The sequence below is a fragment of the Plantactinospora sp. B6F1 genome, from assembly GCF_040120695.1.
Classification (GTDB): Bacteria; Actinomycetota; Actinomycetes; order Mycobacteriales; family Micromonosporaceae; genus Plantactinospora.
Genome location: NZ_JBEEAC010000020.1, coordinates 1 through 57,671, shown reverse-complemented (window position 1 = coordinate 57,671; position 57,671 = coordinate 1). Strand labels below are relative to the sequence as shown.

The 57,671-nt window shown below is 72.6% G+C and carries 45 protein-coding genes (1 of these 45 running past the window's edge); 19 read left to right on the top strand and 26 right to left on the bottom strand.

Going from position 1 to position 57,671, the window contains the following annotated elements:
- Window positions 1-1,146 carry the 5' portion of a leucyl aminopeptidase gene (locus ABNF97_RS23350; protein WP_349339802.1) on the bottom strand. Its footprint begins 384 nt before the window's first position, so only the first 1,146 of its 1,530 coding nucleotides appear in the window; it begins with the start codon at window positions 1,144-1,146; the stop codon falls past the left edge of the window.
- 128 nt (window positions 1,147-1,274) lie between these two features.
- On the opposite strand from ABNF97_RS23350, the gene ABNF97_RS23345 reads away from it, so the two are divergent.
- Window positions 1,275-2,369, top strand: coding sequence for a pyridoxal-phosphate dependent enzyme (locus ABNF97_RS23345; RefSeq protein WP_349339801.1), 1,095 nt, complete (start codon window positions 1,275-1,277; stop codon window positions 2,367-2,369).
- 30 nt (window positions 2,370-2,399) lie between these two features.
- On the opposite strand, the gene ABNF97_RS23340 is transcribed toward ABNF97_RS23345, so the two are convergent.
- On the bottom strand, window positions 2,400-3,122 hold the full coding sequence (locus ABNF97_RS23340; protein WP_207230381.1) for an STAS domain-containing protein: 723 nt from the start codon (window positions 3,120-3,122) through the stop codon (window positions 2,400-2,402).
- Between the two features lie 126 nt (window positions 3,123-3,248).
- Window positions 3,249-3,659 carry an STAS domain-containing protein gene (locus ABNF97_RS23335; RefSeq protein WP_165436582.1) on the bottom strand — a complete coding sequence of 137 codons (411 nt, stop codon included), beginning with the start codon at window positions 3,657-3,659 and terminating at the stop codon, window positions 3,249-3,251.
- A 155-nt stretch (window positions 3,660-3,814) separates the two neighbouring features.
- Here ABNF97_RS23335 and ABNF97_RS23330 point away from each other — a divergent pair, with 155 nt between their 5' ends.
- Genes ABNF97_RS23330 through ABNF97_RS23320 form a run of 3 tightly spaced genes read left to right on the top strand, consistent with a single transcriptional unit; the run spans window position 3,815 to window position 6,410 of the window.
- Complete coding sequence (locus ABNF97_RS23330) at window positions 3,815-4,489, top strand: response regulator (RefSeq protein WP_130460586.1); 675 nt, start codon at window positions 3,815-3,817, stop codon at window positions 4,487-4,489.
- A complete protein-coding gene (locus tag ABNF97_RS23325) occupies window positions 4,486-5,841 on the top strand; it encodes a sensor histidine kinase (RefSeq protein ID WP_349339800.1) in 1,356 nt (451 codons plus the stop codon). Before ABNF97_RS23330 ends, ABNF97_RS23325 begins: the two co-directional genes overlap by 4 nt.
- A complete protein-coding gene (locus tag ABNF97_RS23320; RefSeq protein ID WP_349339799.1) occupies window positions 5,838-6,410 on the top strand; it encodes a GerMN domain-containing protein in 573 nt (190 codons plus the stop codon). The genes ABNF97_RS23325 and ABNF97_RS23320 overlap by 4 nt, the downstream gene beginning before the upstream one ends.
- On the opposite strand, the gene ABNF97_RS23315 is transcribed toward ABNF97_RS23320, so the two are convergent.
- Entirely contained in the window at window positions 6,383-7,996 is a 1,614-nt protein-coding gene (locus ABNF97_RS23315) for a methyltransferase domain-containing protein (protein WP_349339798.1), read from the bottom strand. The two genes, ABNF97_RS23320 and ABNF97_RS23315, sit on opposite strands and share 28 nt — an antisense overlap.
- Window positions 7,997-8,071: 75 nt before the next feature.
- Between ABNF97_RS23315 and ABNF97_RS23310 the strand changes: the two genes are divergently transcribed.
- A complete protein-coding gene (locus ABNF97_RS23310; protein ID WP_130460590.1) occupies window positions 8,072-8,653 on the top strand; it encodes a helix-turn-helix domain-containing protein in 582 nt (193 codons plus the stop codon).
- A gap of 118 nt (window positions 8,654-8,771) precedes the next feature.
- Complete coding sequence (locus ABNF97_RS23305; RefSeq protein ID WP_349339797.1) at window positions 8,772-9,782, top strand: LLM class flavin-dependent oxidoreductase; 1,011 nt, start codon at window positions 8,772-8,774, stop codon at window positions 9,780-9,782.
- Between the two features lie 309 nt (window positions 9,783-10,091).
- On the opposite strand, the gene ABNF97_RS23300 is transcribed toward ABNF97_RS23305, so the two are convergent.
- The 3 genes from ABNF97_RS23300 to ABNF97_RS23290 form a co-directional block, all read right to left on the bottom strand.
- Complete coding sequence (locus tag ABNF97_RS23300) at window positions 10,092-12,368, bottom strand: rhamnogalacturonan lyase family protein (protein ID WP_349339796.1); 2,277 nt, start codon at window positions 12,366-12,368, stop codon at window positions 10,092-10,094.
- A 196-nt stretch (window positions 12,369-12,564) separates the two neighbouring features.
- Window positions 12,565-12,744, bottom strand: coding sequence for a hypothetical protein (locus ABNF97_RS23295; protein WP_349339795.1), 180 nt, complete (start codon window positions 12,742-12,744; stop codon window positions 12,565-12,567).
- A gap of 100 nt (window positions 12,745-12,844) precedes the next feature.
- Window positions 12,845-13,288, bottom strand: coding sequence for a hypothetical protein (locus ABNF97_RS23290; RefSeq protein ID WP_130460594.1), 444 nt, complete (start codon window positions 13,286-13,288; stop codon window positions 12,845-12,847).
- A 250-nt stretch (window positions 13,289-13,538) separates the two neighbouring features.
- Here ABNF97_RS23290 and ABNF97_RS23285 point away from each other — a divergent pair, with 250 nt between their 5' ends.
- Window positions 13,539-16,859, top strand: coding sequence for an AfsR/SARP family transcriptional regulator (locus ABNF97_RS23285; protein WP_349339794.1), 3,321 nt, complete (start codon window positions 13,539-13,541; stop codon window positions 16,857-16,859).
- On the opposite strand, the gene ABNF97_RS23280 is transcribed toward ABNF97_RS23285, so the two are convergent.
- The 6 genes from ABNF97_RS23280 to ABNF97_RS23255 all read right to left on the bottom strand — a co-directional run bounded on the left by ABNF97_RS23280 (window position 16,843) and on the right by ABNF97_RS23255 (window position 22,713).
- On the bottom strand, window positions 16,843-17,298 hold the full coding sequence (locus ABNF97_RS23280) for a Calx-beta domain-containing protein (RefSeq protein WP_130460595.1): 456 nt from the start codon (window positions 17,296-17,298) through the stop codon (window positions 16,843-16,845). The two genes, ABNF97_RS23285 and ABNF97_RS23280, sit on opposite strands and share 17 nt — an antisense overlap.
- 95 nt (window positions 17,299-17,393) lie before the next feature.
- Window positions 17,394-18,842, bottom strand: coding sequence for a sporulation-delaying protein SdpB family protein (locus tag ABNF97_RS23275; RefSeq protein ID WP_349339793.1), 1,449 nt, complete (start codon window positions 18,840-18,842; stop codon window positions 17,394-17,396).
- Window positions 18,836-19,411, bottom strand: a complete 576-nt coding sequence (locus ABNF97_RS23270; RefSeq protein ID WP_130460596.1) for an SdpA family antimicrobial peptide system protein — start codon at window positions 19,409-19,411, stop codon at window positions 18,836-18,838. The genes ABNF97_RS23275 and ABNF97_RS23270 overlap by 7 nt, the downstream gene beginning before the upstream one ends.
- A 1-nt stretch (window position 19,412) precedes the next feature.
- Window positions 19,413-19,580, bottom strand: a complete 168-nt coding sequence (locus ABNF97_RS23265; protein ID WP_349339792.1) for a hypothetical protein — start codon at window positions 19,578-19,580, stop codon at window positions 19,413-19,415.
- A 180-nt stretch (window positions 19,581-19,760) separates the two neighbouring features.
- Window positions 19,761-20,441, bottom strand: a complete 681-nt coding sequence (locus ABNF97_RS23260) for a sporulation delaying protein family toxin (RefSeq protein ID WP_349339791.1) — start codon at window positions 20,439-20,441, stop codon at window positions 19,761-19,763.
- 148 nt (window positions 20,442-20,589) lie between these two features.
- The gene (locus ABNF97_RS23255; protein ID WP_349339790.1) at window positions 20,590-22,713 is read right to left on the bottom strand and encodes a beta-galactosidase; all 2,124 of its coding nucleotides are present in this window, start codon (window positions 22,711-22,713) and stop codon (window positions 20,590-20,592) included.
- 83 nt (window positions 22,714-22,796) lie between these two features.
- Here ABNF97_RS23255 and ABNF97_RS23250 point away from each other — a divergent pair, with 83 nt between their 5' ends.
- On the top strand, window positions 22,797-25,127 hold the full coding sequence (locus tag ABNF97_RS23250; RefSeq protein ID WP_349339789.1) for a glycosyl hydrolase family 95 catalytic domain-containing protein: 2,331 nt from the start codon (window positions 22,797-22,799) through the stop codon (window positions 25,125-25,127).
- A gap of 100 nt (window positions 25,128-25,227) precedes the next feature.
- Entirely contained in the window at window positions 25,228-27,573 is a 2,346-nt protein-coding gene (locus tag ABNF97_RS23245; protein ID WP_349339788.1) for a TIM-barrel domain-containing protein, read from the top strand.
- Window positions 27,574-27,659: 86 nt separating this feature from the next.
- On the opposite strand, the gene ABNF97_RS23240 is transcribed toward ABNF97_RS23245, so the two are convergent.
- The 3 genes from ABNF97_RS23240 to ABNF97_RS23230 all read right to left on the bottom strand — a co-directional run bounded on the left by ABNF97_RS23240 (window position 27,660) and on the right by ABNF97_RS23230 (window position 31,434).
- Window positions 27,660-28,595, bottom strand: coding sequence for a carbohydrate ABC transporter permease (locus ABNF97_RS23240; protein WP_349339787.1), 936 nt, complete (start codon window positions 28,593-28,595; stop codon window positions 27,660-27,662).
- Window positions 28,592-29,473: an ABC transporter permease gene (locus tag ABNF97_RS23235; protein ID WP_130465598.1), complete on the bottom strand. Its 882-nt coding sequence runs from the start codon at window positions 29,471-29,473 to the stop codon at window positions 28,592-28,594. The genes ABNF97_RS23240 and ABNF97_RS23235 overlap by 4 nt, the downstream gene beginning before the upstream one ends.
- Window positions 29,474-29,754: 281 nt before the next feature.
- Entirely contained in the window at window positions 29,755-31,434 is a 1,680-nt protein-coding gene (locus ABNF97_RS23230; RefSeq protein WP_349339785.1) for an extracellular solute-binding protein, read from the bottom strand.
- Window positions 31,435-31,711: 277 nt separating this feature from the next.
- Between ABNF97_RS23230 and ABNF97_RS23225 the strand changes: the two genes are divergently transcribed.
- From ABNF97_RS23225 to ABNF97_RS23210, 4 genes are all read left to right on the top strand, one after another.
- Window positions 31,712-33,127 carry an ROK family transcriptional regulator gene (locus tag ABNF97_RS23225; RefSeq protein WP_349339784.1) on the top strand — a complete coding sequence of 472 codons (1,416 nt, stop codon included), beginning with the start codon at window positions 31,712-31,714 and terminating at the stop codon, window positions 33,125-33,127.
- A 336-nt stretch (window positions 33,128-33,463) separates the two neighbouring features.
- Complete coding sequence (locus ABNF97_RS23220) at window positions 33,464-36,376, top strand: glycoside hydrolase family 3 C-terminal domain-containing protein (RefSeq protein ID WP_349339783.1); 2,913 nt, start codon at window positions 33,464-33,466, stop codon at window positions 36,374-36,376.
- Between the two features lie 74 nt (window positions 36,377-36,450).
- Window positions 36,451-37,494 carry a substrate-binding domain-containing protein gene (locus ABNF97_RS23215; RefSeq protein WP_130460604.1) on the top strand — a complete coding sequence of 348 codons (1,044 nt, stop codon included), beginning with the start codon at window positions 36,451-36,453 and terminating at the stop codon, window positions 37,492-37,494.
- Between the two features lie 147 nt (window positions 37,495-37,641).
- On the top strand, window positions 37,642-39,093 hold the full coding sequence (locus tag ABNF97_RS23210) for a pyridoxal-dependent decarboxylase (RefSeq protein ID WP_349339782.1): 1,452 nt from the start codon (window positions 37,642-37,644) through the stop codon (window positions 39,091-39,093).
- Window positions 39,094-39,145: 52 nt separating this feature from the next.
- Here ABNF97_RS23210 and ABNF97_RS23205 read toward each other — a convergent pair whose 3' ends face one another.
- The 5 genes from ABNF97_RS23205 to ABNF97_RS23185 all read right to left on the bottom strand — a co-directional run bounded on the left by ABNF97_RS23205 (window position 39,146) and on the right by ABNF97_RS23185 (window position 43,942).
- Window positions 39,146-40,057 carry a MerR family transcriptional regulator gene (locus ABNF97_RS23205; RefSeq protein ID WP_130460605.1) on the bottom strand — a complete coding sequence of 304 codons (912 nt, stop codon included), beginning with the start codon at window positions 40,055-40,057 and terminating at the stop codon, window positions 39,146-39,148.
- Window positions 40,058-40,150: 93 nt separating this feature from the next.
- Window positions 40,151-40,696 (bottom strand): Rrf2 family transcriptional regulator, encoded by a 546-nt coding sequence (locus ABNF97_RS23200; protein ID WP_130460606.1) that lies wholly within the window; start codon window positions 40,694-40,696, stop codon window positions 40,151-40,153.
- 23 nt (window positions 40,697-40,719) lie between these two features.
- Complete coding sequence (locus tag ABNF97_RS23195; RefSeq protein WP_130465600.1) at window positions 40,720-41,589, bottom strand: acyl-CoA thioesterase domain-containing protein; 870 nt, start codon at window positions 41,587-41,589, stop codon at window positions 40,720-40,722.
- 62 nt (window positions 41,590-41,651) lie between these two features.
- Window positions 41,652-43,103 carry a pyruvate kinase gene (gene pyk / locus ABNF97_RS23190; protein WP_130460607.1) on the bottom strand — a complete coding sequence of 484 codons (1,452 nt, stop codon included), beginning with the start codon at window positions 43,101-43,103 and terminating at the stop codon, window positions 41,652-41,654.
- Window positions 43,104-43,387: 284 nt separating this feature from the next.
- Window positions 43,388-43,942, bottom strand: a complete 555-nt coding sequence (locus ABNF97_RS23185) for a TetR family transcriptional regulator (protein WP_130460608.1) — start codon at window positions 43,940-43,942, stop codon at window positions 43,388-43,390.
- Between the two features lie 130 nt (window positions 43,943-44,072).
- Between ABNF97_RS23185 and ABNF97_RS23180 the strand changes: the two genes are divergently transcribed.
- Together ABNF97_RS23180 and ABNF97_RS23175 are read left to right on the top strand one after the other, a co-directional pair.
- The gene (locus tag ABNF97_RS23180; protein ID WP_349339781.1) at window positions 44,073-45,953 is read left to right on the top strand and encodes an ABC transporter ATP-binding protein; all 1,881 of its coding nucleotides are present in this window, start codon (window positions 44,073-44,075) and stop codon (window positions 45,951-45,953) included.
- Window positions 45,950-47,665, top strand: coding sequence for an ABC transporter ATP-binding protein (locus ABNF97_RS23175; RefSeq protein WP_349339780.1), 1,716 nt, complete (start codon window positions 45,950-45,952; stop codon window positions 47,663-47,665). The genes ABNF97_RS23180 and ABNF97_RS23175 overlap by 4 nt, the downstream gene beginning before the upstream one ends.
- 23 nt (window positions 47,666-47,688) lie before the next feature.
- Here the strand turns inward: ABNF97_RS23175 and ABNF97_RS23170 are convergent, their stop codons facing one another.
- The 4 genes from ABNF97_RS23170 to ABNF97_RS23155 all read right to left on the bottom strand — a co-directional run bounded on the left by ABNF97_RS23170 (window position 47,689) and on the right by ABNF97_RS23155 (window position 51,630).
- Window positions 47,689-49,332: an ABC transporter permease gene (locus tag ABNF97_RS23170; RefSeq protein ID WP_349339779.1), complete on the bottom strand. Its 1,644-nt coding sequence runs from the start codon at window positions 49,330-49,332 to the stop codon at window positions 47,689-47,691.
- Window positions 49,329-50,258: an ABC transporter ATP-binding protein gene (locus ABNF97_RS23165; protein WP_349339778.1), complete on the bottom strand. Its 930-nt coding sequence runs from the start codon at window positions 50,256-50,258 to the stop codon at window positions 49,329-49,331. Before ABNF97_RS23165 ends, ABNF97_RS23170 begins: the two co-directional genes overlap by 4 nt.
- Window positions 50,251-50,973 carry a TetR/AcrR family transcriptional regulator gene (locus ABNF97_RS23160; protein WP_349339777.1) on the bottom strand — a complete coding sequence of 241 codons (723 nt, stop codon included), beginning with the start codon at window positions 50,971-50,973 and terminating at the stop codon, window positions 50,251-50,253. The genes ABNF97_RS23165 and ABNF97_RS23160 overlap by 8 nt, the downstream gene beginning before the upstream one ends.
- 78 nt (window positions 50,974-51,051) lie before the next feature.
- On the bottom strand, window positions 51,052-51,630 hold the full coding sequence (locus tag ABNF97_RS23155) for a WHG domain-containing protein (RefSeq protein WP_130460614.1): 579 nt from the start codon (window positions 51,628-51,630) through the stop codon (window positions 51,052-51,054).
- A 110-nt stretch (window positions 51,631-51,740) separates the two neighbouring features.
- Here ABNF97_RS23155 and ABNF97_RS23150 point away from each other — a divergent pair, with 110 nt between their 5' ends.
- The 4 genes from ABNF97_RS23150 (at window position 51,741) to ABNF97_RS23135 (ending at window position 56,586) form a co-directional block, all read left to right on the top strand.
- Window positions 51,741-52,139 carry a DUF4267 domain-containing protein gene (locus ABNF97_RS23150; protein ID WP_349339776.1) on the top strand — a complete coding sequence of 133 codons (399 nt, stop codon included), beginning with the start codon at window positions 51,741-51,743 and terminating at the stop codon, window positions 52,137-52,139.
- Window positions 52,140-52,194: 55 nt separating this feature from the next.
- Complete coding sequence (locus ABNF97_RS23145; RefSeq protein WP_349339775.1) at window positions 52,195-53,046, top strand: MOSC domain-containing protein; 852 nt, start codon at window positions 52,195-52,197, stop codon at window positions 53,044-53,046.
- Window positions 53,047-53,118: 72 nt separating this feature from the next.
- Entirely contained in the window at window positions 53,119-55,839 is a 2,721-nt protein-coding gene (locus ABNF97_RS23140; RefSeq protein ID WP_349339774.1) for a glycoside hydrolase family 3 C-terminal domain-containing protein, read from the top strand.
- 87 nt (window positions 55,840-55,926) lie between these two features.
- Entirely contained in the window at window positions 55,927-56,586 is a 660-nt protein-coding gene (locus ABNF97_RS23135; protein WP_349339829.1) for an SRPBCC domain-containing protein, read from the top strand.
- Between the two features lie 40 nt (window positions 56,587-56,626).
- Here the strand turns inward: ABNF97_RS23135 and ABNF97_RS23130 are convergent, their stop codons facing one another.
- Window positions 56,627-57,427, bottom strand: coding sequence for an SDR family oxidoreductase (locus tag ABNF97_RS23130; RefSeq protein WP_349339773.1), 801 nt, complete (start codon window positions 57,425-57,427; stop codon window positions 56,627-56,629).
- Between the last annotated feature and the right edge of the window lie 244 nt (window positions 57,428-57,671).

Genomic DNA, 57,671 nt, shown 5'->3' with positions numbered 1-57,671 from the left:
GGTCAGCGTGGCGACGTCGACCAGCGCGTGCGGGCGTTCCTCGGCGGCCCGGGCGAGCGCGTCGGCCAGGATGAGCCGTCCCTCGTTGTCGGTGTCCACCACCTCGACCCGGCGGCCGTTGCGCATGGTCAGCACGTCCGAGGGGCGGATCGCCCCGCCGCCCGGCAGGTTCTCGGCCAGCGGCAGCCAGGCATCGACGCCGATCGGCAGCCGCAGCGCGGCGACGGCCCGCACCGCGGCCAGCACCGCGGCGGCCCCGGCCATGTCCATCTTCATCTGCGCCATTCCGGCCGGACGCTTGAGCGAGAGTCCGCCCGAGTCGAACGTGACGCCCTTGCCGACCAGCGCCACCCGACGCGTGCCAGCGCCGCGGTAGCGCAACCTGACGAGTCGCGGCGGATGGTGGGCACCCTGCCCTACCCCGGCTATACCGCCGAAGCCACCGGCCCGGAGCGCTGCCTCGTCGAGGACGTCGGCGTGCAGGTCGGCGTCGACGGAGCCGGCGGTGTCCGCGGCGAGCGCGGCGAAGTCGGCCGGATGCAGGTCCGACGGTGGCGTGTTCACCAGGTCGCGAGCCAGCGACACCGCCGAGGCGACGATCCTGGCCCGGTGTACGGCGTCCCGCACCGCCGGGCCGGTGTCCCGGGCGAGCAGCATGACCTCACCGACCGGTGGCGCGGCTCCGGCCGGTGACACCGTGCGGTACCGGGTGAACGCGTACCCGCCGAGCAGCGCGCCCTCGGCGGCCGCGCCGACCGAGGCGGCGTCGGGCAGCGGCAGCGCCAGCGCCACCGAGGCGGTACCGGCCAGCGCCCGCACCGCCGCACCGGCCGCCTGGCGCAGCGTCTCGTGGTCGTGGCGGGGAGTCGACGGTGGCTCGCCGGCTCGCCCGGCTACCGGCGCCGACGGTCGGCCCAGCCCGACGGCGACAATCACCGGTCCCGGGCCGGGACCGAGCACGCCGAGCACGGTGACCTCGCCAGCCCGGCCGGTGGCACCGCGCCGCCGCAGCGCCCGCCGTACCACGTCGGTGTCCGGATCGGTGCCGACCGGCTCCGCTCCCCGCGGGCCGGACACCACCGCGACGACCACCGCCTCGCACCGCGCGCCGACGTCCCGGTCCGGGGTTACCTGGAGAACGGTCACGGCGCCGACGGTAACCGGCGCGATGGACGGTGACGGCGTCACCTGGAACGAAGCACGGGGGCCGACTTCGTGGGTCGGCACAATGCGCCGCCGGCCGCGCTCGCCGAGACTTGGTCACCATGGCAGCGATGCATCCCGATGCCGGGCCCACGCCGAACCCGGCGTTCCGGCCCGGCCGGGTGCCGCCACCCGGCGGGGCCGAGGTGTACCACTTCCACCGCGGCCTGCCCGGGTATGCCGCCACGCCGGTGCGCTCCCTGCCGGCCGTCGCCGCCGAACTCGGGCTGGGCGAGGTCGCGCTGAAGGACGAGTCGGACCGGTTCGGACTGCCGGCTTTCAAGATCCTCGGGACGTCCTGGGCGGTGGAGCGGGTGCTGCGGCGGCGCCCCGACACGCACACGCTGGTCGCCGCCAGTGCCGGCAACCACGGCCGGGCGGTGGCCCGGTGCGCTGCCGATCGCGGCCTGTCCTGCCGGATCTACCTACCGGCCGGGGCCAGCGCCGAACGTGCCGCCGCGATCGTCGCGGAGGGGGCGCGGGTGGTTCAGGGCGGGACCTATGACGGGGCCGCCGAGACCGCCCACCGGTACGCGGACAGAGCCGGTCACGCCCTGGTCGCCGACTTCGCGCCGAGTGGCGAGCCCGACTCGCCGGCCTGGGTCGTCGACGGCTACAGCACCCTGTTCCGGGAACTCGCCGAGCAACTCGACGACCCACCCGATCTCCTGGTGGTGCCGATCGGCGTCGGTGCGCTGGCCGCCGCCGCCGTCCGGTGGGCGGTGCACGAGAGCCGGCCGACCCGGGTGGTCGGAGTCGAGCCGGCCACCGCCGCCTGCCTCACCTGCTCGCTGCGGGTGGGCAGACCGGTCACCGTGCCGACCCCGGGCACCACCATGAGCGGCCTGGACTGCGCGACCCCCTCGCCGGTGGCCTGGCCGACGCTGCGCGACGGTCTGGCCGGCACACTCACCGTCACCGACGCCGAGGTGACCGTGGCGATGAGCGACCTGGCCGGCTGGGGAATGCGCATCGGCGACTGCGGTGCGGCGACGCTTGCCGGGCTACGCCGGCTCGTCTCCGACCCCGACTGCGCGCGGCTGCGCACGGCGCTCGATGTCGACGTGCGGACCCGGGTGGTGTGCCTGGGCACGGAGGGGCCGACCGATCCGGTGGCGTACCGGCGACTGATCGGGACGGCTGTCACCTCGTCGTCCGGGGGTTGAGTCCGGTGCTCTGCTGGCACGGCGAAGGGTTCAGTACCGCGCCCTGGGCCGCCCGGAGGCACGGCCACGACGCGACGGCCCGACCCCGCCCGCCGAGCCGACCCGGCCGCCCTCCCGGTCCGGTCCGCCGGAGTCGACCGCCGGCCCCGGCTGGCCGGCCCAGCCCTCGCCGGGCGACGCCGCGAGGTGGTCGACCGCCCGCCGCCGGTCCGGGAAGGTCGGGAAGAGCCCGTCCAGGCGCATGGTGTGCAGGACGGTGACGATGTACCGCGACGGCGCGGCCAGGCAGAGCACCCCGCCCCGCCGCTTGATGTGCCGGTGTGCCCGCACCAGGCCGCCCAGCCCGGCGGAGTCGAGCATCTCCACGTCACTGAGGTCCAGCACGACGGCGCGGCGTACCGCACCGGCCGCCATCAGCGCCTGGCGGAGCATCTCGGCGCCGAACAGGTCGATGTCCCCGCCGAACCACACCACGGCGGCGGCCGGCTCGTACTCCACCCGTGGGCCCCGCACGGCACGCGGGGTCGCCGGTGGACCGGCGATCTCCGGACGGGCCACGAGCCGGCTGGTGGCGCAGGCGGGACAGCGGTGTGGTCCGGCGGCGAACGGCGAGCCCGTCCAGCCGTGTTCGGCGGTGAGTCGCCAGACCTCCTCGCCGACTCGGATCCGTTGGTCGGCGCTGACGGTGACGGCGCCACAGTGGTCACAGATCAGGTTGACGGTGTTGCTGTCCACATCGGGTACGACGGTCATCTCGGGCCTCCTGGCCACGGACGCGCAACCCCCGGTGCGTGACAGGACCGGCTCGAACCGACGCCGGCCCTGCCACGCACTCTTCCGGGGGAGGAGGAAGGTCATTTCGTGACGGCGAGCGGCCGACTATCCCACCGGCCGGGAGGCGTCGGCCTCGTCCGCCGGGCCCGGGATCTGGACCGCGGTCCGGCGCTCGACCGCGACCGGATCGACCGCCAGCACCTTGTCCACCCGGGCGATCTCCAACAGCCGCCGCAGCCGCGCCGAGGGCGCGCGCAGGGCGAGTCTTCCGCCGATCCGCCGGCTGCGGCGGTGCAGGTCGAGCAGGAGGGCGATCCCGGCGGCGTCGGCGTAGTGGCACTGCGCCACGTCCACCACGATGTCGGTCGAGCCGCGTCGCAGGGCGGCCTCGACAGCCGCGTCGAGTCCCGGCACCGAGGCCCGGTCCAGCCGGCCGGTGACGGCCACCTCGACCCGGACGGCGGCGGTGGCCCGAGCCGAAACTGGCGTGGTCACCTGGTGGTCGTCCTCGTTCATCCGACACCTCCTCGGGACCGCACGATCGGCATGCCCAGCATGGTTCTGAGTTGTCTCGGTATCTCCGCAGCCATATGACAGTTTCATGACGTCGTGGCCGCTGGCATGTCACGCACGATTTCCCCGACGCCACCGGCAGCGCGCATCATGACTGGATGACAGGTGTGCTCGTGATCGACGACGACGACCGGATCAGGCTGTCACTGACCCTCGCGTTACAGGACGAGGGCTATACCGTCCGAGCCGCGGCGACAGCCGAGGAGGGCATCGCCGAGCAGCGGCGACGCCCCGCCGAGACGGTCCTGGTCGACCTGATGCTGCCCGGCATCGACGGATACGAGTGCATCCGCGAACTGCGGCGCAACGACGGGGTACCGATCGTCGTGGTCAGCGCCCGGGACGACACCCACGACATCGTCGCCGCGCTGGAGGCCGGTGCCGACGACTACCTGGTCAAGCCGGTGGCGGTCAAGGAACTGACGGCACGGCTGCGTGCCCTGCGGCGCCGGTCCCGCACCGCGCTCACCCCGGTGCCGGGGCTGAGCTTCGGCGACCTGGAGGTGGTACCCGAGGCCGGCGAGGTACGGCTCGGCGGCAACCCGGTCGCGGTGACCCGGACCGAGTTCCGGCTGCTCTGCGAGTTGGCCTACCACGCCGGACGGGTACTCAGCCGCCAGCAACTCCTGGAGCGTGTCTGGGACTACACCGTGGGTGACGAGCGCCTGGTCGACGTCCACGTGGGCCGGCTGCGGCAGAAGATCGAGGAGGATCCGGCCGCGCCCCGGCATCTCGTCACCGTCCGCGGCCTGGGCTACCGGCTGCAGCGATGAGGCGGGCCGGCCTGCGCGCCCGGGTGACCGCGGGCTTCACCGTCGGCGCGTTGATCCTGTCGGCCATGATGGCCCTGGTGTCGTACCAGCTCACCCGGAACGCGCTGCTCGACGAACGGGAACGTACGGCCGTGCGGGCCGCCTACCTGGAGGCGACGGTCGTACGGGCCCGACTGCGTACGGAACGGCCGGACATCGTCGAGATCCTGCGGTCGCTGGACACCGGCCAGACCCGCCGTGCCGTGTTGTGGCGGGACGGCCTCTGGTACGCACGCAATGCCGACGCCGGCACCACCGAGGCGATCCCGGAGCTGCTCCAGCGGGCCGCACGCGCCGGTCGTCCGGCGATCCAGCGGGTGCGGACCCAGGGACAGCCCGCCCTGGTGATCGGCGTGCCACTGGCCGGAACGACCGTCTTCTACCACGTCGACTACCTGGACGAACTGGAACACACCCTCCAGGTGCTCGGCCTCGTACTGACCCTGGTGGCGATGGTCACGGCCGCCGCCGGTGCCGGGATCGGCTGGTACAGCACCCGGTACACCATGCGGCCGCTCACCCTGGTCACCAGCGCCGCGCAGGAGATCGCCAAGGGGGACCTCGGCGCGCGGCTCGACCCGGCCACCGAGCCGGACCTCGCGCAGCTGACCACCTCCTTCAACGAGATGGTCAACCAGCTCGCCCGGCGGATCGAGCGGGATCGCAGGTTCGCCGCCGACGTCAGTCACGAACTGCGTTCCCCGCTGCAGACCCTCGCGGCGGCGGCGAGCGTACTCGGGCGGCGGCGGAACCATCTCGACGACCCAAGCGCCACCGCCGCCGGCCTCGTCGCCGACGAGGTGACCCGGTTCCAGCGGCTCGTCAACGACCTGCTGGAGCTGGCCCGCACCGACCGGCCGGCCGATCGCGGCCCGGTCGACGTGGTCAACCTCGCCCGCCAGGTGTGCCGGTCCCGGCGGTTGCCGGAGACACTGCTCGAACAGGGCGATCTCGACGACCGGGTGTGGGTGGTCGACCGGCGGCGGCTGGAGCAGGTGCTGGTCAACCTGATCGACAACGCGGGCCGGCACGGCGGCGGTGCCTGCGCGGTCCGGCTGGGCCAGTCCGCCGGCCTCTACTACGTCGAGGTCGACGACGAGGGACCCGGTGTCGCCCCGGACGACAAGCAGGTGATCTTCGACCGGTTCGTCCGTGGCCGGACCGCCAGCACCCGTGGCGACAGCGAGGGCACCGGGCTCGGGCTCGCCATCGTGGCGCAACACACGGCCGCGCACGGCGGGCGGGTCGCCGTACTCGACCGGCCGGGCGGCGGTGCCCGCTTCCGGGTCGAACTTCCGGTGGAACCGCGATGAGACACCGGCGCCGCGTCCCGCCGCTGCTGGTCCTGCTCGCCCTGCTGGCCGGCTGCCAGGTGCCGACCGAGGAGACACCTCGGTCGATCGAGTCGCCGCCCGGCACCGTCGGGACCGTGACCCGGCCCCCGCCGTCTCCCGGTCCCTCCGGACTGGCGGTCGAGCGGGTGTACTACGTCCGCGACGGCAAGCTCGTGCCGGTCGTCCGCCGGCTGCCGGCCCCGCTGCCGGCCACCGCGCACCTGGACCTGCTCCTCGCCGGCCCGACCGACGACGAGCAGCACTCCGGGCTGACCAGCTCGGTCACCGGCCCGGACACGATCCTCGGGGTGCGGGTCGCGGGCGGCGAGGCGACGGTCGAGGTCGGCGCCGGACTCGCCGGCACCGGCCGCAACGACCAGATCCTGGCCTTCGGCCAGATCGTCCGGACACTGACCGCACGCCCCGACGTCGACCGGGTCACCTTCGAACAGGACGGGGAGCACCTGGGCATTCCCCGCGCCGACGGTGCGCTGTCCCGGGCACCGCTGACCGCCGAGGACTATTCGGACCTGACCGCGCCGGACTGACCGGCGCGCCGGCGGGCGACCAGCACGGCGTCGGAGACCTCACCCGGGTGTCCCTCCGGATCCGCCGCCGGCCGGGACCGGGCATCGACGGTCAGCACCGTCCAGGTGCTCGGGTCGAGCCCGGACGCGATCTCCTCGGCGGTGTACATCATCTCCGGGAAGTGCATCCGGTGTGCCGAGGTCCGCAGGTCGGACGGGTGGTGCCCGACGATCAGCAGGGTGCCGCCCGGGGCCACCGCGGCGGCGAGCCGGGCGAACAGCTCCCGTCGCGCCTCGCCGGGCAGGTGCATGTACTGCGCGGAGACCAGGTCGTACCGCCCCTCGGCGGGCGGCTGCTCGCGCAGGTCCGCGTGCAGCCACTCGATCCGGCCGGCGACCTCGGCACCGGCCGCGCTGGCGTGCGCGGCGGCCCGGCCGAGTGCCGTGGTCGAGATGTCCACCCCGGTCACCCGCCAGCCCCGCTCGGCGAGCCAGATGGCGTCGGCGCCCTCTCCGCTGCCGACGTCGAGGGCCCGGCCCGGGGCCAGGTCGGCCGCCTCGGCCACGAGCTGCGGGTTGGGACGTCCGCTCCAGATCGCCGGTCGGGCGCGGTAGCGCTCCTCCCAGGCGTCCCGCTCGAACATCGTGCGCACCTGGTGCCGGTAGGACTCGACGGCGTCGCGGGTCTCCTCCGCGACCAGGTCGGCGTTGATGGCCGCCCCGGCGAGCAGGCCGGACGCGGCGGCCGAGATGACCTGGGCCCGTACGTCCGCCACGTTGCCGGCGACCCAGACCCCGGGTACCGCCAGCCCGCTCGGGTCGGCCGGGATCTGGCTGCCGACGACGTGCCCGCCCATCTCCACGTCGACCGGCTTGACCCCGAGCGACTCGAGTACGCCGGCCCGGGCGGTGAACCGGGGTGCGACCACGACGGCGTCCAGCGCGACGACCTCGCCGGAGGCCAGGCGTACCCCGGTGAGCGTGTCGTCGGCGATCTCCAGCCCGGTGACCCGGCCGGGTACCACGGGGATGGCCCGGGCGGCGAGCTGTTCGGCGTCGGACGGCTCCAGCGGCGGGCCGTCCTGCGTCAGCAGCATCACCTGTGGACTCCACTGCCGCCACAGGTTCACCTGGTGCATCGCCACGGCGGTCGGCCCGCTGACGAGTACGCCGATCCGGCGGTCGCGCACCTCCCAGCCGTGGCAGTACGGGCAGTGCAGTACGTCGCGGCCCCACCGCTGGGCCAGGCCGGGCAGCTCGGGCAGTTCGTCGACCAGTCCGGTCGTGACCAGCAGCCGGCGGGCCCGCAGTTCGGCTCCACCGTCCAGGCTCAGCCGGAAACCGTCACCGTCCCGGGCGACCGTCTCGACCCGGCCGGCGTGGATCTCGCCGCCGTACCGGGTCACCTCGGCGCGCCCGTCAGCGATCAGCTCCGCCGGCGGCGTGCTCTCCCGGCCCAGGTAGTTGTGCACCCGGTCGGCCGGCGCGTTGCGGGGCGTTCCGTCGTCCACCACCAGCACCGACCGCCGGGCCCGGGCCAGCGCCAGGGCTCCGGCCAGTCCGGCGGCACCGCCACCGATCACCACCACGTCATAGGTCTGCTCCACGGACGTTTCCCTTCGTCGGAGGTACCCACCCACGGTGCGGCGCGGATCGGGATTTCAGCAACTATCCTTGCCGGTATGGCAAATGAAGAGTTCGCCCTGGCCTCGGTCGGCCCCCGGCTGCGGGAGCTGCGCCAACAGCGCGGCACCACGCTGACCCAGCTCTCCGAGGTGACCGGCATCTCGGTGAGTACCCTCTCCCGGTTGGAGTCCGGTGGCCGCCGGCCGACCCTGGAACTGCTGCTGCCGCTCGCCCGGGCCTTCCAGGTCTCCCTCGACGAACTGGTCGACGCGCCCGCCACCGCCGACCCCCGGGTGTATCCCCGACCGATCGTCCGGCACGGCGTCACGTTCCTTCCGCTGACCCGCCGACCCGGCGGTTTGCAGGCGTTCAAGCAGATCCTCCCGCCGAACACCCCGAGCGGCGAGAACGAACAGCAGACCCACGAGGGCTACGAATGGCTCTACGTGCTCTCCGGCCGGCTGCGCCTGCGGCTCGGCGAGCACGACCTGATCCTGACCCCCGGCGAGGTCGCCGAGTTCGACACCCGGGTTCCGCACCACGTCTCCAACCCCGGACCGGGCGTCGCCGAGGTCCTCTCCCTCTTCGGGCCGCAGGGCGAACGCCTGCACGTCCGGGCCCGCCCGACAGCCCGCTGATCCGGGCCCGCCCGACAACCCGCTGATCCGGACCGGCCACGGTGCCCGGCGTCACACCCGGCGGTCGGGGGTGGGAGGCCGCCGGAAGAAAACCGGCTCGTCGCCGGTTGGCGCAGATGTGATCAACGTACCGCTCTCCGTCCTCGATCTCGCCCCGGTCGCCACCGGCACCACCGCCGGCGCGGCCCTGCGGCACACCACCGCACTCGCCCGGCGCACCGAGGAACTCGGCTACCACCGGTTCTGGGTGGCCGAGCACCACAACATGCCGGCGATCGCCAGCTCCGCGCCGGCCGTGTTGATCGCGCACGTGGCGGCGAGCACCTCGACCATCCGGGTCGGGTCCGGCGGGGTGATGCTGCCCAACCACGCGCCGCTGGTGGTGGCCGAGCAGTTCGGCACGCTGGAGGCGCTGCACCCGGGCCGGATCGACCTGGGCATCGGCCGGGCGCCCGGCACCGACCAGGCGACCGCGCTGGCCCTGCGCCGCACCATGGCCGGGCTCTCCGCCGAGAACTTCCCGGAGGAACTGGACGACCTGGTCAACTACTTCACCGGGGACCGGCCGGGCCCGATCACCGCCACCCCGGGCCAGGGCGACCGGCCGGCGATCTGGCTGCTCGGCTCCAGCGGGTTCAGCGCCCGACTCGCCGGGCTGCTCGGCCTGCCCTTCTCCTTCGCGCACCACTTCAGCGCCGCGAACACCCTGCCGGCGCTGACCCTCTACCGGCAGAACTTCCGGCCGTCGCGCTGGCTGGACCGGCCGTACGCGATGGTGGCGGTCAACGCGGTCTGCGCCTCCGACGACGAACGGGCGGAGTGGCTATCCGGCCCGGCCTCGCTGTCGTTCCTGCGGCTGCGTACTGGCCGACCGGCCCCGCTGGCCAGTCCGGAGGAGGCGGCGGCGTACCCGTACACCGAGTTGGAGCGGCGGTTCGTGCTGGACCGGCGGGAGGGGCAGGCGCTCGGTTCGCCGGAGACGGTACGCCGGCAGCTCACCGACCTGCTGGCCCGGACCGAGGCCGACGAGCTGATGCTCACCACCATGGTCTACGACATCGCCGACCGCGTGCGCTCGTACGAGCTGATCGCCGAGAAGGTCGCCGGAGGGCTCCGCCGGCAGGGCTGACGACGCCGGTCGGGACCCGGGGTCGCTGCCGCGCCGGGCGGCTCCCGGACGACACCGGGCGGGCCTCGGGTGTGAGCGGTGTCACGGCGTCCGGATGTCGCGAAACACACTCTTCACCGTGCTGTCACCGCCGCGCACCGGAAGCCGCCTATTGTTCTTACCGGTGGTGGTTCGACAAGCGCGATCGGGACGGGTCGCGTGATGTCGCGGTGTGTGCCGCACCGGCACGCGGGGAGTTGAGCGGCCCCGCGAGCCGGTGCGGCTTCGCGTTTCCCGGGGGACCCGACCGCCGGCCGGCCCCGGACCGGGTCACCGCAGGTAGATCGAGGGTGCCGGCGGGGTCGACATGCCGTTGCCGATGAAGAAGCTCGGATGCGGCGGCTGGTTGTAGGCGGTGTTCTGCCAGGCGATCGCCACCCGGTACATCGGGTCGTGCATCAGGGTGTGAATCCGGGTGCTGGTCTGGGTCGGCGTGCTGTAGATCCGCAGCGCGCCGTTGTCGCTGGTCCGCCAGATCACCTCCTCGCGCCAGTCGCCGAGGATGTCCGCCGAGAGCGCCGGCGTCGCCTTGGTGCCGTTGTTCGACGCCACCCCGCTGCCGGTGAGCAGCCGGGTGTCCGAGCCGGTGCCGTACTTGTCGATCCGGGTCTGGTCCAGCAGTTCCCGGACCGGATCACCGTCCCACCAGATCAGGAAGTTCGCCGACGACGGCTTGCGGCCGACGTTCGACCCGCTCGGGCTGCGCAACCCGTCGGCCGCCGACGACCAGGACTCCGCCCCGGCGCTGCCGGCGTAGATGTCCCCGGCCACGCCCCGGCCGTTGTCCCCGGCGGGCGACGTCGACCAGTAGACCTGCCCGGTACGCGCGTTGGCGAACCAGGACGACGGCTTCGAGGAGTCCTCGCTGACCTTGAAGTACTCCAGTCCGGACCGGCTCGGGTCGAGGTCGCCGAGGTGCGCCGCGTCGCCGTGCCCGTACCCGGTGTTCCACAGCGGCGAGCCGTTGTCGTTGATCGCCATCGCCCCGTACAGGATCTCGTCCCGGCCGTCGGCGTCGACGTCGCCGATGGTCAGCGCGTGGTTCCCCTGGCCGGCGTACTGCGAGCCGGCCGAGTTGGAGTCGAAGGTCCAGCGCCGGGTCAGCGAGCCGTTGCGGAAGTCCCAGGCCACGACGACGCTCCGGGTGTAGTAGCCGCGCGCCATGATCAGTGAGGGCCGCTGCCCGTCCAGGTACGCCGTGCCGGCGAGGAACCGGTCCACCCGGTTGCCGTAGTTGTCGCCCCAGGAGGAGACGTTGCCCCGGGCCGGCTCGTAGTTCACCGTCGAGCGCACCGCGCCGGTCTGCCCGTCGAACATCGTCAGGTACTCCGGCCCGGCCAGCACGTAGCCGCTGGAGTTGCGGTGGTCCGCCGAGGCGGAGCCGATCACCTGACCGGTGCCGGAACGGCTGCCGTCGGCGGTCTTCATCGCCACCTCGGCGCGGCCGTCACCGTCGTAGTCGTAGACCTGGAACTGCGTGTAGTGCGCGCCGGCCCGGATGTTGCGACCGAGGTCGATCCGCCACAGCCGGGTACCGGTCAGGGTGTACGCGTCGACGTAGACGTTCCCGGTGTAGCCGGACTGGGAGTTGTCCTTGGCGTTGCTGGGATCCCACTTGAGCACGATCTCGTACCGGCCGTCGCCGTCGAGGTCGCCGACGGAGGCGTCGTTCGCCGAGTAGCTGTAGGACTCACCGGACGGGGTGGTGCCGCCGGGCGGCACCTGGAGTCGTACGTCGAGGTAGCCGTTGCCGAACTGGAGCGCCGGTGCCGAGGCCGGCTGCTCCGTCCCGTTCACCACCGCCCGTACCGTGTACGTCGAACCGGCCGCCGCGCCGGAGTCGAGATAGTTGGTGGCGCCGGTGATCGGGGACGAGTTGACCCGGGTCGACCCCCGGTAGAGGTTGAACGACACACCGGAGACCTCGGTGCCGAGCAGCCGCCAGGAGACCAGGTTGGCGCTGCCGGAGCGGACGCTGACCAGCCCCCGGTCGAGGTCCTCGACCTGCTTCGCGCCGGCCGGCGGTTCGGTCGGCGGCCCGGTGGTCACCGGCGGGGTGGGTGGTGCGGTGGTGGGTGGTGCGGTGCTGGCCGGCGGGGTGGTCGGCGATTCTCCGGGCGTGGTCGGCGTCACCGCACCGGTGCAGGTGGTGCCGTTCATCGCGAAGCTGGCCGGCGCCGGGTTGCTGCCGTTCCAGGAGCCGTTGAAGCCGAACGAGACGCTGGCGTTGGTGCCGATCGTGCCGTTGTAGCTGACGTTGCTGGCCGTCACCTGGCCGCCGCTCTGGCTGACGGTGGCGTTCCAGACCTGGGTTACCTGTTGTCCGGCGCCGTACGCCCAGGTCAGGCTCCAACCGGTGACCGGGTCACCGAGGTTGGTGAGGCTGACGCTGGCGCCGAAGCCGCCCTGCCACTGGTTGGTCACCTGGTAGTCGACCCGGCAGCCGGCGGCGGCGGCCGAGGCGACCATCGTGAAGGTGCCGGTCGCGGCGAGCGCCGCGGCCGTGGTCGCGGCGAGCAGGGTACGGCGATGTCGTGAGATACGCATGATCAACTCCGTCGATGGCGGGGGGCGGTCCCGGGTCCGCCAGCCCGACCGGGTGGCGGTGTCGTGCCGACCCTGCCCGTGTGGGTCGGCCGGACCCAGACCGCGGGAGGGTGGCCGAAATGGAACAGTTCAACGGCTACCCGACAACGGGGATACGGCTTCCTGCGCACCTGAATGCTAGGGCAACCGCTTTCCGCTACACAACATCGAGGTCGATCAGTTTAAAGGTTTCAGTTCGCCGATCCAGCTCTCCGTACGCGGCTTCGCGCTGCTCTACGCCGGCACCGCCGATGGGTACGCGGTCGCCGAGGCCGGCCTGCTGCGCTGCCCCGCCGGCACCGACCCGGGCGCGCTCGACCTGCTCGGCGCCGGCCACCGGGCCGAACTGCTCGACTACTTCTGAGCGTCCCGCCTCACCGTCCGGGCCCGGACGGAGGGGTCAACTCCCGCCGGCCGACATCAAACGAAAGCCGACATCAAACGAAAAGCAGCCCGCAGCAGAGCACGCCGACGACGCCGAAGACGATCAGGGCGATGCTGTAGTTCGACCACATGCCGAACTTCGTGACGTCGGTGCCCTGTCCGTCGTGCACCCGGTTGCGCCACCAGCCGAACCGGAACGACAACCCGTGCCCGGCGCCCGGCTGCACCACGACCCTCGTGGTGACCAGCGGAAAGCCGAACAGGTCGGTGTACTTGACCTCGTGCTCCCCGGCCGGCACCGCGACGTGGAAGGTGCCCTCCGCCATCCCGGAGACCTCTCGGCCGTCGACCTTCAGTTTGGCGGTACTCGGCACGGGCACGATGTAGGGTCCCCGGTCGGCCGAGACGATCAGCGCGCCCCAGCCCGGCGGCAGTTGTACCGGATGCGGATAGGCTGCCAGCGCCATGCCTGGCGGTGGGATCCAGGGGTATGCCATCGCAGCATATTGACACACCCGGAAAATCGTCTGCCGCGAGCCACCCGGTCACGCCGAGCCGCACGCGCCGGGTACGGGCGAAGGGCTTGTGCGCCATCGTCCACCGCTGGTGAGTCGGGCCGATCGGATCCACTTCGGACGTCGTCCCGGTCGGCGCCGCGTCGGCCGCCTCCGCCCGCTCGCCGAGCCGGCGATTCGCGGCCGTAGGAGATGATGTTGACGCGAGTAGACCTTCGAGAGGGTGACGGCGATGCGTGGACGCCCCGATCCGATCACGCGGCCGGCTCGGGCGGGCGGCTCCGCGCCGCCCGGAAGTGCCGGGGCAGCCGCCGAGGTCAGGGTGCTCGGGCCGGTCGAGGTTCTCGGGCCGGTCGGTCCGGCGGTACTCTCCGGATCCCGGCAACGCGCACTGGTCGGGCTGCTCGCGCTGCACACCGGCAGGGCGGTGACACCGTCCAGGCTGATCGACGCGCTGTGGGGCGAGAACCCGCCGCGCACCGCGCTGAAAACGCTGTACAGCCATGTCACCCGGGTCCGCCAGGCGCTGGCCGACTGCGGCCTGCCGGAGACGCTGACCAGACGGGGCTCCGGCTACCTGCTGGCGCTGCCCCGCTCGGCGGTCGACGCCTGCCGGTTCGAGGAGCAGGCCCGGCTGGCCACCGACGAGCTGACCGAGGCCATCCGGGAACTGACCGGGCAGACCGGCCGGCCGGCCGGCGCCAGCCACGAAGCCGCCGACAGGTCCGTCGAGGCGGCCATCGTGCCGGCGGTGCAGCGACTGAGTGCCGCACTCGCGCTGTGGCGCGGCGATGCGCTGGCCGACGCCGCGCCGGCCGGCTGGGCGGTCGCCGAGGTGGCGAGGTTGCAGGAGATGCGACTGACCGCGCTGGAGGACCGCTGGGACGCCGAGCTACGACTCGGCCGGCACCGGCTGGCGGTCAGCGAGCTGGAGCGGCTGGTGGCCGTGCACCCGTACCGGGAGCGGCTGGTCGGCCTGCACATGCTGGCGCTGTACCGGTGTGCCCGGCACGCCGACGCGCTGGAGTCCTACCGCCGGCTGCGGTCCGGACTGGCCGAGGAGCTGGGCATCGATCCGGGTGCCGCGCTGCAGCGGCTGCACGCGGACATCCTGCGCCGCTCGCCCCGCCTGGACCTGCCGACCGGGCGGGGCGGGCCGGCGCCGGGCCCGGCGTCCGCCACACCCCGACCGCCGGCCGCCGTGCCGATGCCCGGGCCGCCCGCGGTGGCGATGCCCGACCCGGCGGCGGTGGCGATGCCCCGACCGGCCCAGCTACCGGCACCGGTCGGGCACTTCACCGGGCGGGCGGAGGAACTCGACGCGCTGGAACGACTGGCCCGGGACCGGGACCGGGAGAGCCACCTCGTGGTGCTCTCCGGGCCGGCCGGAATGGGCAAGACCGCGCTGGCCGTGCAGCTTGCCCACCGGATCAGCGAGTACTTCCCCGACGGCCAGCTCTTCCTGGACCTGCGCGGACACGACCGGGAGGCGATGCTGACCGCCAGCGATGCGCTCTGCCAGGTACTGCGCAGCCTCGGCGTACCGGCCCCGCGGATGCCCGTCGAGCCGGTGGAGCAGGCCGGCCTGTACCGGTCCCTGGTCGCCGGCCGGCGGATGCTGGTCGTGCTCGACAACGCCGGCTCGGTCGACCACCTGGTCCCGCTGGTGCCGGCGACCCCGACCAGCCTGGTGGTGGTCACCAGCCGGACCCAGCTGACCGGGCTCGCCACCCGGTACGCGATCCGGTCGGTCGGGCTGGACGTGCTCACCCCGGCGGAGGCGGTGGCGCTGGTCCGCCGGGTCGCCGGACCGGACCGGGTGGACCGGGAGCCGGAGGCAAGCGCCGACCTGGTCCGGCTCTGTGGCCGGATGCCGCTGGCGTTGCGGATCGCCGCGGCCAAGCTGGCCGCCGACCCGCGCCGCACGATCGGCGAGCTGGTGGCGGAGCTGACCACCGAGGACCGGCTCGACGCCCTGTCGGTGGAGGGTGACTCGCGCAGCGTACGGACGGTCTTCGCCAGCGCGTACCACGGGCTCAGCGGGCCGGCCGGCCAGGCGTTCCGGCTGATCGGGCTGCACCCGGGCACCTCCTTCTCGGCGCAGCTGGTGGCCGCGGGTGGCGCCCTCCCGCTCGACCGGGCCCGGGCCGCCCTGGCCGAGCTGGCCGGCGCGCACCTGATCAACCCGATCGGCCGGGACCGGTACCGCTGCCACGACCTGATCCGGCTCTACGCCCTCGAATGCGGCCAGGCGGCGTGCAGCCAGCCGGAGCGCGACGACGTCACCGACCGGCTGGTGGACTGGTACCTGGCAATCGCCGACCTGGCCAACCGGGCCATCGACCGCGGCCGGGACCGGGTACGCCCGGCCCTGCGCCACCGGCTGGCCACGCCGCCGTTCGCGGCCGAGGCGCAGGCCGCCCTGACCTTCCTCGACGGCGAGCGGGAGAACATGCTGCCGATCGTCCGGTACGCCGCCGAGCACGCCCGGCCCGCCGCGGCGTGGCAGCTCACCTACCTGCTGACCGGATTCTTCGACTCCCGGGGGCACTGGCAGGAGCGGATCGGACTGTGCCGGTGGGGGCTGACCGGCGCCGAGCGGGACGGCGGGCCGATGGCGGAGGGGCTGATGCACAGCGCCCTCGGCGTCGCCCTGATCACCACGCGACGGTTCGACGAGGCGCTGTCCAGCCTGCACCGGGCACTGCCGCTGATGCGCCGCTGCGACGACCTGCGCGGTGAGGGGCATGTGTACAACAACATCGCGGTCGCGCACTGCGGGCTGCGCAACTTCGACGGTGCGATCGAGGCGCTGGAGCACGCGGTCGCCGCGCACACGGCCGACGGGCACGTCCTCGGCATCGTCCTGGCGCTGAGCAACAGGGGGGACTGCCACACCCAGATGGGCGAGCCCGACCGGGCGCTCGAGCACCTGCCCCGGGCGCTGGAACTGGTGCGTAACCTGGACAACCCGCGGCTGGAGGCCATCGTGCTGAGCCGGCTGGGGCAGGCGTACCTGCGCCGGGGCGAACCCGACCTCGCCCGCCGGCACCTTTCCCAGGCGATCGAGGTGCGCCACCGGATCGGCGACCGGCGGCACGAGGCGGAGACCCTGAACGACCTCGGTCTGGTGTTCCTGCTCGGCGGGGACCACCCGGCCGCACTGCGGCACCTGGAGCGGGCGCTGGCGCTCGGCCGGGAGATCGCCGACCAGCACCTGGAGGCGGTCGCGGCCAACCACATCGGCCGGGTCTGGCTGGAGGGGGGCCAGCTCGACCGGGCGCGGCAGCGGCTGGAGCTGGCCCTGGCGCTGCGGACCCGGGTGCCCGACCACTACGAGGAGGCGAACGTCCGGCGCAACCTCGGCGACCTGGCACAGCGGGCCGGCGCCCCGCAGACGGCCGTCGAGCACTGGGCCCGAGCGGCCGAACTGTACCGGAAGACGAACGCCTGGGCCGAGGCGGACCGGCTGGCCGCCGCCGTGGCGGCGCCGCCCGGGCCCGCCGCGGCGGGCCCGGGCGCCCCCCGGTCCAAAATCAGGGACCATCCTTGATGACCACCCGGAGGATGTCCGGCTTGACGATCACGTCTTTGTCGGACGAGCCGAAGTAGAGGTAGAAGTCCTCGTCGGACTCCTTCTCCTCGTCGGGGATGACCAGCGGCGGCAGCTGGACCGACTGCTCCTTGGCCGGGATGGTCGCCTTACCGTCCGGCTCGCCCTTGAAGTCCTTCCCGTCGGTCGCGCTCCCCTCGGCCGTCTTGTAGCGGACCACCACGTCCCGTGGCGCCGACGTGGTCACCAACAGGGTGATCTCGCACTTCACCTCCCAGCAGTCGCCGAGCAGGGCGGGTTGCACCTCGATACAGCCCGGCGGTTCCTGGCACTTCTTATCGACGGGCGCGGCGCCGGCCGGCCCGGCGATCGCGCCGACCAGCGCAACCGGGGCCAGCACGAGAGCGGTCGCGGCCGCGGCGAGTCTCTGCTTCCACATGACGACGATGTAACCGGCCGAGGGTTGCGAAAAGGTTGTGTCCGGCGCCGCGAGGACGCCGGACAGCACGGCGACCGCATCCGGACACGACCACGTCACTCGGGTACGACCGCGCAGGCGCCGGTCCCGCCGGGCAGCCGGTGCCGCTGCGCCGCCACGAGCCGGTACAGCGCGGCGGCCAGCCAGCTCACCGGCGGCCGGCGGAGGAGGTGGCCGAGCAGCGGCCAGCCACCCCTGCCGTGCCTGGCCAGCTCGGCGAAGGCCGCCGCCCCGGCCAGCCGGCCGCCGTCCGGCCGGATCAGGTACGCGGCGCGGTGCACGTCGTGCGGGGTCAGCCGGTACCGGGCCAGGTCGACCGACCGCCACGGCACCATGTCGACGGTCTCCGGGACCTGCGGGCGCAACCGCCGCCGGACGAAGTGCACCGAGGCGGTGCAGAAGCCGCAGTCTCCGTCGTAGACCAGCAGGTGCCGGTCCGGGGCGTACCCCACCGTCGCCTCCCGGGCCACCGGGACCGGTGCCGCCTCGGGGGGCGGGCCGGATGGCACCGGGTCCGGCGCCGTCACCGCATCGGGCCCCGGCCGGCCCAGCACGGCGGCGGGCCTCGGCCGCCGCGACAGGGCGACCACCCGGCGGCCGAGCCGCTCCGGCCAGCGGACGTGGTGACCGATCGGCAGCAGGTACAGCAGGAGCGCCCCGGACATCGCCGCGCAGAAGCTGACCAGTCCCATCTCGATCGCGATGCTGCCGTGGAACAGCAGGCCCAGGGTGAGGAGCACCCACCGGGCCCTCGGGTTGAGCACGATCCCCAACGCGAGCCCGAACTCCAGCGCCACCGACCCCCAGGTGATCGCCGCCACCCCGGCCGGCGCGGCGGTGACCAGATCGGTGATCGGTGCCGTCCAGGGCGGAGAGCCGAACGTCGGGTGGTGCGACCAGTAGTACATGGCGGTGCCGTCGGCCCACTCCTCGACGCCGAGCTTGGCCATCGACGCCTGCAGGTAGAGCCCGGCAACCTGGATCTGGATGAGCAGCAGGGTCACCCCGGCCACGATCCGGGCGGCGCTCGGCACGGTCGCCGCAGCCGCGTCCGGGTCGCGTGCCGGGCCGTCGAGCGCCCGCCAGTGCCAGCGCCTCGGGTCGGTCAGGCAGATCGGCAGGAGCAGCATGGCGAGCACGGCGGTGATCTGGTCGCCGCCGTCCTGGACGGTGCTGTTGACCATCAGGCTCCACGACACGTACCAGTGCGGGATGGCGGTGAACCGGGGGCGCCACCCGCTGATCACCAGCAGCAGCGCGGCCACCGACAGCCAACGTCCCACCGCCAGGTCCGGGGTGACGCACCAGATGCCGGCCTGGCCGAGCCCCTGACACACCGGCGGTACGACGCCGTTGGCCAGCGGCGACATCAGGACCTTCGGATCCGTGGCCAGCAGCGTGCCCAGGGTGCCCAACGCCAGCAACGTACGGGCCAGCCCCACCCCGGACGACCAGACGGGTACGGCGAATCGGGGCCGGGCCCACCGGCCGAAGCGGGTCAGCATGTCACCCTCACTCTCAGCACCTTCGACGGCATCGTGGTCGGCGCGTCCCGCCAGGCCCAGGGCAGAACGTCCTGGAGCACCACGCCGACCTCACCGCAGATGCTGTGGTGAGTGGACCGGTTCGGCAGGGTGCGCGTGACGGTCGACTGGGACAGGCAGGCGGTCGGGGCCCGCTCGCACTCCCGCCAGTCCCCCTTCGGGGCCAGCGCGAGCAGCAGGGCCAGTTCGGTGCCCTGCGACCGGCCCAGCCGGTCCAGTCCCATCAGGTCACCGGCGCGGTGCCGTGGGCCGGCGGTGATGTTCCGCCAGCCTCCGTCGGCCTCGTGCTGGTACACCTCGGCGGACCGGCTTCGCGGGCTCTTGGTGAAGAACGCCCAGCCCTGCGGCAACAGCGACCGCACGGTCTCCGCCTTGGGACCGGGCAGGGTGAACGGGCTGGCCGGCAGCGCGGCGTTCATGACGTACGCCACGACCACGAGGGCAACGGCGACCACGATCGCCACCCGCCGACCGGTACGGGTATCGACTTCATCCGTTGCGGCGCGCACCGCCGCACTGTCGGCCGCCATCTCAGACCACCGTCTCCGGACCGGCGGCGGTCTCCGCGACCGGCATCTCGTGCGCGAACCCGGTCCGGCTGTCGTACTTCAAGGGCGTGAAGTCGATCGCCCTCCGGACCACCACCAGGGTGACCGCCGCGTAGGCGGGCACCACCACGTCTGCGTTGACTCGTGGCATGACATCCTCTCCTCCCGATCTGACTGGACAGCGGCCACGCTTCCCGGGGACGGATGGCGAGAGGCTGTCCCGGGTTGCGACCGGCTTGCGACGGCGAGGCTGGCCGGCGGTGCGGCGTGCATGACGTACGCCGTTCGCGACAGGGCGGCGGCGACCGTCACCGCACCGCCGGCCGCCGTCTCAGTACTTCGCCCGCAGGCTGGTGGCGATGGTCTTGACCAACATCTCGTGCGCGAGCCTGGTCCGCTGGGAGAACTCCCGCGGGGTGGCGTCGATCGCCACGACGGCGACCACCACGGCGACCACGGCCACCGCGACCACGGCCACGTCGACCGCCACCGCGGTGTCCGCGCCCTTGTACATGTCCAGCATGGTCTCGTTGATCAGTTGCGTGAGCTGGACCTGGGTGTACTGCAGGTACAACCGCTCCTCGCCCCAGGCCTTGTCGATCTCGCCGACCCACTTGTCGATCGCCTCGGACCCGTACAGCTCGTCGAGCACCTTGCGGGCGACGGCGCCCAGCTCGTGCATGCCCTTGGCGACCTTGAGCGGGTCACCGGACTGCATCCACGTGCTGAGCGCCTTCGCCAGCTGCGGATCCGCGTCGAGGTACCGCCGGATCAGCTCCTGGATCCGACGCATCTCGTCGGTCCACGGCGTCTCCGGGCGGTCCAGCTCGGTGAGGTACTTGGCGGCGGGACCGTCGTTGAACAGCACCCCGTCGGCGATCTCGACCGCGGTCAGCTGCGGTGCCGGCTCGGCGCTCGCCGCGCCGGCCCGCCAACCCGCGAACGTGACGCCGAGCGTGACCGCCAGGGCGGCCATCGTTATCCGTCGCCATCGTGCGTTGAATCGTGCCATGACACCCTCTCTCGTCGGTGTGACCGATGTGAGAGCCACGCTTGACGAGGGCGGATGCCGCAAGGTTGTCCAGGGTTGTGGCGACCTTGCGACGCCGGAATCAGCGGTGGCCCGGCGCGGCGGAGCACGCCGACCGCCCCGGGGATGGTCAGGACGATGCCGCGGTCTGCCCGGCTTCCCGGAGCACCGCGCAGCCGCCGGCCGGCAGCCGCACGGTCTCGACGTGCTCCCCGGTGAGCAGCTCCATTCCGGACACCGGGACGGTCTGCGCCGTGTCGGTGTGGTTGAGCAGGAACAGCCAGCTCGTGTCGGCGGTGGACCGGCGGACCGCCTCCACCCCCGCCGGGGCGGCCGGGCAGGTAGGTTCCGCACCGGCCGCCTCCGCGACCCGGGCCAGCAGGTCGCGGTACGCATCGTCGTCGAGCCGGGTGGAGAGGTACCAGGCCACCCCGTCGCCGTACCCGTGCCGGGTCAGCGCCGGCAGGCCGTCGAGGAGCCCGCCGGCATAGCTGACCGCCGGAGTCGCGCCGGTCAGGCGTACCGTCTCGGCCCAGAGCCGACCGGTGCCGCCGTCGGAGAGTGGCAACCGGGTGGCCGGGTCGAGCGGGTGGAACTCCTCGACCCGGATCCCGAGCAGGTCGCGTAGTGCTCCGGGATAGCCGCCGACCCGGACCCGGGCGTGTTCGTCGGCGATCCCGCTGAAGTAGCTGACCAGCAGGTGGCCGCCGGCCGCCACGTAGTCGCGGATCCGCGACGCGTACCGGTCGGAGACCAGGTAGCGGGCCGGGAGCACCAGCAGGGCGTACCCGAAGAGGTCGTCACCGTCGGTGACGAAGTCGCTGGCGTGGCCCGCCCGGTACAGCGCCCGGTGTGCCGCCGACACCTCGGCGGAATAGTCGAGCTGGGCCGAGGGCAGCACGGTGGCCTGCAACGCCCACCAGCTCGCGACGTCCCAGGCGATCGCCACCCGGGCCGGTACCGCTCCGGCGTCCACCTCGGCCAGCCGGTCGAGCAGTACGCCGAGCGAGACCGCCTCGCGGAAGGCCCGGCTGTCCGGGCCGGCATGCGGCACGAGTGCGGAGTGGAAGACCTCGGCGCCGCCCCGGGAGGCCCGCCACTGGAAGAACATCGCGCCCCGGGAACCCCGGGCGACGTGCGCCAGGCTGTGCCGGGTCATCCGGCCCGGTTCCTTGGCGTGCATCCGGCCGGGGGTGAGGATCAGGTTCGGTGCGCTCTCCATCAGCAGCCAGGCCGGCCCGCCGGGCGGGTGCCGGCCCTTCGGCGCCGCGGCGGCGCTCCGGCCAGCCCCGCTAGGAAGGGCCCCCGCTTCCACAACATCCGATAAGAGGGGGTCCTTACTCGCACCGGACCGCTGGCCGTGCCGGGCCCAGGACCGGGCCAGGTCGGCGGCGAACGCGGTCTGCTCCTCGGCGCCCGGCCCGGCCTCCGCCGGGTAGTGGTCGATCGCCACCAGGTCCACCTCGGCGGACCACCGGGCGTGGTCCACCGGCACCCAGCCGCCGAGGACGTAGTTGGTGGTCACCGGCACATCCGGGGTGGCGGCCCGGAGCAGGTCCCGCTGCTCGACGTAGGCCGCGAGCAGTTCGTCGGAGACGAACCGGCGGAAGTCGAGCAACTGGCTCGGGTTGCCGAGGTACTGGGTGGCCCGGGGCGGCCGGATCTGCTCCCAGCCCGTGTGGTGCTGGCTCCAGAAGCTGCCGGTCCACGCCTCGTTGAGCCGGTCGAGGTCGCCGTACCGGGCCCGCAGCCAGGTCCGGAAGGCGACGGCGACGTGCTCGCAGTGGCAGGTGGTGCCGTACTCGTTGTGCACGTGCCACAGCGCCAGCGCCGGATGGTCCCGGTAGCGGTCGGCGAGCGCGGTGGCGATCTCCCGGGCCGCGGCCCGGTACGCCGGGGCGCTGGCGCAGTAGGTGTCCCGGCTGCCGTGGCTGAGCCGTACCCCGTCGGCGGTGACCGGCAGCGCGTCCGGGTGCCGCAGCGAGAACCACGGCGGCGGGGAGGCGGTCGGGGTGGCCAGCGCCACCCGGATGCCGCCGTCGTGCAGCAGGTCGAGCACCCGGTCCAGCCAGTCGAGGTCGTACCGGCCGGGCTGCGGCTCAAGTCGGGACCAGGCGAAGACCCCGACGGTGACCAGGTTGACCCGGGCCCGCCGCATCAGCTCGACGTCGGTCGGCCAGACCTCCGCCGGCCACTGCTCCGGGTTGTAGTCACCGCCGTAGCAGAGCCCGGTCAGCCCCTTCGGCCAGCGCACACCCGCCCCGCCTCTCCCGGCGGAACCCCGGACCCGCGAAGCCGCCGTTGACCTTTGTTTGGGTTCCAGCCAAAGTAAGCGGGGTGAATCCCCCTGTCAACGGGCTCGTCTCGACCACCCGGACCGACGACTGGGAGGCCGCGCTGATCAGTGGCAACGGCCGGCAGGGTGCGCTCTGCCACGGCGGCCCGGAGGCGGTCCGGATCACCCTGTCGCACGAACGGCTCTTCCTGCCGCTGACCCCGCCGCTGGACCCGCCGCCGACCGTCCGGATCCTTCCCGAACTGCGTTCGCTACTCGCCGCCGGCCAACACCGGCGCGCCGCCGAGCGGGTGGTCGAGTTCGCCGCCGAACAGGATCCCGGGTACGCCACGACCCGCTGGGTCGACCCGCTGGTCGGCGCGGCCGTCCTCACCTGCACCCCGGTGGCGGCCGCCGGACCGAGCGCCGGACCGAGCGCCGGCGGGGTGCCGGCAACCGGCTACCGGCGGAGCACCGACTTCGACACGGGGGTGGTCCGGCAGTCCTGGCGGTCGCCGGAGGGCACGGTCGAGGTGGCCGCGTTCGTGTCGCGCCCGCACGACGCGCTGGTCGTCCGGCTCACCGGGCCGACCGGCTGGCACAGCGGGCTCGGCGTCCTCGACGAGGACCCGCCGGTGCCGATGGCGACGACGATCGCGCCGGACGGGCTGGGACTGCGGGTGGAGTTCCCCGCCGCCACCGGACGGCAGGTCACCGGCTACACCGTACGGTGCCGGGCGCTGCGGGGCGGCACGCTCCTGCTGCTGCGTACCACCGTGGACGGCGTACCGTCGCCGGGGCCGGAGCTGGCGGAGCTGCCGGCGGACTTCGACGCGCTGCTGGCCGCGCACGTCGCAGTGCACGGCGAACTGGTCGGCCGGGTCCGGCTGGACCTGGCCGGCTCGCCGGCCGCCCGGACGGCCACCACCGAGGAGCTGCTGGCACCGTTGCGACCGGACACCGTTGGCGGCACCGCCGAGTCCGGCAGCACCGCCGAGCCCGACACATCGGGCGGCAACGCGCTGCTGGAGCGGCTCTTCGCGGCCGGCCGGTACGCGATCGTCTCCGCCTGCGGCGACCTGCCGCCGACCCTGCTCGGGGTGTGGAGCGGCAGCTACCGGCCGGCCTGGAGCGGCGGCTACACGCTGAACGGCAACCTGCCGGCCGCGCTGGCGGCGCTGGCCGTCACCGGCACGCCCGAACTGGTCGTACCCCTCTTCGACCTGCTCGACTCGGTCGCCGACGACCTGACCGACAACGCCCGCCGGCTGTACGGGGCGGCCGGCATCCTCACCCCGACGCACCTGACCAGCCACGGCCGGCAGAACCACTTCGGTCCGGTCTGGTGCCAGACGTTCTGGACCGCCGGGGCGGCCTGGCTCGGCCGGCTCTACCACGACCACTGGTGCCACACCGGGGACCGGACGTTCCTGCGGGAGCGGGCGCTGCCGTTCCTGCGTCGGGCCGCCGAGTTCTACCTGGACTTCGTGACGGTCGGACCGGACGGCCGCGCCCGGTTCGCGCCGTCGTACTCGCCGGAGAACGCACCGGCGAACACCGGCGCGCAGGCGAGCCTGGACGCCACCATGGACGTGGCGGCCGTCGGCGACCTGCTGCGGAACCTGCTGACCGCGACGGCGGCGCTGGGTGAGCCCGACCCGGCCGAGCCGGGCTGGCGGGCCCTGCTGGCGGCGCTGCCGCCGTACCGGATCGCCCCGACCGGGGAACTCGCCGAGTGGATCGCCCCGGAGCTGCACGACAACCACGCACACCGGCACGCCTCGCAGCTCTATCCGCTCTGGTACGAGATCGATCCGGCCTTCGCCGCCGACCCCGCGCTGCGCCGGGCCGCGACGCTGGCGATCCGGCACCGGCTGGCCTGGTGGCAGGGGGCGGAGTCGGACGAGATGGGTTACGGGCTGGCCCAGCTCGGCCTGGCGGCGGCGCGGCTCGGGCTGGCCGAGGAGGCGTACCGGACGGTGCTGCTGATGGCCGGCCGGTACTGGCGGCCGAACCTGGTCTCCACGCACAACCGGGACGCGATCTTCAACCTCGACCTCTGCGGTGGGTTCCCGGCCGTGATCGCCGCCATGCTGCTGCGCAGCAGCCTCGCTCCCGGCCACAGCCTCGCTCCCGGCCCCGGGCCGGGAGCGCCGTCGGTCCGGCTCGACCTGTTGCCGGCGCTGCCGCCGGCCTGGCCGCGCGGCAGCGTCTGCGGGCTGCTCGCCCGGGGTCCGGTCACGGTGACCCGGCTGGCCTGGACGCCGACGGAGGTCGAGACGTCGCTGACCTCCCCGGTCGACCGGGAGGTCGCCGTCGGACTGCCCGGCCGCGATCCGGTCCGGGTCGAACTGGCGGCCGGCCGGACGCATCGACTCCGATCGCGGCGTTGACAGTTTGTTGGGTAACCAAAGAAACTATGGGGAGTCCATGCGCCGGCCGGCATCCGTCGGCGGTGCGTGCGACCCGCGTCCCGGGAGCCGAGGAGGCCGCATGCCGTACCGCCCGCCCCTGGTGCCGCACGAGACGTTCGTCGCCGACCCGCCCGACCTACCGGTCCGAGCCCCGGGCGAGCACGGGCTCTCCGCACTGCACCGGGCCGAGGTGCTGAGCACGGACGGCCAGGGCGTGACCCTCAAGGCGACAACCTCGGACGGCGGCTCGCTCGCGGTCCGGATCACCGCCGCCGCCGAGGGCGTCATCCGGGTACGCCTCAGCGAGGACCCGCTCGCCCGGGGCCGGGCCAGCCGCGCCCTGCGCCTGGTCCACCCCCAGCCGCACCGCGCCGAGGTACGCGTCGACGGCGACCGGGTCCGGGTCGACGCCGGAGCGGTCGTCGCCGAACTGGCCCTCGACCCGTGGCACCTGCGCTTCGTCGACCCGACCGGCGCGGTGCTGGTCAGCCAGAGCCGGGGCGAGCAGGACATCAGCGGTCGACTGCGCACCCTGCCGTTCGGCCGGTCACTCGTCGACGGCGCGGTCGCCGCCTACCACGAGAGCTTCGTGGCCCCCGGCGACGAGCGGTTCGTGGGGCTCGGCGAGAAGTTCACCCCGCTGGACAAGCGCGGCCAGCGCGCTCTGATGTGGAACTTCGACGCCTTCGGCAGCGAGTCGGACCGCTCGCACAAGAACATCCCGCTCTACCTCTCCGACCGGGGCTACGGGGTACTGGTCGACAGCGGCATGCCGGTCGAGTTCGACATCTGCCAGTCCACGCACAGCTGCGTGCAGATCCTGGTGCCGGACGACCTGATCGACTACTACGTGATCGCCGGCCCCACCCCGGCCCAGATCCTGGAGCGGTACGACCGGCTGACCTGCCGGCCGGCGCTGCCGCCCAAGTGGGCGTTCGGCGCCTGGATCTCGTCGGGCTTCTACCGGGACAGCCAGCAGCGGGTGCTGGAACGGGCGCGGCGGATCCGCGAACGCGGGATTCCCTGCGACGTGCTGCACCTGGACTGCTACTGGCAGGTCGCCGGCGCCTGGTCGGACCTGCGCTGGGACGCCGAGCAGTTCCCCGATCCGGCCGGCATGCTGGCGGAGCTGGCCGAGGCGGGCTTCAGGGTCAGCCTCTGGATGAACCCGTACGTGATGACCGGCAGCCCGCGCTACGCCGAGGCGGCCGAGGCCGGCTACTTCCTGCGCCGGGCCGACGGGACGGTCTACGTGGCGGACACCTGGCACGGCAGCCACCCGGCCGGCGGGATCGTCGACTTCACCAACCCGGCCGCGGTCGACTGGTTCACCGGGCTGCTCCGGCCGCTGCTGGAGCAGGGCGCCAGCGTCTTCAAGACCGACTTCGCCGAGGGGGTACCGGCGGACGCGGTGGCGCACAACGGGATGACCGGAGTCGAGCTGCACAACGTCTACTCGCTGCTCTTCAACGACGTGGTGGTGAAGGTGACCCGGGAGGTGGCCGGGCACTCCACGGTGTGGGCCCGGTCGTCGTACCTGGGTGGGCAGCGGCACTCAGCACAGTGGAGCGGCGACGTGAACGCGACGTACCCGGCCCTGGCCAGTACGCTGCGCGGCGGGCTGAGCCACGGGCTGTCCGGGGTGCCGTTCTGGAGCCACGACAGCGGCGGATTCCACGGCACCCCGACGCCGGATCTCTACGTACGCTGGGCGCAGTTCGGGGCATTCTCCCCGCTGGTCCGGTTCCACGGCACCACCAGCCGGCTGCCCTGGGACTTCCCGGCCGAGGCCGAGCGGCTCGCCGTCGAGGCGCTGCGGTTGCGCTACCGGCTGATGCCGTACCTCTACTCGGCGGCGGTGACCTCGGCCCGGACCGGTGCGCCGATGCTGCGGGCCCTGCTGGTGGACTCCCCCGATGATCCTGCCGCGTGGACGGCGGAGCTGGAGTACCGGCTCGGCGAGGACCTGCTGGTAGCGCCGATGACCAACCCGGAGAACCGGCGGCACCTCTACCTGCCGGCCGGCGACTGGGTGGACTTCTGGACCGGACAGGTGCACGCCGGTGGCCGGCACCTGCGGGTGCACCGGCCGCTGGCCCAGATCCCGCTCTTCGTCCGGTACGGCGCGCTGATCCCGGTGATGCCACCGGCCGACCGGGTCGGCGACGGCGCGTTCTCCGACGTCACCGTGCTCAGCTTCGGCGCCACCGACGGCAGCGCGCTGGTGCACGACGTCGACGGCGACACCACGATCCGGGCCGGCCGGTCGGGCGACGAGTTCCGGGTCGAGGTCGACGGACCGCTCCGGGTCACCGGCGTCGCCCTCGCCCCGGTCGAGGGTGCCCGGCTGCCCGGGCGGCTGCTGCTGGGCGGCACCGCGACCAGGGCGGTGCCGCTGGATGGACTACCCACCGTGCGGGGTTGAAGGTCGGGGCGGGGTGCCCAGGTGGGGGGCGCCCCGTCCCCCTTCAGGTGACCGCCGACGTGCGGAGTACGGACCCGACCCGGCGCTCAGCCCTTCACCGCGCCGATGATCACGCCCTTGACGAAGTGCCGCTGCACGAACGGGTAGACCAGGACGATCGGCGAGACCGTGACCACCACCACCGCCATCTTGATCGCCAGCGTCGGCGGCATCGAGACCCCGAGCGTGCCGGCGTTGTTCGGCGACTGGCCGGCCAGGATGAAGCTCTGCAACACCCGCTGGATCGGGAACTTCGAGTTGTCGTCGATGTAGAGCAGGGCGTTGAACCAGATGTTCCAGTAGCCCACCGCGTAGAAGAGCCCGACCACCGCGATCACCGCCCGGGAGAGCGGCAGCACGATCCGGGCCAGGATCCGGAACTCGCCGGCACCGTCGATCCGGGCGCTGTCCAGCAGCTCGGCCGGGATGTTCTGGAAGAACGCCCGCACCACCACCAGGTTGAAGACGCTGACCGCGGTCGGCAGGATCAGTGCCCAGATCTGGTCCTTCAACCCGAGCCCGGTGACCACCAGATAGCTCGGCACCATGCCGGGATAGATCAGGAACGTCAGCAGGAAGAAGAAGAGCAGCCCCCGGTGCCCGACCGTCCCGGGCCGGGACAACCCGTACGCGGCCAGCACGGTCAGCACCAGGCTCACCGCCGTACCGACCAGGGTGACCAGGGTGCTGGTCCAGAGCGCCTGGGTGACCAGCCCACCGGCGAAGATCGCCCGGTACGCCGAGAAGTCGATCTCCCTCGGCACCACGACCAGCCCACCCGCGGCGTTGATGGTCTGCCGGGACGCCAGACTCGTCACCAGCACCACCCAGAGCGGGATCAGCACCGCCAGCAGCACGCCGGTGAGTACGCCGCCCCGGAAGACCTGGCCGGCCGCGGACGGCTCCTCCTCCCAGGCCGGTCGCCGGTTCCGCCCCCGACGCCGCTGCGCCGGGGCCGTCCGCAGAGGATCCGTCACAGTCATGATCGCGAGTACACTCCCCGCTCGCCGAGGGCGTGGGCGAACCGGTTGGCCGCCAGGATCAGCACCAGCCCGACCACGGCCTTGAAGAGCCCGGCGGCCGCGCCGTAGCCGTAGTTGCCGGTGGCGATGGAGTTGTAGTAGACGAAGGTGTCCAGCACCTCGGCCGCCTGCCGCCCGACCGCGTCACGTTGCAGCATGAACTGCTCGAAGCCGACCGAGAGCGCGTCGCCGAGCCGCAGGATCAGCAGCAGTACGATCACCGGCCGCAGCCCGGGCAGCGTCACGTGCCACAGTCGCTTCCACCGGCCCGCCCCGTCGACCGCGGACGCCTCGTACAGGTGCGGGTCGATGGTGGAGAGCGCGGCGAGGAAGACGATCGTGCCCCAACCGACGTCCTTCCACACCGTCTCGGCGGTGACCAGCAGGATGAAGGTGTCCGGGTTGGACATGATGTTCCACGGTTCGAGCCCGACGTCGCGCATCTCCTGGGCGAGCAGCCCCGCCCCGCCGAACATCTGCACGAAGAAGGTGACCACCAGTACCCAACTGAAGAAGTGCGGCAGGTAGACGACGGTCTGCACGAAGCCCCGCAGCCTCGGCGAGAGGATGTTGTGCAGCATGATCGCCAGCATGATCGGCAGCGGGAAGTAGAAGACCAGTTGGAAGGTGGTAATCGCCAGGGTGTTGCGCAGCGCGTCCCAGAACGCCGGGTCGCCGAAGAGCGTCTCGAAGTGGGTCGTCCCGATCCAGGGGCTGTGCAGGAACGCCTGCAGCGGGGTGTCCCCGGCGTACGGGTTGTAGTCCTGGAAGGCGACGACGTTGCCGAGCGTCGGCAGGTAGTGGAAGACCAGCAGCAGCAGCGCGGCCGGGGCCACCATCACCAGCAGCGGCCAGTCCCGGCGCAGCCGGGCCCGCAGCGGTGCCCGGGCGCCCCTGCGGCGCCCACGGCCGTGGCGTACCGGCTCGGGACGGCGGTCCGGCCGGCCGGGACCACCGGCGGCGGGCCCGACCGGTGCGGGGCCGCCCCCGTCGCCGGCCGGCACGGCACCGGGCCGGGGCGGGGCGACGGTGACGTCGACCGGAGCGCCGGGTTCGCCGGCCCGGTCACCGGGCCGCGAGGTCACCCGGGCGCCGCCCGCCCGGGCCGTTTCGCGGGTACTCATCGTCCGGCGTCGGCCAACGCCTTGGCGCGGAACTCGCGACCCTCGTCGCCGCCGCCGTTACGCCACTCCGTGATGATCGTGTCGAGGTCACCGATCGGCCGTCGGCCGCGCAGCAGGTCGGTCACCTTGTCGTCGGTCGGGACGAGGCTCGCCTTGAACCGGGCCGGCATCTCCAGCTTCAGGCCCGCCCAGGGGTCCTTCTCCAGGTACTTCACCATCTCGTTGGAGTAGGTCAGCATGTCCCGGACGTAGTTCGGGGTCTGCGGGGAGGGCTGCACCACCGGGCTGCGCCCGCTGATGAAGAAGTACTGGTTCTGGATCTCCTTGAAGCCGAGGTCGGTCTTGACCGGGCCGGTGGCGGTCCGGTTGTGGTGCTTGCCCTCCACTCCGTACTCGCGCAGGTCGAACTCCTTGGTGCCGAACGGCGCCGAGCACCAGTTGATCACCCGCAGCAGCTCCTCGACCCGGGCCTTGCCCAGCCCCTTCTTGATGAAGGTGTACGAGATCGGGTTGTCGTCGCCCCAGACCAGCGGGTCGCCGCCGGTGGCCGAGAAGATCGGCACCGGCTGGATGTTGAAGCCCGGGGTGATCCGCTGCTGCTCGGCCTGCATCGGCTGCCAGGCGCCCGGACCGTCCTGGAAGAAGAGGATCTTTCCGCTCTGGATCAACTGCTTGGAGTCGGCGCCCTTGCTGGCCACCAGGCTCGGGTGGACCAGGCCGGCCTGGTAGACCTTGGCCATGAACTCGACGGACTGCTTGTATTCCGGCGTCTCGTACTTGAACTCCGGCGTGCCGTCCGGCTTCAGCCGCCAGCCGTCGTCGGTGCCCGGCACCTTGTGGAACATCTGGACCATCGCGAAGATGTCGTTGAAGGCCCAGACCCCCTTGGCCGGGTCGGTCACCGACTTGCCGACCTCGAAGAGTTCGTCGATCGTCTTCGGATAGCCGTGGCCGGCCGCGTCGAGCAGGTCCTTGCGGTAGAAGAGCGCCCACGGGAAGGGCCCGTCCTTCGGACAGGGCACCGCCATCAGCCGCTCGTTCCAGAACGCGTTGCGCCAGGCTCCGGCCGGGAAGGTGGCCAGCATCGGGTACGGGTCGATCCCGGCGCCCTTGAGGTGGTCGGTGAGGTCCTCGAAGAGCGCGGCGGTCGCGTCGGCGAACCGGGGCAGCTTGGAGACCTCCCACTCCGGTACGCAGAGCAGGTCCGGCACGTCGCGGGCGCCGAGCATGGCGTTGAGCTTGTCCGCGTACGTGTTGCCGTCCTGGACGCTGAAGTTGACCTCGATGCCCAGTTCCGCGTTGACCGCCGCCAGGTACTGGCTCTGGCCGAGTCCGGGCGGTGCCGGGCCCCAGGCCGGGGTCATCGCGTTGATCCGCTGGCCGCTGCTGCCCGGCTTGTCGGCGATGGCGTCGACCAGGGTGCTCGGAAACTCGGTGTAGCCGTCCGGCACCGGACGGGTGCCGATGATGCTCGGCTTGGGGATGCCGGGCGGCAGGTCCTTCTGGTGGGGCAGCAGGCCGGCGAGCTTGTCCAGGTCCTGGGCGCTGCTGGTGGAGGCCACCTCGCCACCGCAGCCGGCGAGCAGGCCACTGCCGACGGTCGCCGCGGCACCGAGGCCCACCAGGCTCAGGAAGTTCCTACGGTTGGTGGCGCTGCCCGGGCCGGATGCTTCCACGGGGGCGCTCCCTTCGATATCGCCGTCCGGGCCGCCGACCCGCGTGCCACGCGGGAGCCGAACCCGTTCGGTTGCTGGGTGGGTATGGGGTAGAGTGAGTTAGTCGGTTGACTAAACAAAAGTAATCGACGGTGACCGGTGCCACAAGACATCGAACAATCATGGCGCGGCGGGTGAGCGTGGGCCGGCGCGTGGCGGTGCGGCATGATGGCCGCGCCGTCGGCAACCCGGCTCGACACCGGGCCCGGAGACCGACACGCGGGGAGCGGGGCTGAACTTGTTCACGACGCAGACCGGTCCGCAGCCGGCCGATCTCGCCGACGTACGGGCCACGAACCTCGCCGTCGTCCTGCGCTTCGTCCGGGCGCACGCGCCCTGCTCCCGGGCGGACATCGCCGCCTCGACCGGGCTGAACAAGGCGACCGTCTCCAGCCTGGTCGCCGAGTTGCTCGACCGGCGACTGGTCCGGGAGACCGGCCTGGCCGAGAACCGGATCGGCCGCCCCGCGACCATGCTGGTGGTCGACGGCGCCCCGTACGCGGCGATCGGCATCGAGGTGAGCATCGACGAGCTGACCGTGGTCGCGGTCGACCTCGCCGGCACCGAGCTGCTCTCCTGGCGACGCGCCTTCGACGGGTCGTCCGGCTCACCCGGCCGGGCGGTCAGCGCGATAGCCGCGCTCGCCAACCGCGCCGTCAACCGGGTCGGCAACCAGGCACGCGAGGTGCTCGGCCTCACCGTGGCGGTCCCCGGGCTGGTGGACGCCGACGGCACCGTGCGGCTCGCCACCACGCTCGGCTGGCGCGATCTCCCGCTCGGCACCGACCTGCGACGCGCGCTGCGCGATCCCGCCTTCGAGGTGGCGGTGGAGAACGACGCCAACCTCGCCGCCCTCGCCGAATACCGGCACGGCCCGTACGCCGGCACCGCCAACCTGGTCCACCTGACCGGCGGCGCCGGGCTCGGCGCGGGCGTGGTCGCCGACGGCCGGCTGCTGCGCGGCGGGCGCGGGTTCGCCGGCGAACTGGGACACGTGCCGGTCGAACCGGGCGGTCCGCACTGCCCCTGCGGCCGGCACGGCTGCCTGGAGGCGGTTGCCGGCATCCCCGCACTGATCCGCCGGGCGCTGCCGGACGCGGCCGAGGACGGCCCGATCAGCGACTTCGCCCCCGAGGTCGAGCGGATCCGGACGAAGGCCCGCCGGGGTGACCGGCCCACCCTGGACGCGCTCGCCGACACCGGCCGCTACCTCGGCCGGGGCGTGGCGCTGCTGGCCAACCTGGTCAACCCCGAGGTGGTGCTGCTGGGTGGCTACTTCGCCACGCTGGCACCGTGGCTGCTGCCCGCCGCCGAGACGGAACTGCTGGCCGGCACGCTGGCCCCGGAGGCCGGCGGTGCCCGGCTGCTCGCCTCGGCCCTCGGCACCGGCGCGGCGGCGGCCGGCGGGGCGGCCCGGACGCTGGAGACGGTCGACGCGGGTCGGCTACCGCCACCCGGCCCGGGCTGGGCTGCCAGGCAGGAGGCGGGGTCGGCCGCGAAGGCCTCGCGGAAGTCGCCCACCCGGTCCAGCACGGCGCCCCCCGGAGCCGAGCCGGAGCCGACCTCCGGGCCGACCTCGGCCGGACCGGAGGCACCGGCCACGGCAGGACCGCAGCCGACCGGCCCGAGCCGGCAGCCGGCCGGCCAGCACTGACGCGACCGCCGCACCGCCGGGGCCACCCGGGCGGTGAGCGATCGTGGCCGATCCATTTCCAGCCAACCTCTTGACCCGGTACGCCGGCTGGTGAAAACCTCGGAGTGCTCCCCCGTAACCAGCGGGAAACCGCTTCCCTCGGTGGAGCGTCTCTTCCCTGGTCGTCGAAGCGCTTCGAGCTTCCCGGGCTGGCGGCCGGACACCCCCACCGTCCCGTGCACCCCCAACCCGACTCGAAGCGCTTCGACGATCCGCCACATCCGGTGCTGGCCCGACTGCGGCCCACCGGTCGGCACCGCCGCGGCGCCAGTCGAAGATCACGGAGGGCGATCGACCATGAGCGACACGAGATTCCGCGATCCTGACCAGCCGCTCGACGTACGGGTCGCCGACCTGCTCGGCCGGCTCACCCGGGCAGAGAAGATCGCGCTGCTCCCCCAGCACCAGGCCGCGCTGCCCCGGCTCGGGCTGCCGGCCTTCCGAACCGGCACCGAGGCGCTGCACGGGCTGGCCTGGCTCGGCCCGGCCACCGTCTTCCCACAGGCGCTCGGGCTGGGCAGCACCTGGAACCCCGAGCTGATCCGGGCCGTCGGCGCGGCCGTCGGTGACGAGGTGCGGGGCCTGCACCAGAAGGACCCGACCCGGGTCGGGCTGAACGTGTGGGCGCCGGTGGTCAACCCGCTCCGGGATCCCCGATGGGGACGCAACGAGGAGGGCTACGCCGAGGACCCCTGGCTGACCAGCTGGCTCGGCACGGCGTACGCCCGAGGACTGCGCGGCGACCACCCCGACTACCTGAAGACCGCACCGACGCTGAAGCACTTCCTCGGCTACAACAACGAGACCGACCGGTGCACCACCTCCAGCAACCTCCCGCCCCGGGTGCTGTACGAGTACGAGCTGCCCGCCTTCCGGGCCCCGATCGCCACCGGGGCGGCGGTGGCGGTGATGGCGTCGTACAACCTGGTCAACGGGCGGCCGGCGCACCTCAGTCCACTGATCGACGCGGAGCTGCGCCGGTGGACCAGCGACGAGATCATGGTGGTCAGCGACGCCGGTGCGATCTCCAACATCGCCGGGGCGCAGGGCTACCACCCCGACCACCCGAGCGGTTACGCCGCCGCCCTGCGGGCCGGCATCGACAGCTTCACCGAGGACGGTGAGAACACCGGGCCGACCATCGAACGGATCACCGAGGCGCTGCGCCGGGGACTGCTCGACGAGTCCGACCTGGACAACGCCGTCCGGCGGATCCTCACCGTCCGGTTCCGGCTCGGTGACCTCGACCCGCCGGGGCGGAACCCGTACGACGCGATCACGGCCGACGTGATCAACTGTCCGGCACACCAGGAACTGGCCCGGGAGGCCGCCCGGCAGTCGATCGTGCTGCTGCGCAACCCGGCCCGGCCCGGCAGCGGGGCGCTGCTCCCGCTGGATCCGGCCAGCACCGGCCGGCTGGCCGTACTCGGCCCGTTGGCCGACACGCTCTACGAGGACTGGTACAGCGGCACCCTGCCGTACGCGATCACCGCCCGGGACGGCCTGACGGCCCGGTTCGCCCACGCGACCACGCTGCACCACTGCGGGGCGGACCGGATCGCGCTGCGTACCGGCGACCGCTATCTCCGGGCCGCCGACACCCCGGACGGCGCGGCGCTGCGCCTCGACACCCTGCCTGCGGCGACCACGGCGGTTCCGCCGGACGGCTGGTTGGAGGTCTTCGACTGGGGTCAGGACGTCATCGCCTTGCGGTGCCTGGCCAACGGCCGGCACATCGGTGCGGACGAGGACGGCCTGCTGGTCAACGACCGGCCCGGCCCGGGTGGCTGGGTGGTCCGGGAGACGTTCCGGTTCGTCGACCGTCCGACCGGTGACCGCGTGCTGCACCACCTCGCCAGCGACCGGTACGTCACCGTCGCCCCGGACGGCGTGCTCCGGGCCGACGCGGCCGACCCCGCCGACGGCACCGGCTTCACCGTCGAGCTGGTCGCCGACGGTACGGCCGAGGCGGCGGCGCTGGCCCGGGACGCCGACGTCGCCGTGGTGGTACTCGGCAACCACCCGATGGTCTGCGGCCGGGAGACCGAGGACCGGGCCGACCTGGCGCTGCCGAGCGCACAGGAAGCACTGCTCCGGGCGGTGTACGCGGCCAACCCGCGTACCGTGCTGGTGGTCAGCAGCAGCTATCCGTACGCGCTGGGCTGGGCCGACCAGCACCTGCCGGCGATCCTCTGGTCCGCGCACGGCGGCCAGGAGTACGGCGCCGCGCTGGCGGCCGTACTCGCCGGGGACGCCGACCCCGGTGGCCGGTTGACCCAGACCTGGTACCGCGACGCGGCCGAGCTGCCCGACCTGTTCGACTACGACGTGATAGCCACCGACACCACGTACCTCTACCATCGGGGCAATCCGCTCTACCCGTTCGGCCACGGGCTGAGCTACGCCGAGTTCGCCTACTCTGACCTGCGGCTGAGCGCGGACGAGGTGGACGCGGCCGGAGAGATCGAGGTCAGCGTGCGGGTGGCCAACGTCGGTTCGCGACCGGGCGACGAGGTGGTCCAGCTCTACACCCGGCAGCGGCGGTCCCGGGTGAAGCAACCGCTGCGCCAGCTTCGCGGCTTCGCCCGGGTGAGCCTGGCGCCGGGCGAGCGGACCACGGTACGGCTCCGACTGCGCGCCGCCGAGTTGGCACACTGGGACGTGACCCGGGGCCGGTACGTGGTGGAGGAGGCCCGGCACACCATCGCGGTCGGCCGGTCCAGTGCCGACCTGGTACTGACCGCCACCCTGGCCGTGCGCGGCGAGCCGGTACGCCCCCGGGACCCGCTGGCCGGTCCACTCCGGGGGGTCGACCACGACGAGTACGCCGGCACCGAGCCGCTGCCCGACGGCCCGGACGGTGCCGCCGTGGTCGCCCGGGAGGCCGGCGGCTGGATCCGGTTCTCCCGGGTCGACTTCGGCACCGGGATACGCGGCGTCGCCGCCCGGGTCGGTGGGCAGCGGCCGCTGCCGGACGGGGCCCGGCTGGTGCTCCGGCTGGACGACCCGGTCCGGGGCCCGGTCGCCGGCACGCTCACCATCCCGCCGGCCGCCACCGCCCGCGAGGTGACCGGCCACTGGCACGGCGAGGCGACCGGGCTACGGGACCTCTACCTGATCTTCGACACCCCCGGCGCCACGGTGAGCTGGTTGACCTTCCTGGCCAGCCCGGACGGCGACCGTGCCGGGACGGGAACTGGAGGCGTCTAGTGGCCGAATCGTCGCGTCCCACCTCGCGACCGACGCCCCAACCGTCCCCGGCAGGCCTCGGCAAGCGGGCGGACATGGTGACCATCGCCGACGTGGCCCGGCACGCCGGTGTCGCGGTCAGCACCGTGTCGTACGTGCTCAGCGGCAAGCGCGCCATCTCGGCGTCGACCCGGGCCCGGGTACTGGCCAGCGTGCGCAGCCTCGGCTACCACCCGAACGCCGGGGCCCGGGCGCTGGCCAGCAAGCGGGCCAACGTGATCGCCCTGGTGCTGCCGCTGCGCTCCGGCATGCACCTGCCGGTACTGATGCAGTTCGCCACCGCCGTGGTCACCACCGCCCGGCAGTTCGACCACGACGTACTGCTGATGACCGCCGACGAGGGTCCGGCCGGACTGCGCCGGATCGCCGCCAGCGCGATGGTCGACGGCATCGTGCTGATGGACGTCGAGATGCACGACGCCCGGGTGCCGGTGCTGCGCGACCTCGAACGCCCCAGCGTGCTGATCGGCTTTCCGGCCGACCCGTCCGGACTCACCTGCGTGGACCTGGACTTCTACCGGGCCGGGGCGGCGTGTGTGGAGCACCTGGCCGGGCTCGGCCACCGCACGGTCGCGCTGCTCGGCGCCCCGGCGGTCGTCTACGACCGGGACACCGGTTTCGCCCACCGCACCCGGGCCGGATTCACCGAAACGGCACAGCGGCTCGGGATCGCGGCGACCGCCCAGTCGTGTGAGGAGAACTTCGAGGCGGTCGTCCGGGAGCTGGCCGGGCTGCTGGCCCGCCGGCCGGACCTGTCGGCGCTGGTGGTGCACAACGAGGCGGCGGTCGGCCAGGTGCTGGCCGCGCTGCCGGCGCTCGGCCGGCGGGTGCCGCAGGACGTCTCGGTGGTGGCGATCTGCCCGGACGAGGTCGCCGAACGGGCGAGCCCGGCGTTGACCTCGGTGCTGATCCCGGCCGAGGAGGTGGGCCGGCAGGCGGTGTCGCTGCTGATGTGCAAGCTGGCGGAGAAGCCGGTCCCGCAGAGCACCCTGCTGCCACCCCGGCTGACCGTACGGGCCAGCACCGCGACCGCACCCGCCAAGCCCCGGTGGGTACGCGCCGGCTCGCCCGCCTCCTGACCGCACACCGCCGGCTCCGGGCTGGTCGACTCGGCTGCTTGATCGGCCGACGGCCGGGTTGCGGTCGCCGGGTCGATCGTCTTCATCGGTTGATCGACCGACGGCCGGTTCTTGATCGGCGACGGCCGGACTGGTCGACTCGGGGCCATGGCCAACCACCACATGACCCCGGACGAGTTCCGGCGACACGGGCACCAGGTCGTCGACTGGATCGCCGACTACTGGAGCACGCTGGACCGGCGGCCGGTGACCTCCGCCGATCCGCCCGGCAGCGTCGCCGCCCGGCTGCCGGCCGGCCCGCCCGAGCGGGGTGAGCCGTTCGACCGGCTGCTCGCCGACCTGGAGACCGTGATCACCCCCGGTCTCACCCACTGGCAGCATCCCCGGTTCTTCGGCTACTTCCCGGCGAACACCTCCGGGCCCAGTGTGCTGGGCGACCTGGTCTGCGCCGGCCTCGGCGTGCAGGGCATGCTCTGGTCCACCGGCCCGGCCTGCACCGAGGTCGAGACGGTGGTGCTGGACTGGCTGGCCGAACTGCTCGACCTGCCGGCGAGGTTCCGGTCCAGCGGCTCCGGCGGTGGGGTGATCCAGGACTCGGCCTCCTCGGCGATCCTGATCGCCGTGCTGGCCGCACTGCACCGGGCCGCCGCCGGGCGGTGGCGGGGACACGGGGTGGAGCGGGCGTACCGGATCTACACCTCGACCCAGGGGCACTCGGCGATCGAGAAGGCGGTCCGGATCGCCGGCCTCGGCGACGCGGGACTGCGTACCGTCGCGGTCGATCCGGAGACCCTGGCGATGGATCCGGCGGCGCTGCGTACCGCCGTCGAGGCCGACCTGGCCGCCGGACTGGTCCCGGCGGCGGTGGTGGCGACGATCGGCACCACCTCCACCAACGCGGTCGACCCGATCCCGGCGATCGGCGAGCTGTGCCGGGAGTACGGCCTGTGGCTGCACGTCGACGCCGCGTACGCCGGAGCCGCCGCGGTCTGCCCGGAACTTCGGCACACGCACGCCGGACTGGAGTACGCCGACTCGTACTGCTTCGACCCGCACAAGTGGCTGCTCACCGGCTTCGACTGCGACGCGTTCTGGGTGGCGGACCGGGCGGAGCTGGTCGAGGCGCTGACCGTGCTGCCGGAGTACCTGCGCAATGCGGCGACCGAGTCCGGCGAGGTGCTCGACTACCGCGACTGGCAGGTACCGCTGGGGCGGCGGTTCCGGGCCCTGAAGCTCTGGTTCGTGCTCCGCTGGTACGGCGCCGAGGGGCTGCGCGCACACATCCGGGCCACGATCGGGCTCGGCAACCGGTTCGCCGACCGGGTCCGGGCCGACCGGCGCTTCGAACTGGTCGCGCCGGGTCCGTTCGCGCTGGTCTGCTTCCGGTTACTGTCCACCGGGAACGACGATGCCGACGACGCGGCGAACGCCGAACTGCTGGCCCGGGTCAACGCGACCGGCCGGGCGTACCTGACGCACACCCGGGTGGCCGGGCGCTACACGCTGCGGCTGGTGCCCGGTTCGCCGTACACCCGGGAGGAGCACGTGGCGCAGACCTGGCAGTTGATCACCCGCACCGCCACCGCCCTGCGGCGTTAGGAAGGGCCCCCGCAACAGCAGAAAGCGATGAGCGAGGGCCCCTGCTCACCGCTCAGCCGCGCAGCGCGGCGATGAACCACTCGAACATCGGTACCCGGGGCGGGAACGGCGGCCGGTCGTTGAGCACGCCCAGCAACTCCCAGTACCGCTCGACACGTCGGTCGGTGAAGGTCGCCACCTCGTCGGCGAGCCGCACCCGCTCGTCGGCGGCGACGCCCGGACCGATGATCTGATCCAGGATCGCCCGACCCTCGGCGGAGTCCGGGGCGATCCCGTCCGCCAGCGCCCGGCCGGCCTGCTCGATCACCACCGCGTGGTCGTACGGCGGCGGCCCGCCCCGGTCGGCGGTCGGCTGGCCGCCGGCCACCGCCATCTGCCGGACCCGCTGCGCGAACTCCGGATCCGTGACGAGTTCGGCGAGTTCGAGCCAGGCGTCCACCTGCTCCGGGGTCGGATCGTCGGGCAGCTCGGCCGGCATCTGCCGCATCGCCTCGGCGATCCTCGCCCCTGGCTCGTACGGGTCGACGCCGGCGAAGGTACGGTCCACGAATTCGTCGATCATCCGCTGCCGCTCCTGCGCGGAGAGCCGGGCCAGTCTGTTCATCACTCTCATCTCCTCGGTCGTGCTGTTCCGTCGGGCGACCGACCGCAGCACCGCCCGGCGCAACTGGAGCGAACGGATCTCGGTGTCCAGGGCGCGTACGTGCGCCCGGGCCACGTCGGCCAGCGCGCTCTGCCGGGCCAGGATCCGCTGCACCGTCCCGAGGTCGAGCCCGAGTTCGCGCAGGGTCCGGACCAGTTCCAGCCGGGCCACCGCCTCGGTGTCGTACAACCGGTAGCCACTCGCGGACCGGCCGGTCGGCGGGATGACGTCGATGTCCGACCAGAAGCGGATGGTCCGCACCGGCAGTCCGGTACGTCGGGCGAGCTGTCCGATCGTGAACAGCTCGGTGCGGTCGTTCACAGCCAGAGCATCAACCTTCCAGCGACTGGAGACTCAAGCCATTATCTCGCGCGCCGGCATCGACGGCGGCCGGCGAGGCGTCCCGGGGAGCGGTCAGACCCAGGCGGCCGGGTCTGCGGCGAGGTCGCGGACCCGCTCCGGCAGCTTGCCGTTGGCCACGTCGGCGATGGTCACCAGTTCCAGGATCTGCCGCTCGCTGGCCCGCAGTGCGATCCAGACCTCCTGGAGGGCCCGCGCCGCGCCCGAGTAGCCGAGTTCCTCCGGGCGCTGTCCCCGGACGTTGGCCAGCGGGCCGTCGATCACCCGGATGATCGCGGCGAGCGAGATCTCCGCCGCCGGACGGGCCAGCCAGTAGCCGCCCTCGGGGCCACGCTGGGCGTGCACGATGCCACCCCGGCGCAGTTGCAGCAGGATGCTCTCCAGGAACTTCGGCGGAATGTTCTGCACCCGGGCGATCTGCTCGGCGGTCAACGGCGCCGGACGCCGGCCCGACCCGACCTCGGCATCGCCGGCGACCCGGCCGGCGGGGCGGGACCGGGCAGCGGCTGCCGGGCGCGGGTCCGGCCCACTCTCCTCCGCGCGTGCGGCGATCTCGGCAACGGCACGCAGCGCGTAGTCGACCCGGGCGGAGAGACGCATGCCGGAAAGGTTAGCCGGCCGGGTCAGGCGCCGACCCGGCGGAGCAGCCCCTCCTGTACCGCGCTGGCGATCTGCCGGCCGTCGACGGTGAACATCCGGCCGGTGGCGAGCCCCCGGCCACCGGAGGCGGACGGGCTCCAGCAGTCGTAGAGGAACCATTCGTCGGCCCGGAACCGGCGGTGGAACCAGAGCGCGTGGTCGAGGCTGGCCCCGACCAGGCCGCCGGGCCCCCACACCTCGCCGTGCACCGAGAGGACCGAGTCGAGCAGGGTCAGGTCGGAGGCGTAGGTGAGCGCGCAGGCGTGCAGCAGCGGATCGTCCGGCAGCTTGCCGTCGATCCGCATCCAGACCCGCTGGTGCGGGTCGGCGGGACGGTCGCCGGGGCGTACCCAGCCGGGCTCGCCGACGTACCGGACGTCGATCGGGCGCGGGATCATCGCCCAGATGCCGAGCCGTTCCGGATAGCGGGCCAGCCGGTCGGCCATGGTCGGCAACGTCTCCGGTGCCGGCACGTCGACCGGCGCCGGGGCGTGGTGGTCGAGCCCCTCCTCGGCGTGGTGGAAGGAGGCCGACATGAAGAAGATCGGCTTGTCGTGCTGGAGCGCGACCGAACGGCGTACCGAGAAGGAACGGCCGTCCCGGACGTTCTCCACCTGGTACTCGATCGGTTCGACCGGGTCGCCGGGCCGGACGAAGTAGCCGTGCAGGGAGTGCACGAACCGGGCCGGGTCGACCGTCCGGCCGGCCGCGACCAGGGCCTGGCCGGCGACCTGGCCACCGTAGACCCGTTGCGGGCCGACCGGAGGGCTCATCCCCCGGAAGGTCATCTCGTCGAGCTGCCGGAGATCGAGTACGTCCAGCAGCTGGTCGACCGCCGCCTGCCCGACAACCACCTCGCCGGGGCCGTCCGAACCCACCGCCCGGTCCGGCCCACCGTCGCCGGGCCTCTCCGAACTCACTGCCCGGTCCGCGCCACCGTCGTCGGGTCCACCAGCGAGCCGAGCTGGTGCACCCGCAGCGTGTTGGTGGAGCCCGGGGTGCCGGACGGGGTACCGGCGACGATCACCACGTAGTCGCCCGGGTTGGCGTGGCTGAGCCCGATCAGCGCCTGGTCGACCTGCCGGAACATGTCGTCGGTGTGCTGCACGAACGGCATCAGGAAGGTCTGCACGCCCCAGGAGAGTGCGAGCAGGTCGCGGACCTCGGGCACCGGGGTGAAGGCGAGCAGCGGCAGGTCGCAGTGCAGCCGGGAGAGCCGCCGTACGGTGTCACCGGTCTGCGAGAACGCGACCAGCGCCTTCGCCCCGATCGCCTTGGCGATCTGCGAGGCGGCGACGGTCAGCGCCCCACCGTGGGTACGCGGGTCGTGCTGGAGCCGGGGCACCCCGATCGATCCGGACTCGGTGGTCGTCACGATCTTGGCCATCGTGCTGACCGTGAGCACCGGGTACTTCCCGACGCTGGTCTCGCCGGAGAGCATCACCGCGTCCGCGCCGTCCAGCACCGCGTTGGCGACGTCGGACGCCTCGGCGCGGGTCGGCCGGGAATTCTCGATCATGGAGTCGAGCATCTGGGTGGCCACGATGACCGGCTTGGCGTTCTCGCGGCAGAGCTGCACCGCCCGCTTCTGCACCAGCGGCACCTGGTCGAGCGGCAGCTCCACACCGAGGTCGCCCCGGGCCACCATGATGCCGTCGAAGGCGTTGACGATCGCCTCCAGGTGGGTGACCGCCTCGGGCTTCTCCACCTTCGCCATCACCGGCCGGTGCACCCCGACCTCGTGCATGATGTTGTGCGCCAGCTTGATGTCGTCGGGCGAGCGGACGAAGGACATCGCCACCATGTCGACGCCGAGCCGGAGCGCGAAGCGCAGGTCCTCGGTGTCCTTGTCCGACATCGCCGGCACGCTGACCGCGACGTTCGGCAGCGAGACGCCCTTGTTGTTGGAGACGACACCACCCTCGGTGACCAGCACCCGGATGTCGTTGCCCTGCACGTCGCTGACCTCGACGGCGACTCGGCCGTCGTCGATCAGCAGCCGGTCGCCGGGCTTCACCTCGGCCGGCAGCTTGTCGTAGGTGCAGGAGACCCGCTCCCGGGTGCCGAGGACGGCGTCCCCGGTGATCACCACGGAGTCGCCGGTGCGCCACTCGTGCGGGCCGTCGGCGAACCGGCCGAGCCGGATCTTCGGACCCTGCAGGTCGGCGAGGACGGCAACGGCCCGCCCCGTGGTCCGGGCAGCCTCGCGGACCAGGTGGTAGACCTGCTCGTGGTCGGCATGGCTGCCGTGGCTGAAGTTGAGCCGGGCTACGTCCATGCCCGCCTCGACGAGTCCGCGGATGCGCTCCGGTGAGGAGGTCGCGGGACCAAGGGTGCAGACGATCTTCGCGCGGCGCGTCACGGCCATCAGGCTAGTCTCTCTCTCGGATCGGCCCGCCGGACCCTCGGGATGCCGAAGTCTTGACCAACGTCACGCGGCTGGTGGGTGACCGGCGGGTCGTCACACCGGGACGTCGTTGGCGGGCGTCAGCGACCGCGCGGCGCCGAGCCTACCCCCGCCGCGCCACCGCTGTGCTCCCGGCCGGTGAACGTCCGGGTGCCCGTGCGGACGGTCAACGACGCCCGAACAGAAAGTCTACGTCGGTGACCGCGGGTCGGCCGCGACGGCAGATCCGGACCGGATGGGGACAGTCAGCGAAATGTGCGCAAAACCATCTCGATCAGTGCGGCGACGTCGGCGTCGGCCATCGGCTCGCCGGTCATGCCCATCCGGTGGATGAGCGTTCCGGTGACGACGTCCATGAGGAGCCGGATCCGGTGCGGCGGCTCACCCAACTCGGCCTGGAGCGCGAGCCGGTACGGCGCCTGCAGCCGGGAGGCGAGGATCGCACGCAGGGCCGGATCGTTCACGGCGTCGCTGAACACGCCCGCGAGCGCCGCACCCACCCCGGGTTCCCCGATCTTGTCAGCGAGCCACCGGATGCCCGAGGACAGCACCTCGTCACGATCGACGCCCTCGAACGGTATCCGGCCGAACGCGTCGATGAGGCAGTCGATGATCAACGCACCCTTCGAGGGCCATCGGCGGTAGAGCGTCGTCTTCGCGACCCCCGCCGCCACCGCGATCCGGTCCATCGTCGCGCCCGCGTAACCCAGCTCGTGCACCGAGCGCAACGTGGCGGCGAAGACCGTCGCGTTCAGGTCCGAGCGGGGACGCCCGGCCGCCGAGGAGGTGGATGCCCGCACCTGGATAGGCTATCCTGCCGATTACGCTACTACCGGTAGCGTAATCAACCTGCGGCGAGTCCGACGCCGTCACCGAGCCGCTGATCGGAAACGTCACCGAGTCGCTGATCTGAACGGGGGCAGCAGAGCGATGACCACCACAGTCGCCGTCGGAACGAGGAAACAGTCCACGCCACCGCCACCACCGGATGCCGAGGTCGCGGCGGGAGGAAGCCTGGTACGACTGCTGCGCCCGCATCTTCGGGGTTTCGCGGCCGTGGTCGTCCTCCAGGTCGTCGGCGCCGTCGCGGGCCTGGCGCCGCTGCTGGCGGTCGTGGAACTGGGTCGTACCCTGCTGTCGCCCGGCCCGACCGATCACGGCCATGTCTGGACCGTCGTCATCGCGGGCGCGGTCGGCCTGTTCGTGCGGCTGCCGTGCACCGCAGCGTCGTCCGCGCTCGGGCATCTTCTCGACGGCCGGGTGCAGCTGACGTTCCGCCGGCAGCTGGCCGCGCGGCTGGGGCGCGTGCCGATCGGCTGGTTCTCCCGGCGCCGGACCGGCGAGCTGGCGAAGGTGGTGGGCGAGGACGTGAGTGCCGTACACCCGGTCATCGCCCACGCCCCCGGCGAACTCGTCTCCGCGTTCGTGGTGCCACTGGTGTCGCTGAGCTACCTCTGCACCGTCGACTGGCGGCTCACGCTGATCACCCTGATCCCGGTGGTCCTGGCGGTGGCGCTGGTACCGGCGATGATGACCCCGACCCGGCTGCGCGAGCAGCAGGAGTTCGACGGGGCCATGGGACGGATCGCGAGCTCCGTGGTCGAGTTCGTGCAGGGCATCTCGGTGGTCAAGGCGTTCGGCGGCTCCGGGCGCGCCCACCGCAGGTTCCGGACGGCCGCGGACGATTTCGTCGACGTCTTCGTCCGGTGGGTACGCGGCATCTCGTGGATCGCCGCCGGCATGCAGCTGGCGCTGTCACCGCCGTTCGTGCTGCTGGTCGTGCTGATCGGCGGCACCACTCTGATCACCACCGGCGGCGAGGATGCCGCCCTGGCCCCGGCCGACCTGCTGCCCTTCCTGCTGCTCGGCCTGGGCCTGACCGCCCCGGTGGCGGCCCTCGGACACGGCTTCGACGACATCCAGGCCGGCCGACGGGCGATCGGCCGGATCCGGGACATCCTCCAGGTGCCGTCGCTACCGGAGCCCGCGCATCCGGTCGCACCGCGGGGTCACCGGGTGGAGCTGCGTGCCGTCCGATTCGGCTACGGCGCCGACCAGGGCACCGATCAGGAAACTGATCACGAGGTGCTGCGCGGGATCGACCTGGTGCTCGAGCCGGGTACGGTCACCGCCGTCGTCGGACCGTCGGGAAGCGGAAAGTCCACGCTGGTCCAGCTGTTGCCCCGGTTCTTCGACCCGACCCACGGATCGGTCCTGCTCGGCGGCGTCGATCTGCGGGAACTCGGCAGCCGGCAGCTCCACCGGTTGGTCTCCTTCGTCTTCCAGGACGTACGCCTGCTGCACGCGTCGGTCGCGGACAACATCGCCCTGGCCGCACCGCACGCCGACCGCGACGCCGTGGTTCGCGCCGCCCGTCTGGCGAACATCCACGACCGCATCCTCGAACTGCCGCACGGCTACGAGACGGTCATCGGAGACGGCGCCGGACTGTCGGGCGGCGAGGCGCAGCGGATCTCGCTCGCCCGCGCGCTGCTCGCCGACACGCCCGTCCTGGTGCTCGACGAGGCGACCTCCTTCGCCGACCCGCAGACCGAACAGGCGGTACGCCGGGCCCTGGCGACGCTGGCGGGTGATCGGACGATCCTGGTCATCGCCCATCGACTGGAGACGATCGCCGACGCCGACGCCGTCGCGGTGCTGGAGAACGGGTCGATCGTCGAACGCGGCAGGCCCGCCGACCTGCTGGCCCAGGATGGGAGATTCGCCGCCCTCTGGCGATCCCACCGGTCGGCGATCGCCGACCGGGCCGAGGTCCACGGTGGCGTACGGCAAGGAGGCGAGCCCCGATGATCCGAATGCTGCTGCGCGTGTTGGGACACGAGTACGCGAAGCCGATGCGTCGCACGGTAGCGCTGATGACGACGACCGCGATCGTCGAGGGACTCTCCTACGCGCTGCTGGTTCCCGTGCTACGGGCCCTGTTCGGGAGCGATCCCGCCGATGCCTGGCCCTGGTTGATCGCGTTCGGGGCCGCGGTCGCGGTCTACGCGGTGCTGCGCTATTGCAGCGACCTGTCCGGTATGCGCGTCGGAACCGCGATGTTGCGGGCCATGTACCACCGGCTCGGCGACCATCTGGCCCGACTGCCCATCGGCTGGTACAGCGCCGGGCGGGTCGGGGAGGTGTCGGTGATGGCCAGCCGCGGCCTCCTCCAGGCGATGGGCGTGGCGGCACACCTGCTGGCACCGTTCATCTCCGCCTGCGTGACTCCCCTGACGATCGTCGTGGTGATGCTTGCCTTCAACTGGCAGCTGGGGCTGGCGGCGTTGGTGGTCGCACCGATCGTCGCGACGATCCAGGTGTGGGCCGGACGGGCGATGGCCGCCAGCAACGCGCGAAGCGCCGAACGCGACCAGCGGGCCGCCGCGCGGGTCATCGACTATCTCCAGGCCCAGCCCGTGCTGCGCGCCGGTGGCCGGACCGTCGAACGCTTCCGGTTGCTCGACGACTCGTTGCGGGAGGTCCACCGCGCCTCCCGCCGTTCCACCCTGGCGGCGCTGCCCGGCGCGGTGGGCCTGACGCTCACCGTGCAGGCGATGTTCACCGCGTTGCTGGTCCTGGGCGCCTACCTCACGCTCGGCGGAAGGATCAGCGCGGCGGAGGTCCTGACGATCCTGGTGCTGGCCGCCCGCTGCGCGGATCCGCTGCTGTCGCTGGCGGAGTTCGGTGGCAAACTCCGCGGCGCACGCGCCGAGTTGGCGAGACTCGACACGGTGTTGCGCACCGAGCCGCTGCCCGAACCGCGCGAGCCGATCCAGCCGGAACGTCATGACCTGGAGTTCGACTCCGTCGCCTTTCGGCACGGCGACCGCACGGTGATCGACGACGTGTCGTTGCGCGTGCCAGAGGGGCAACGGCTCGCCGTCGTCGGACCGTCGGGTGCCGGTAAGAGCACCCTGCTCCGGTTGCTCGCGCGGTTCCACGACGTGGACGCGGGCGCGGTGCGGGTGGGGGGTGTGGACGTGCGCGCGATCGACACCGAGACGTTGATGGCGCAGTTCGCCATCGTGTTCCAGGACGTCTACCTCTTCGACGGCACGATCGAGGAGAACGTGCGTCTGGGCCGGCCCGACGCGACCGATGCCGAGGTGCGCTCGGCGGCGACCGCGGCGCAGCTGGACGACGTGATCGAGCGGCTGCCCGGCGGATGGGCGACGAATGTCGGCGAGGGCGGCGCACTGCTGTCGGGCGGTGAGCGCCAGCGTGTCTCGATCGCGCGAGCGCTGCTGAAGGATGCGCCCATCGTGCTGTTGGACGAGGTGACCTCCGCACTGGACCCGATGAACGAGGCGGCGGTCCACGAGGGTATCGAGCGCCTGATGGCGGGCCGGACGGTGGTGATGGTGGCGCATCGGATGCGCACGGTCCGGCGCGCCGACCGGGTCGTCTTCCTCGACGGAGGCCGGATCGTGGCGGAGGGCAGCCACGACGAACTGCTGCGCCGCGGCGGCCGCTACGCCGACTTCTGGAACATCTCGCTGACGGCGGCGGCGAGTGGATGAACCCGGTTCGCGCGGGAGCCAGGTCATACCACGTGGACCTGGCGTCGTCGGAAACCGACCAGGCCCAGGGCGGTCGCTGCCGCCGCCACGGCGGTGAGGAGCAGGACGGGCGTGATGGCGAACTCCTCCAGGGGAAGCCGGGCCAGGTGGTTGAAGGGCGACAGCGAGGCGAGCCAGTCGGGCAGGTCGAGCAGGTCGCCGAAGAAGGTGACGACGGCGGCCAGGACCACCAGGGTCCAGCCCAGGGGAGCCAGGAGCCGCGGGGCCCAGCCGTACAGGGCGGCGCAGACCGCGAGCACCAGGAGGATCGCGGGCAGGAAGCCCAGGTGCGCGGCGAGCACGTCACCGACGATGGCCCAGTCGCCGGTGACCCCGGCCGCGGCGATGCCGGTGCCGAGCCCGGTGACCAGGCAGATCAGCGTGGCACCGATCGCCACGGTTGCGGTGTGGGAGCCGAGCCAGGCGGTCCGGCCGAGGGGGGTGGCGAGCACGGCGTCGGTGCGCCCGCGATTCTCCTCGGTGCGCAGCGTCTGCATCGCGAAGACCGCGTAGGCAGCGATCAGGACGCTGACGAAGGAGCCGAGGAAGGCGGCGTACCCGTCGAGCAGGCCCTCGGTGCCGAGCAGGTCCCACATCGCGTCCGGCATCTCGTCGCCGGCGTCCAGCAGCGCCTGGGTGAAGGCACCGTCGACGACTCCCAGCAGGAGGATGCCGGCGCCCCAGCCGAGGAACCCGCCACGCTGCAGCCGGACGGCGAGCCCCCAGGGTGTGCCGAGCGACGGCCGCGCCTCGGCGGGGCCAGGACGGGCGGCGATCAGGCTGGCGCCGAAGTCACGCCTGCCCTGCAGGAGGTACGCCGCAGCGGTCGCCAGCACCGCGAGTGCGACCGGCGGCAGCAGGGGCCACCAGCGGTCGTGGACGTAGGAAGCGGTCTGGGACGCCCAGCCGAGCGGTGAGACCCAGGAGAGCGCACTGCCGCCCACCGCGGCCATGTCGCCGAGGGCCCGGGCCACGAAGCTCGCGCCCAGGACGGCGCCGGCCATCCCGGCGGCGGTGCGTGAGTACTCGCTGAGCTGTACGGTCACCGCGGTGATCCCGGCGAAGGCCATCCCGGTCAGGCCGGTACCCAGCCCGATCAGCGCCGATCCGGTCGGAGCGAAGCCGGCACCGATCGCCAGGCCCGCCACGACCACACCGGCCAGCGCGTTGGTGAGCGCAGCGACGATCAGGCAGGCCGTGAGCGCGGCGTGCCGGCCGGTGACGTTGGCGCGTACCAGCTCGGCCCGACCGGTCTGCTCCTCGACCCGGGTGTGCCGGGTGACCAGCATGATGTTCATCAAGGCGGCCAGCAGGAACAGGTAGGGCGCGTAGCCGGCGGCGAAGAACCGGTCGTAGGTCGGGTTGTCCATGCCGAAGGCGGGCCCGGTGAACATCCGGCCGACCGGTTCGGTGAAAAGCGTCACCAGCGAGGCGAGGTCGTCCTCGGTCGGCGCGAGCTGGGGCAGCGCGGCACCGATGTAAACGACGTACAGACCCAGGCCCGCGACCCAGGCCGGGAGCTTGATCCGGTCCCGCCTCAGCAGGAACCTGACCAGCGTGCCGACGCCCGCCAGGGACTCCGGACCGCCGGACCCGCGTCGCGGAACCGTGGTGGCGATCGTGGTCACCGCAGCACCTCCCGACCGTTCGCGGCCGCCTGGTGGAGGTCGTCGCCGTAGTGCCGCATCAGCAGCTGTTCCAGCGTCGGCGGGTGCGCGACCAGGGACCGAACGCCCAGCGGAGCCAGGGCCCGCACTACCTGGTCGACGCGGTCGCCGTCGACCAGGAACCGGACCTGGCCGTCCTCGACAACCAGGTGGTGTACGCCGTCGACCCGGCCGAGCTCGTCGGCTGGCCGGTCGGTCTCGGCGACCACCGTGGTCCGGGTCATGTGCCGTAGCTCCGACAGGCTGCCGGTCTCCACGATCCGGCCCGCTCGGATGATCGAGATGCGGTCGGCCAACACCTCGACCTGGGCCAGGATGTGGCTGGAGAGCAGCACCGTCCGGCCCGCCGCCTTCGCCTCGGCGATCGCTTGCTGGAAGACGACCTCCATCAGCGGGTCCAGGCCCGCCGTTGGCTCGTCGAGCAGGAGCAGGTCGACGTCGGAGATCAACGCCGAGATCAGCGCGACCTTCTGCCGGTTGCCCTTGGAGTAGGTGCGGGCCTTCTTGGTCGGGTCCAGATCGAACCGCTCGCAGAGCTCGGCGCGTCGCTTCCGGTCCAGCGTCCCGCGGAGCCGGGCGAACAGGTCGATGGCCTCACCGCCGGTCATGTTCGGCCACAGCTCGACGTCGCCGGGCACGTACGCGAGCCGCCGGTGCAGCTCCACCGCGTCGCGCCACGGGTCGCCGCCCAACATCCGGACGGTGCCGCCGTCCGCCCGCAGCAGGCCCAGCAGCACGCGCATGGTCGTCGACTTCCCGGCGCCGTTGGGACCGAGGAAGCCGTGTACCTCGCCCTGGGTCACCTGCAGATCGAGGCCGTCCAGGGCGCGGGTGCTGCCGAAGGTCTTGACCAGGCCCTGGGCGGAGATCACTGGCGCATCACGCATCTGAATCGTCACTCCTTCGCTCACCTGTGGGTGGTGTCGGATGATCGCCGCGGGCGATGTCGGCGGGGATCGACTCGGGCAGGTCGAACATGTCGGCCATCCGGTCGAACGCCCCTTCCACCATCAGTCCCTGGGTGAAGAGTTCGACCATCGGTCGCGCGTAGGGGGCCAGGCTCTGCGGCGGTGCGTCCTCGGCGAGGAAGTCCACCCCCAGCAGCCGGTACACGTGCTCGTGCATCGCCAGCGCGCCCATCGACCAGAGCACCAGGACAACGGTCCGCTCCCGCGGGGTCCGGCTCGGCTTGACGTACCCGGCTTCCTCGGCCTTCCTCATGTACTCCTCGGCGTCCGCGACGAACTCGTCGATCAGTTCGCGCGCCTGGTCGCCGCCCTCGGTCAGGGCGCGGGCCAGGTAGCGCAGTATCGGACGGCTCTTCTCCAGCCGACGGAGCGAGAGGAACGGGTCCAGCTGCGGACCCTCCGCCACGGTCGCCTCCTTGTTGGCCCGGGTCACGCTGGCCACGTGGTGGTCGCACGCCCGCCGCAGGCCGTCCTTGGAGCCGAAGTGGTGCACCACCAGCGCCTGGGAGACGCCCGCCTCGGCGGCGATGGCCTTCAGGCTGGTGCCCTTCACCCCGTCGCGGCCGAAGAGATTGACCGCGGCGTCCAGGATGCGCTCCGCCCCACCACGGGAATCTGCCGACTCGCTCCCCACAGACGACCTCCGCTCACTAACTGAATGTTCAGTCAGTACTGTAGCGCTGACCGAACATTCAGTCAATCGCCAGCGCGGTCAGCTTGGGGTGTCGCCGAGCTGGGCGACGAGAAGCTCGAGCCGCTCATCCTGAGTCTCCCGGGGGACGCGGCCGCTGCCCGACAGGGTGGCTATGCCGTGCAACGCGCTCCAGATCAGCTCGGCGAGCAGTTCGCGCCGGGCGTTGTCCGGGCGGAGACAGCTGACGAATTCGTCGAAGCCGGCGCGCAGCGGCGCTGGCGTCTCCTCGTGCGCGAACTTCACGTCGGTCGGCATGACGAACATGGCCTGGTAGAGGGCCGGCCGCTCGGTAGCGAACTCCAGGTAGGCGCGACAGACGGCGCGCAGTGCCTGCGGCGGCTCGGGATTGGCCAGTCGCGCCCGGCGCAGGTGGGCGCCGAGTTCGCCGAAGCCGTCGATCGCGACGGCGCGGACGATGGCGTCCTTGCCGTCGAAGTGGCTGTAGAGCACGGGCTGGCTGTACTCGACGCGCTCGGCGAGCCTTCGCGTCGTCACCGCCTCCCAGCCTTCGGCTTCGGCGAGTTCACGGGCCGCCGTAATGATCAACCGATGGCGCTGGGCGCGTTCACGTTCACGGCGCTCTCTGATGACGGACATGATGTGATCCTAGCAACGCTAGACATTCTGCCGGAGGTACATCTATCGTCGGCATGACATCTAGCACTGCTAGCAGCACGGCCGCCGCCGCCCACCGAGAGGAAGCACCCATGCTCACCGAGGAAGCAACCGTGCTCACCACCGTCGCCACCGTGTTCGCCGGCCTGCTCGGCGTGGGCGTCATCCTGATGGGCGCACGGGCCTTCTGGGCTCCACAGGCCGCGGTCGGTTTCGGCATCCCCGGCACGCCGACCGAGAGCCCCAGCTTCCGGGCGTGGCTGACCGTCAAGGCCGTACGCGACACAGCCTGCGGGCTCTTCATCCTCATCCTGGTGGTCGGCGCGTCACCCCAGCTGCTGGGCTGGTTCATGCTGGCCGCCACCGGCATACCCGTGGGCGACGCGTTGATCGTGCGGCGCAGCAACGGACCCAGGGCGGCCGTCTACGGCATCCACGGCGCCACCGCGGTGGCGATGCTGACGATCAGCGTGCTTCTCCTCGTCGGGTAACGCGGCCCGCCGGAACGGGTACCGGCATCCCGCCGCGTCGTGCCATCCTGACCGCATGCGAGTCGCATCGATACATACGTATCCGGTGAAGGGGTGCCGCCGGATGGACCGCGACACGGCGCGGGTCGAGCCGTGGGGCCTGGACGGCGACCGACGCTGGCTGATCGTGGACGAACACGGGCTCGGTCTGACCCAGCGCCAGCACCGGGAGCTGGTGACGATGCGGGCGGTTTCCCGGCCGGGCGGGCTGACCCTGGACGCACCGGGGCTGACCCCGCTCGACGTGGCCGAGCCGACCGGCGGCGAGACGATCCAGGTCCGGGTGTACCGGGGACGGCCGCCCGCACCGGTCCGCGCCGCCGGCCCCGAGGCGGACGACTGGCTCCACCGTCTGTTGGGGCGCGACGCCCGGCTGGTCTGGCTCGGTGACCCCACCCGAAACCTCGTTCCCTGGGCGGTTCCGGCCGAGGTCGGCGCCGAGCTGAGCTTCGCCGACGGCACCCCGCTGCTGCTGGCCAACACCGCGTCGCTGGACTCGTTCAACGACTGGCTGCTGGAGTCGGGCAGCACCGAAGGGCCGCTGCCGATGATCCAGTTCCGTCCCAACGTCGTGGTCAGCGGGGCCGCGCCGTGGGCCGAGGGCGAGTGGGTCGGCCGGTGGATCAGGATCGGCGGGGCGGTGTTCCAGGGCGCCGCCGAGTGTGGCCGCTGTCTGATCTCGACGATCGACCAGGAGACCGGAGAACGGGGACGGGAGCCGCTACGGATGCTCGCCACACGGCGCAACATCGGCCGGAAGCTCCTCTTCGGTCTCCAGTTGACCGTACGGACCGAACCGGGCGGACCTTCCGACGAAGCTCGCACGGTCAGCGTCGGTGACGCCGTGGAGGTTCTGGACTGGCGGTAGCGCAGGCCCGGCATCGGCTGGCAGCGTACGGGGTGCCGGTAGTTCCAGCGGATCGGCGGAGGGGATGGCGGGATGCGGACGCGTGCCTTCACGGCGACGGTGGTCACCGTCGTACTGCTCAGCGGCAGCGGATGCACGAAGGCGCCGGAGCCGGCGGTCCCCAGCGGGACCAGCGGCGACAGTCGGCCCATCTACCTCGACCGGTCGTACTCGCCGGAGGAACGGGCCGTCGACCTGGTCTCCCGGATGACGCTGCCGGAGAAGGCCGCCCAGATGATCAGCAGCCAGTCGGCGGCGCTGCCCCGGCTCGGCATCGCCGCCTACGGCTGGTGGAACGAGGCCGCGCACGGCGTCGCCCGGGAGGGCACCCTGCACAACGCGAACCCGCCGATCCTGGTCAACACCACCTCCTATCCGGTCGACCTGTCGCTCGGCGCCACCTGGAACCCCGACCTGGTCCACCGGGAGGCCACCCTGATCTCGGACGAGGCCCGCGAGGTGGTCCGGGACAACCGGCTGGACCTGAACTTCTACTCCCCCACCATCAACCTGGCCCGCGACCCGCGCTGGGGCCGCAACGACGAGGCGTTCAGCGAGGACCCGCTGCTCACCGCCGCCCTCGCCGCGCAGTTCGTGAACGGGATGGAGGGCAAGGACCGGAACGGCCGGCTGCTGCCGGAGGGCGGCGGATATCTGAAGACCAGCACCACGCTCAAGCACTACGCCGCGAACAACAGCGAGTTCGACCGGCTGCGCGGCACCGCGAACATGGACGACCGGACGCTGCGCGAGTACTACACCGCGCAGTTCCGCCAGGTGGTCGAACGCAGCTCACCGGCGTCCATCATGACCTCGTACAACCGGGTCAACGGGGTACCGACCTCGGCCAGCGGCTACCTGATGGACGAGCTGGCCCGGCAGACCTTCGGGTTCGACGGCTTCTTCACCTCGGACTGCGACTCGATCCGCGAGATCCAACACGGTCACCGCTGGCAGCCGCCCGGCCACCCGGCCCCGCTCGACCACGTCGAGCGGCACGCTTGGGCCAACGCGGCAGGCGAGGACCTGAACTGCCAGCAGGGCCACCACGACGAGTGGAGCTACGCCAACACCATCCCGAAGGCGGTCGCCCGGGGCATCGACACCCCGTACGGCCGGTACACCGAGGAGCACGTCGACGCCTCGCTGGTCCGGCTGCTGACCACCCGGATCCGGCTCGGCGAGTTCGACCGGCCGGAGGACGTACCGTGGGTGACCGCAGCCCGGTCCCGGGTCGCGCCCGGCACCTGGACGAACTCCGACGCCAACGGCGCGGTCACCCAGACCGCCGCCCGACTCGCGATGGCCCGCGAGGTCGGCGCGGAGAGCATCGTGCTGCTGAAGAACCAGGCGCCGAAGGCCCGGACCGGCGGCCCGGGGCGGACGGCGCTGCTGCCGCTGCGGGTGCCGGCGTCCGGGCCCTACCGGGTGGCGGTGCTCGGGCACTACGCCAACCCGCCGAGCATGTACCTCGGCGGCTACTCCGGCATTCAGGCCGGGGCCGGGCAGGCCAACGAGGTCAACGGCTACCAGGGGCTCAGGGCGGCGATCCAGCGGATCAACCCGGGTGCGGTCGTCGACCACCTGCCCGGGGTCACCGCGGGCAGCCTGGCCGAGGTGGACCCGGCCTCGGTGGCGGCCGCCGCCGACTACGACCTGGTGATCGTGTACGCCGGCACCGACGAGCGGCACTCCCGGGAGGACGTCGACCGGTCCACGCTGGCGCTGCCGGGCGCGCAGGCGTCCCTGATCAGCCAGGTGGCGGCCCGGAACCCGAACACCGTCGTCTACCTGGAGACGGCCGGGCAGGTAGACGTGGCCGGGTTCGAGCGGGCGGTGCCGGCGATCCTGTGGAGTTCGTACAACGGGCAGCGCAAGGGCGAGGCACTGGCCGACGTACTGCTCGGGGCGCGGAACCCGAGCGGGCGCCTGCCGTTCACCTGGTACCGGGACGCCGGTCAGCTGCCGCCGATCGACGACTACGCGATCCGGGGCGGCGACGGGCGGCCCGGGCGGACGTACATGTACTTCGACGGGGAGGTATCGTACCCGTTCGGCCACGGTCTCGGGTACAGCGGGTTCGGCTACTCGAAGCTGCGGGTGGACCGCCGGACGGTGGACCCGAACGGCACGGTCCGGGTCGGGGTGGACGTCACCAACGCCGGCCGGCTGGCCGGTGCCGAGGTGGTGCAGCTCTACGTCTCCACCCCGGGCGCGCCGGCGAGCCGGGAACGCCCGGCGAAGCGGCTGGCCGGTTTCGAGAAGATCTCGCTGCGTCCCAAGCAGACCAGGCGGGTGGAGTTCCGGGTACCCGTCGCCGACCTCGCCTTCTTCGACGAGCGCGCCGGCCGGTACGTGGTCGACCCGGGCGCGTACGCCTTCCAGGCCGGCCGGTCCAGTGCGGACGCCGACCCCCGGCTGCGGGCGGTGGTGACCGTCCGGGGTGCGCTGCGCCCGGCGTTGTCGGTCGTCACCGCGACCGCGCCGACGTTGGTCCCCGCCGGAACCGAACTGTCCCCGAAGCTGACCGTGGCGATGACCGACGACACCCGGTACGGCTACCGCGCCGAGGGGGCCAGCACGCCGCTGCCGGCCGGCGCGACCGTGCGGTACCAGAGCAACCGTCCGCAGGTGGTCTCGGTGGACGGGCCGGGTGGCATCCGGGCCGAGGCGACCGGGGTCGCCACCATCACCGCCACCGTCAGCTATCGCGGCACCAGCCGGTCGACCGAGTTCGTGATCGGGGTGCGATAGCCGGACCGATATCGCACACGGTTGCACTTATATAAGTCAAGCCTGATAAGCTGCCGTTCGTTCCGCAGCGGCAGCCTTGAGGGAGTGATGGTGGACATCGTCGACGAGATCAACGCGATCCATCGAACGGTCGGTCACGCCGCGACGCCGGTCGGCGAGGGCCGGACCGTCCTGCTGCGCAGGACCTACGACACGTCGGTGGACGACCTCTGGGACGCGGTCACCAACCCCGAACGGCTGCCCCGGTGGTTCGCGCCGGTCAGCGGGGAGTTCAAGCTCGGCGGCCGGTACCAGGTCGAGGGGAACGCGGGCGGCGAGATCATCCGCTGCGAGCCGCCCCGCCTGTTCAGGCTGACCTGGATCTTCGGCGAGCCGGTCGAGGACGGATTCAGCGAGGTCGAGGTGCGGCTCTCCCCCGGTGACGGTGCCGAGCGGGTCGTCCTCGAACTCGAACACGTCGCGGTGATCGACCCGGAACGGTGGACCGAGTACGGCCCCGGCGCCGTCGGCGTCGGCTGGGACCTCTCCCTGCTCGGTCTCGGCCTCTACCTCGGCGGCGGGACCATCACCGACCCGAACGCCTGGAGCGAGTCCCGGGAGGGCCGGGAGTTCATGACGCTGAGCAGCAACGCGTGGGGCGCGGCGACGGTGGCCGGCGGAGAGCACCCGGACGCCGTGGCGGCAATGGTCGCCAACACCACGCGGTTCTACGCCCCGGACCCGCCCGCCGGTCCGAGCGCCCCCTGAGCCGACCCCGAGCGGGCCCTCTCCGGGCGGCCGTACCCGCTCAAACCTGCTCGAAGTGGAACTCCCGGATGAAGCAGTCCCGGGGCTGCCCGACCGCGAACAGCACGCACTCCACGACCGACCGCGCGGTGAGCGGCCCACCCGACCCGCTCTCCTGCCCGCGCGCCCCGTCCTCCTGCCCGCGCGCCCCGTCCTCCTGCACGCGCGCCCCGTCCTCCTGCACGCGCGCCCCGTCCTCCTGCACGCGCGCCCCGTCCTCCTGCACGAAGTCCGGTGGATACAGTGAGATCACCCGGATCCCCTCGGCGCGCAGCCGGTGCGACATGATGCCGGCGAACCCGGCCTGGGCGTGCTTGGCCGCGTAGAAGGCCGGGTGTGCCTGGGAGCGGTGGTGGCCGACCTCGCCGCAGGCGGAGACCAGGTTGACGATCTCAGGCCGGCCCGAGGCGCGCAGCAGCGGCAGCAGGTGCCGGGTGAGCAGCACGGTGCCGGTGGCGGCACCGGCGATCGTGTGCACGATGTCCTCGTCGGAGGCGTGGTCCAGTCCGATGCCGTGCAGGTAGCCGGCACCATTGTTGACCAGGACGTCGATCCGGTCGGTCCGCTCGGCCACGGCCGCCGCGAACCCGCGCACCGAATCCGGGTCGGCCAGGTCGCAGCCGAACGCCTCGGCGGTGCCGACCCCGCCCCCGGCTATCAGGTCCGCGGTGCGGCCGGCCGCCGCCGGATCCCGGGCCGAGACGACCACGTGCGCGCCGCGCTCAGCGAACGCCAGTGCCAGGGTACGGCCGGTGTCCCGGCCGGCACCGGTGACGACGACCCGCAGTCCGTCAAAGATCATCCGCCCAGTACACCTCCTCAACCGCACTTCAGGTCAACCTTGCGGCCGCGACGGCCCGCGCGGGAAGCTTGATGAGGCTCGTCACTTGTCGTCGACGACCGACTCACCCGCCGCTAACCTCGATGATTCGCGCCTGGCGCTGGCCACGTCGGCCCGGCAGCCTTGATCACTGTTGATCGATGTGGGTGGGCTCTGGGCATGGTGGTGGGCCGTCTGTCGCGGCGGTGGGCGTGGTCTCCTGGGG

Excerpts from the sequence above, each read along its gene's own strand:
- ABNF97_RS23215 (WP_130460604.1), top strand. The coding sequence starts at position 36,451 with ATGGTGACCATCGCCGACGTGGCCCGGCACGCCGGTGTCGCGGTCAGC.
- ABNF97_RS23200 (WP_130460606.1), bottom strand. The coding sequence starts at position 40,696 with ATGCGTCTCTCCGCCCGGGTCGACTACGCGCTGCGTGCCGTTGCCGAG.
- ABNF97_RS23150 (WP_349339776.1), top strand. The coding sequence starts at position 51,741 with ATGCTCACCGAGGAAGCAACCGTGCTCACCACCGTCGCCACCGTGTTC.
- ABNF97_RS23310 (WP_130460590.1), top strand. The coding sequence starts at position 8,072 with ATGGCAAATGAAGAGTTCGCCCTGGCCTCGGTCGGCCCCCGGCTGCGG.
- ABNF97_RS23135 (WP_349339829.1), top strand. The coding sequence starts at position 55,927 with ATGGTGGACATCGTCGACGAGATCAACGCGATCCATCGAACGGTCGGT.
- ABNF97_RS23165 (WP_349339778.1), bottom strand. The coding sequence starts at position 50,258 with ATGCGTGATGCGCCAGTGATCTCCGCCCAGGGCCTGGTCAAGACCTTC.
- ABNF97_RS23260 (WP_349339791.1), bottom strand. The coding sequence starts at position 20,441 with ATGGCACGATTCAACGCACGATGGCGACGGATAACGATGGCCGCCCTG.
- ABNF97_RS23130 (WP_349339773.1), bottom strand. The coding sequence starts at position 57,427 with ATGATCTTTGACGGACTGCGGGTCGTCGTCACCGGTGCCGGCCGGGAC.
- ABNF97_RS23140 (WP_349339774.1), top strand. The coding sequence starts at position 53,119 with ATGCGGACGCGTGCCTTCACGGCGACGGTGGTCACCGTCGTACTGCTC.
- ABNF97_RS23340 (WP_207230381.1), bottom strand. The coding sequence starts at position 3,122 with ATGACCGTCGTACCCGATGTGGACAGCAACACCGTCAACCTGATCTGT.
- ABNF97_RS23180 (WP_349339781.1), top strand. The coding sequence starts at position 44,073 with ATGACCACCACAGTCGCCGTCGGAACGAGGAAACAGTCCACGCCACCG.
- ABNF97_RS23275 (WP_349339793.1), bottom strand. The coding sequence starts at position 18,842 with ATGCTGACCCGCTTCGGCCGGTGGGCCCGGCCCCGATTCGCCGTACCC.
- ABNF97_RS23220 (WP_349339783.1), top strand. The coding sequence starts at position 33,464 with ATGAGCGACACGAGATTCCGCGATCCTGACCAGCCGCTCGACGTACGG.
- ABNF97_RS23240 (WP_349339787.1), bottom strand. The coding sequence starts at position 28,595 with ATGACTGTGACGGATCCTCTGCGGACGGCCCCGGCGCAGCGGCGTCGG.
- ABNF97_RS23235 (WP_130465598.1), bottom strand. The coding sequence starts at position 29,473 with ATGGTGGCCCCGGCCGCGCTGCTGCTGCTGGTCTTCCACTACCTGCCG.
- ABNF97_RS23320 (WP_349339799.1), top strand. The coding sequence starts at position 5,838 with ATGAGACACCGGCGCCGCGTCCCGCCGCTGCTGGTCCTGCTCGCCCTG.
- ABNF97_RS23155 (WP_130460614.1), bottom strand. The coding sequence starts at position 51,630 with ATGTCCGTCATCAGAGAGCGCCGTGAACGTGAACGCGCCCAGCGCCAT.
- ABNF97_RS23270 (WP_130460596.1), bottom strand. The coding sequence starts at position 19,411 with ATGGCGGCCGACAGTGCGGCGGTGCGCGCCGCAACGGATGAAGTCGAT.
- ABNF97_RS23345 (WP_349339801.1), top strand. The coding sequence starts at position 1,275 with ATGCATCCCGATGCCGGGCCCACGCCGAACCCGGCGTTCCGGCCCGGC.
- ABNF97_RS23335 (WP_165436582.1), bottom strand. The coding sequence starts at position 3,659 with ATGAACGAGGACGACCACCAGGTGACCACGCCAGTTTCGGCTCGGGCC.
- ABNF97_RS23265 (WP_349339792.1), bottom strand. The coding sequence starts at position 19,580 with ATGCCACGAGTCAACGCAGACGTGGTGGTGCCCGCCTACGCGGCGGTC.
- ABNF97_RS23280 (WP_130460595.1), bottom strand. The coding sequence starts at position 17,298 with ATGTGGAAGCAGAGACTCGCCGCGGCCGCGACCGCTCTCGTGCTGGCC.
- ABNF97_RS23300 (WP_349339796.1), bottom strand. The coding sequence starts at position 12,368 with ATGCGTATCTCACGACATCGCCGTACCCTGCTCGCCGCGACCACGGCC.
- ABNF97_RS23290 (WP_130460594.1), bottom strand. The coding sequence starts at position 13,288 with ATGGCATACCCCTGGATCCCACCGCCAGGCATGGCGCTGGCAGCCTAT.
- ABNF97_RS23210 (WP_349339782.1), top strand. The coding sequence starts at position 37,642 with ATGGCCAACCACCACATGACCCCGGACGAGTTCCGGCGACACGGGCAC.
- ABNF97_RS23330 (WP_130460586.1), top strand. The coding sequence starts at position 3,815 with ATGACAGGTGTGCTCGTGATCGACGACGACGACCGGATCAGGCTGTCA.
- ABNF97_RS23245 (WP_349339788.1), top strand. The coding sequence starts at position 25,228 with ATGCCGTACCGCCCGCCCCTGGTGCCGCACGAGACGTTCGTCGCCGAC.
- ABNF97_RS23145 (WP_349339775.1), top strand. The coding sequence starts at position 52,195 with ATGCGAGTCGCATCGATACATACGTATCCGGTGAAGGGGTGCCGCCGG.
- ABNF97_RS23175 (WP_349339780.1), top strand. The coding sequence starts at position 45,950 with ATGATCCGAATGCTGCTGCGCGTGTTGGGACACGAGTACGCGAAGCCG.
- ABNF97_RS23285 (WP_349339794.1), top strand. The coding sequence starts at position 13,539 with ATGCGTGGACGCCCCGATCCGATCACGCGGCCGGCTCGGGCGGGCGGC.
- pyk (WP_130460607.1), bottom strand. The coding sequence starts at position 43,103 with ATGGCCGTGACGCGCCGCGCGAAGATCGTCTGCACCCTTGGTCCCGCG.
- ABNF97_RS23325 (WP_349339800.1), top strand. The coding sequence starts at position 4,486 with ATGAGGCGGGCCGGCCTGCGCGCCCGGGTGACCGCGGGCTTCACCGTC.